This window comes from Rhizobium sp. 01L419 (genome assembly GCF_056400025.1).
The window spans coordinates 225,715-282,692 of record NZ_JBFTSM010000004.1 but is presented as its reverse complement, the minus strand read 5'-3'; the positions used below and the strand labels follow the sequence as shown (position 1 = coordinate 282,692).

Genomic DNA, 56,978 nt, shown 5'->3' with positions numbered 1-56,978 from the left:
CGGTCTCAGCCTGCATCTCGACCTCGGCGATGATGAGGCCGCGATGGACGCCGGCGAAAACATCGACTTCCCAGACGAAACCTTCATGGGGCACGCGATGGCGCGTCTTTTCGATGACGATGCCGATGGCGTTTTCCAGCAGTTCCTCGGCGTCGGAGACGGGGATCTCATATTCGAATTCGTCGCGGGTGAGTGTGCTTCGGCCGATCTTCAGCGTTAGCCGCGCAGTCTTTTCATCAAGTATGCGAACGCGTACGGAGCGGTCGTCCATCGAGGCGACATAGCCCTGTTTCAGGACCGATTTCGACTGGACTGCGGAGCGCCATCCATCGCTGCGTACGAGGAACTTCCGCTCGATCTCTTTCGCCATACGAATGAACCTTTTGTGACGGTCGCAAAAGCCTAACCCAATTCCCACCGATTTAATACCCGTCTTGTCGCGCGGGCTGGTTTTATCTCGACAAGCCCTTGTGAGAGCGTTATTCGAAAGCCGATTTCAATCGTTTAAGGGAACTGCGGCCATGGGCGAGAAGACAGAGAAACTCCTTTCCATCCTGAAACTCCAGCCCGTTGTTCCGGTCCTGATCGTCGAGGACGCGAAGTCGGCCGTGTCTCTCGCCCGCGCGCTCGTTGCCGGTGGTTTGAAGGCCATCGAGATCACCATGCGCACCCCGGCTGCTCTGGATGCCGTGCGCGCGGTTGCTGCTGAAGTAGAAGGCGCAGAAGTCGGCGCCGGCACCATTCTGAACGCTGCCCATTGGGAGGCCGCCGTACAGGCTGGCTCCAAGTTCATCGTCAGCCCCGGCACGACCCAGGAGCTTCTGGATGCTGCAGCCGATTCTCCGGTACCGCTGCTTCCGGGTGCTGCGACCGCAAGCGAAGTCATGGCGCTGCGCGAAGAAGGCTATCAGGTGTTGAAGTTCTTTCCGGCCGAGCAGGCCGGCGGTGCGGCCTATCTCAAGGCGCTTTCCTCGCCGCTTGCTGGGACGTTCTTCTGCCCGACCGGTGGCATCTCGCTGAAGAATGCCAACGACTATCTCTCGCTGCCGAACGTCATCTGCGTCGGCGGTTCGTGGGTTGCGCCGAAGGAGCTGGTTGCCGCAGGTGACTGGGCAGGCATCACCAAGCTCGCCTCCGAAGCTTTCGCGCTGAAGGGATGAGCTCTTAAAGCCCAGGTTTTGAAAGCTGACAGGTTTGAACGGGGGTGGCTGTACCGCCCTCGTTTGTATTTCGGCAGTCGCAAACCTATGTTCTCCTCCAGCCTTTAAAACAGGGAGAAGATGAGGACATGTTCGACGCGAAGAAACTACTGGACCAGTTTCTGGGATCGCAGGTGCCGGGCGTGGGCGGCAGCGTGCGCGACCGGGCAGGCGATGCGATCCAGGTGGCCAAGGACAATCCGTTGAAGGCTGGCGCGCTTGCCGCCGCGCTTCTCGGCACCAAGACCGGCCGCAGCATTGCAGGCAATGCTGTCGCTATCGGCGGTCTCGCAGCCATCGCAGGTCTCGGCTACCAGGCCTGGAAGAACTATCAGGCCGGACAGGCGCCCGCAGCACCCTCCGATGCGCCAGCGGCGAACAATCCCGTTCTCCTGCCACCGCCTGCCGAATCCGGCTTCGGCTCGGCTTCACCTGCGACCAGCAATGAATTCGTGCTCATCCTCATCCGCGCCATGATTGCTGCGGCCAAGGCCGATGGCCATATCGACGATGCGGAACGCACGCTCATCATGGACAAGGTCAAGGCCGCCGATGTCAGCGGCGAGGCCGCAAGCTTCATCGAGCGCGAGCTTTCGGAGCCGACGGATATCGATGCGCTTGTCGCAGCCGCGGTGACAGAGGAACAGAAGGTCGAACTCTATACGGCGTCGCGCTTGACGATCGAACCGGATTCGCGTGCAGAACGCGGATATCTCGACCTGCTTGCCGGCCGGCTCGGTCTGCCCGACCAGCTCGTCGATCATATCGAAGCGACGGTCTCCTCCGCCAAGGTCACTCTCTCCCAGTAATCCCGCAGCCCCAGTGACACTACGGCCGGTTGCCTTTACAGGGCGGCTGGCCTATCCACTCCCGGACAAAAGGAGTGACCCTATCCATGAGCCCGGAAAGCCGTTCGCAGGCGATTGCCGCTGCTATCATTCTGGTTTGTGCCGGGCTGGTGATCTATTTCCTGCCGACCATCGTGCTGTGGATCGGCGCTTTCTCGCCGACATTGGCGGTCATCGTCGGCGTCTGCCTGCTGATGTGCTTCTTCGGCATATTCTGGCTGCGGGCGCGCTATCAGCGCAGCAGGAAGCCATAAGCGGAAGCCTATCCCTGCAGGGAGGCTCCGAGCAGCAACACACCCATCAGGATCACGAGAACAGCCCCTGATATCTCGATCGTATTGCCGATCCAGACGGAGGCGGACGAGCCGCGGCCGGAGAGGCGCACCGCCGTGCTCTTGGCCGTGACGGCGAGGGTGGCGAGGATCGCGACCGTAATCGCAGTGCCGAGCGACATGGCAACGACGGAGAGTATGCCACCGAGATAAAGCCCGTTCAGCAGCGAGAAGGTCATGACCAGCAATGCGCCGGAGCAGGGGCGTAAGCCCACGGCGATAACCGCCGACCAGGCTTCGCGCATGCTGAACTTGTCACCGCTGACAAGCGATGGATCGGGCAGGTGCGAATTGCCGCAGGTCTCGCAGACCATGCCGGGCACGTAGCTATGGCCGGGTTCTACGGCCTGGGCCTTGCCGTTGAAGCTGAAATTCGCGCTCTGGCGCTCCGAGGCATTGTCCTTCCAGTCCAGCATCATGCTGACCGGGCCGGCCGGTGTCGCCATCAGCTGACGGCGCGGCAGGCTGCCGGCCATCGAGCGCAGCTTGCGGAACAGCAGCCAGCCACCGAAGAGAATGACCATCACGAAGCTCGCGATTTCCATCGCGTGCGTTGCCATGGTCAGCGTGATGCCGGTGCCGCGCAGCACCAGCCATGCTCCGCCGACCAGGATGACGGCCATGACGCCCTGCACGAATGCAGAGATGAAGGAAATGACGACGCCGCGTCGGAGTTCGATCTCGTTGGCGATCATATAGGAGGAGATGACGGCCTTGCCGTGGCCGGGGCCTGCAGCATGAAAGACGCCATAGGCGAAGGAAAGGCCGATCAGCGAGGAAAGCTGCCAGGGATCCTGGCGCATGGCTTTCAGCGCGCCGGTCAGCGCGCGATAGAAGGCCTGCTGCTCGTAATTCACGTAGAGAAAAAGGGGCGCTAGCGGCCCGCCCGTCGGCTGGAAGCTCGGTTCCGCCGTGCCGATACCCAGTGGCGATTGCGCGTGAGCAGCAATGGTCATGACCGTGAGCATGAGCAGGGCGAGGGGCAGGCGTTTTATCAGCATGTGATCTCCAGCCGCGTCGCAAAGAGTTTCGACATATTGGTGCCGGTCGGATCGTTGAAGAAAGCGTCGGTCAGCGACTGCTTGTTTTCCGAGATCACTTCGTCTGCGTCGGGGCGCACGACCGCGTGCTTGCAGGCCTTGAAGCCATCGCCGACCATGGCAAGTTCGTTGTCGGTTGGGAAATCGATCGATGTGTAGAGCGTCGGATCATAGACGCCGAAGGTCAGCTTGCCTTTCAGCGGCATCTTTTCCACCGGCTTGACGGCAAAGAACATCAGGAGCTGGCCGTCCTTGTAATCGACATGGATGATGTCGGGCTTCTGGACGGTGATGTTCTTCCCGTTGATCGTCATGTTCATGTAGTAGTCGTAGTCGGCAAGCGAATCCCGGACGGTTTTGCCGACTTCGGCAAGTTCGTTCGGTTCCAGCTTCAGATCGGTGTTCTTGTCGAAGTCCATGACGACCGAGGAAGAGAAGACCTCGTCGAAGCGCCAGACATTGCGCAGTTCCTGAATGCTGCCGTCGGGTGCTGCGACAACTTCCAGCCGCGCCTCCACAAAGATATGCGGATGGGCGAAGGCGGTGGCGGGGGCAAGCGAAAGAAGCCCGGCCGTCAGAAGTGTCGATCTTTTCATGCTTACCCGCTGCCCTGTTCGGTTGGGGTGATTTCTCACCAGAAAATGGGACGGAATTGGGACGCCCCTACGACACTTGGGCGCGCATCCTGCTCGCTCAGGGATGTTTTTTGAACCAGTTGTGGAGGTAGTCCACGAAGATCCTGACCTTTGCCGGCAGATAGCGCCGGTGCGGATAGACGGCGTAGATGCCACGATCGGTCGGAATATAATCGTTGAACAGCGTCACCAGCCTGCCGTCCTCGATCGGCTTGCGGGCGATGAAGTCGGGAATGAGCGCAATGCCGATCCCTGACAGCGCGGCGCGCAGGGTCGCGTGCGGGCTGTTGACTTCCATCGGGCCGGAAACGGCGACCGCAAATGAGGTGCTGTCGGGATTGTAGAAGCGGATGCTTGCCTGACTGCGGGAATTGGTGTCGACAATGAAGGGGACGTTGGAAATATCGGTCGGGTGCTCGATATTGGGGTAGCGTTCGAGGAATTCCGGCGTGGCGCAGATATGGACGCGGAAATCGGAGATCTTGCGGGCGATCATGCCGGAATCTTCGAGTTTGGTCACGCGGACCGCGACGTCGAAGCCTTCCTCGATCAGGTCGACGAAGCGGTCGTCGGCAGCGATCTCCAGCTGCAGGTTTGGATTTTCCTTGGCGAAATCGATCAGTGACTGGCCGACATCGGCATCGACGAAGGTGCGTGGCACCGAGACCTTCAAGCGGCCCTTCAGCTGCGCATTGTTCTCGCGCACAAGGTCGGCAAGGTTGTCGATCTCCTTGAGGATATCGGACGCGGTGCGATAATAGGTGTGGCCGGCCTCGGTCATGGAGAACTGCCGGGTGGTACGGTTGAGCAGCAGCGCGCCGAGTTCGTCCTCCAGTTCGCGCACATATTTGGAGAGCAGCGCCTTGGAGCGGCCGGTGCGCCGCGCAGCGGCGGAAAAGCCTTCTGCTTCCACCACATCGATGAAGGCGCGTATGCGGGTCAAGGTGTCCATGGGCGGTCCTCCAAATCTGTTGAAGGAGGTTGAACAAATTGTCCTTCATCGTTCAATTATTTTTTTGGGCCGGAGCGCAAAATTTCTCTTGATTGTGAAGGCAAATATTCTTATTTCCCACTCAGCCCAAAGTCGCACGTGCCCATGGGTGTCCGCCGAACCCTCGAATTGGTGAGGAAATCGGTAAGGTACCTGGAATTAACCCCTCCAGTCGCTATTCCGGCCAACCGGAAAATGCGAGGACGCCTGAAGCAACGACGGTGCGGGCCTTTTTGTTCTCTCCCTGCTTTCCATCAGCGGGGGTTACTGAAGAGGCACACCTTCATTGCCGGAAGTGCGGCAGGGATATTCCCTCCAATCCATGGCAGACAAAGCCGAACCCATACCGCATTCGCGGCGTTGGTTCACTATTCGCGCATCAAGCGCCGTCAAGGATCCGGGGTCTCCACCGGCTGGTTCCTGAGCGGTTCTTGTATGCCCTTTGTCCTCCGGCTCATGCCGGAGCTCTGGAATTGGAAGAGGGAATCGATATGACCACCCAGCGCATCCGCGACTTTCTCGCAACCCGACGTCCCGACGGTCCCTGCCTCGTGGTTGACCTCGACGTCATCAGCGACAATTTTCATGCCTTCCGTCACGCCATGCCGGACAGCGCCATCTACTACGCCGTCAAGGCTAACCCGGCCCCGGAAGTGCTGAAGCTGCTCGCAGGCCTCGGCTCCAACTTCGATTGCGCGTCCGTAGCAGAAATCGAAATGGCGCTTGAAGCCGGTGCGACCGCAGCTCGCATTTCCTACGGTAACACGATCAAGAAGGAACGCGACGTTGCCCGTGCCCATGCACTCGGCGTCAGCCTCTTCGCCGTCGATAGCCACGAAGAAGTCGAGAAGATTTCTCGTGCAGCTCCGGGCGCGCGCGTTTTCTGCCGCGTCCTGACCGATGGTGAAGGTGCTGAATGGCCGCTGTCGCGCAAGTTCGGCTGCGTCCCGCAGATGGCTGTCGACGTTCTCGTCTACGCTCATCAGCTCGGCCTGCAGTCCTACGGCGTGTCGTTCCATGTCGGCTCGCAGATGACCAAGGTCGATGCATGGGATTCGGCGCTTGCCGATGCCAAGCGCGTCTTCGTCCAGCTTGCCAAGCAGGGCATCCACCTGCAGATGGTCAATATGGGCGGCGGCTTCCCGACCAAGTACCTGCGCGACGTTCCGTCCGCAGAAGCTTACGGCAAGTCGATCTACCAGGCGCTGCGCACGCATTTCGGCAACCAGATCCCCCAGACGATCATCGAGCCTGGCCGCGGCATGGTGGGCAATGCAGGTGTCATCAAGGCTGAAGTCGTTCTGATTTCCAAGAAGTCTGATAATGACGACGCCCGCTGGGTCTTCCTCGACATCGGCAAGTTCGGCGGTCTCGCCGAAACCATGGACGAGGCCATCCGCTACCCGATCCGCACCGAGCGCGACGGCGACGAGATGGAGCCCTGCGTGATCGCCGGCCCGACCTGCGATTCGGCCGACGTGCTGTACGAGAAGAACCTTTATCCGCTGCCGATCACCCTGACGATTGGCGACGAGGTCCTGATCGAAGGCACCGGCGCCTACACGACGACCTACTCGGCGGTCGCTTTCAACGGTTTCGACCCGCTGAAGGCCTACGTCATCTAAGGTCCGACTTCGCCAGCCCCGTAACCAGCCGGGGCGGCATCTTCACAATTCCTCTTCATCGCCGCTGATAACGGTATTGGGTACGGGAGGCCAAGATGGCCGCTGTTCTTGATTCTGTCCGCGCATTCTTTGCGCCTGTTACTTTCACCATCGACGCGGAAAATCCGTCCGACGTCGTCGCTCGCGAGAGCTTGCTCGATCGCGTCATGGGTCCGGACCGCCGCAAGAAGTCGTCGGAAATGATCCGCCGTAACCGCGTTCCGGCCGAAGGCCTGGCGCTGGTCGCGCGTGACCGTGACGGTCGTGTCATCGGCACGGTGCGCCTGTGGAGCGTCGAAGCCGGTATCAACCACGAGGGCACGCCGCTCGACGCCCTGCTGCTTGGCCCGCTTGCCGTCGACGGCAGGCATGGTGGAAAAGGCATCGGCTCGGCGCTGATGCGTGCGGCGATCCTCGAAGCAAAAAACCGCGGCCACGGCGCTATCCTGCTCGTCGGCGATGCGGACTATTACGAGCGTTTCGGCTTTTTCGCCGAGAAGGCTCGTCACCTTGTCATGCCCGGTCCCTTCGAACGCTCGCGCTTTCTGGCGCTGGAGCTCGTTGAGGGCTGGCTTGGCGGCGCTGCCGGCATGATCGTTCCTTCGGGACGCATGCTGGCGGGCGCGCCGGTCCGGAAGGCGGCCTGACCGGCAAAGCCCCTCCCAATCTCCGGGAGGGGCTTTTTTTGTTTAAGTGCCATCACTGGTGGCTTAGGGAGCCTTAGCCTCGACGCGGCCATTGTCTATCAGCCAGCGGACGGCTTCCTGCACGGCTTGCAGCGAGCTGTGCCGCGGGGTGAAGCCGAGCAGCCGGCGGGCTTTTTCCATCGAACAGTTGGGGCTGCGGGCGAGATGTTCCCAGGTGGCTCTCGCCTCTTCCGGGTTCTGTTTTTCCGCCCAGGCTTCATAGGGGAGGAATTCCAGTTTTGGTTCCTTGCCGAACCACGCGGCCATCGCCTCCGCATACCCCCGTAGCGTGAGCGCTTTTTCCGACACTGCGTGGAAAGCCTCGCCGATCGCCGCCTGCGGCTTTGCGATGGCGGCCATGAAGAGCTCGGCAATGTCGTCGGCATGGACGTGGTGCACGGTTTCCATGCCGAAATTCGGTAGAGCCAGCGTCTCGCCGCGCGCCAGCGTCGTGAAGACATTGGGATTGAAGTGGCCTGCCGGGTTTAATGGGTTCCAGCCGGGGCCGACGATATGGCCGGGATGAATGAGGGTCGCAGGAAAGTTTCTCTCTCGCGCCATCCGCAGCAGATAGGCTTCGATGGCTGCTTTCTTCACGCCGTAGTCGCCGAAGGGCTTCTTCGGTGCCTCTTCGGGTGTCGGCACGACGGTGGAGAAACCGTGCGTCCAGATCGTGCCTGTATGAAGAAAATGGCCGACATGGCCTTCGAGGGCGGTCACGAGCTGTTCGTTACTGTCAGGCGTGAAGCAGATCATGTCGATGACGATCTCGCCACCCAACGCGCGAATCTCATGGCCGAACCGGCCTTCCGCCTCAAGCGCTGCCCGATCCATATGCCTGATGTCGACGCGGCTCCATGCTTCGTGTGCCTTGTAGGGCGCGGCTGCGCCGCGGCTGATCGCCACCACCTCATGGCCGGCCTCGACAAGGCGGGGTACGAGATAGGTGCCGACATGTCCTGTTGCTCCGATGACGATCACGCGTGCCATGCAGTCTCCTCCAAATGCGCATATGGGCTGGTCATGTGCAGTATGTCGTGCCGCTTTGCTGGACTGCAAGTGGCCTGTGCGCGGATCATAAAGTTTCACGTCCGCGTGAATCACTGATCTCCGCTGCTGATTTCGGCATGCAGTTGCGCTAGCTCATTGCTCCATGATCAAGCGCCTTGTTCTCTGTCTTCTGCTGCTCGCCCCTGTCTCCGCTGTCGCCCAGCAGCAGGGGAGCACCGTCTCAAATCTCCTGGACAGTGTCGGAAGTCGAGACGAGATGAAGCCGCTGAAAACGGTCGTCGTCGCCCGTGATGGGCGTGTGGTGGCAGAGCGCGGCTATCGCGGTCATACCCCGTTGGAATCGACCAACATCAAATCCGCTTCGAAATCGATCATGTCGGCGCTGGTCGGCATCGCTATCGGCAAGGGCCTGCTGGAAGGGCCGGATCAGAAGATCGCGCCGATCCTGAAGGCAGATCTGCCCGCTTCTCCGGATTCGCGCCTCAACGACATCACGATCGGCAATCTGCTCTCCATGCAGGCGGGATTGGATCGTATGTCGGGGGCGAATTACGGGCGTTGGGTCTCCTCACGCAACTGGGTGCGTTTTGCGCTCTCACAGCCTTTCGTCGATCAGCCCGGCGGGGAGATGCTCTATTCCACCGCCTCCACACATCTTCTTTCCGCCATTCTCACCAAGGTCGGCGGCAAGTCGACGCTGGCGTTGGCGCGCGAATGGCTCGGCCCCGTCGAGGGCTTTCGGATCGGTGCGTGGGAGCGCGATCCGCAAGGCATCTACCTCGGTGGCAACCAGATGGCGATGAGCGCCCGATCGCTGCTTGCCTTCGGCGAGCTTTATCGCAATGGCGGGCGCGCGGGCGACGGCAAACAGGTGGTTCCGGCGGACTGGGTGGCGCAGTCCTGGCAGCACCGCACCAATTCGCGTTTCTCCGGTGACGAATATGGCTATGGCTGGTTCACCCGACAGATCGGCGGAGAGCAGGTGCATTTCGCATGGGGCTATGGCGGACAGATGCTCTACATCGTTCCGTCGCTCGATCTCACGGTCGTCATGACCTCGCAGGAGAGCGGCCCTTCGGCCCGCGACGGCTACCGAGATTCGCTGCACGGCCTGCTGGCTGACATCATCGGGACAGTACGGTCCACCTGACGCAGAAAACCCAGATGTCGCTAAATTTTTAGCGAAGCATCCAATCAAACTGCAAATCGCTTCCTGTAGGGTTCGCCGCGTGGGACTTCAGGATAGGCTCGATGCTGCTGGATCTACGGACAATCTATTTCATCGTAGCGGTGAGCTGCATCGTTTTGAGCGCGCTCCAGTTCGCTGCCTATGCGACGGGCCGCTTCGAGCGCTGGCCGCTCTGGTGGGGTGCCAGCAACCTGCTGGTCGGTATCGGTTCCTTCCTCGTCGCGCTACGCAATCTCGTTCCCTATTATATCTCGATCGATGCGGGCAATGTGCTGACCATCGTCGGCTATATGCTGATGTTTTTTGCCGTCCGCGCCTTTGCGGGGCGTCCGATCGACCGGCGCTATTCCTGGCTCGTGATAATCTGCGGCAGCATGCCCGTGGCCCTTTTCATCAGCGATCCCGCAGCGATATCTGAGCGTCTCCTTTATGTCTCGGTGATCTGCTGCCTCTGCGATATCACCATCGCCAGGGAAGCAGCGGGCATTCTCCGCCGTGAGAAACTTTATTCGGCGGCTCTTCTTCTAGGGCTTTACGTCGTCACCGCAGCGATCTTCGCGGTTCGCAGCCTTCTTGCTGCAACCGGAGACATCGGCGGGCCGGATCCCTTTGGCGGCAGCATCATCCACAGCTGGATGGCGGTATCGGCAGTGGCTTTCATCATGCTTCGCAGCATGGCGATGGTGCTGATGGCGGCGGAGAGGAGCCGGAACCAGCTCATCGAGCTTGCGCATCACGATGCGCTGACCGGAACGCTCAACCGCAGCGGCCTTGCCCAGTATGTGCCGTTGCTTGCCGGCCAGCCGGTATCGCTTCTCATCATCGATATCGACAATTTCAAGCAGTTGAACGACCAGCACGGTCATGCCGCCGGCGACGAGGTCCTGCGACTTTTCTCCAAAGTGTCGAAGGGTATCATGCGTCCCTGCGACCTGCTTGCCCGGCAAGGCGGGGATGAATTCCTGGCGGTGCTCCGCAATGTCGATCGGGAAGAAGCAGTAGAGATCGCAAACCGCATTCGCCTTTCGTTTGTGGCAGCCGTCATGCAGATGCCGGATCTGGCGACCTTCCCGACACTCAGCATCGGCGTTTCCACACGCACGGAAGAGGGCGGGGATTTCGAGCGGCTCGTGCAGAAGGCAGATGAGGCGCTCTACCGTTCGAAGCGCGAAGGCCGCAACCGGGTCGAAGTGTCAGGGGAAAAGCAGCACGCGGCTTGAGCGGGTGGCCTAAGTCTAGATATTTTGATCCATCGTTTCGGCCGGGATTTCATCATTGCGATGAATACGCACGACAGCCGCCGGAACGCCGGCAACCGTGCAATGAGCCGGTACCGCTTTCAGCACAACACTGCCGGCCGCGATCTTGCTGAAAGCACCGATCTCGATATTGCCGAGGATCTTCGCACCGGCGCCGATCATCACGCCGTGGCGGATCTTCGGGTGGCGATCACCTGTCTCCTTGCCCGTGCCGCCAAGCGTGACGTTCTGCAAAATAGAGACTTCATCTTCGATGACGGCCGTCTCGCCGATAACGATGCCCGACCCATGATCGAGCATGATCGAGGAACCGATCCTTGCCGCTGGATGGATATCCGGGCCGAAGACCAGCGAGGCGAGATTGGAAAGCCAGCTTGCAATCTCGACGCGGCCAGCCATCCACAGGGCATGGGCAATACGGTGTGTCTGAAGGGCATGGAAGCCCTTCAGGTTCAACAATGCGTGCAGATAGGTGGTGCAGGCGGGATCGCGTTCGCGCACGGCCAGAAGATCGGCTTCGATGACGGCGCCGATATCGGGGTGGTCCTGCAATGTGCCGTAGAACAGCTGGAACAGGTCTTCGGCATCGACCTTCGCGACCGAGAGGCGCGCCGAGATCACATGTGCGATGATATCGGCATCATTTTCTGCGCGGATGATCTGTGTCGAAAGCAGTTTACGAAGAGTGGGCTCGCGATCCGCCAGATCGATAGCTTCGGCACGGATGGTGGGCCACGGAGAACCCATGCTACCGCCCGTCCGCTCTTCTGGTGCTGCTATCCTTGTCATCGGCATCCGCTTTTCCTCAGGCCGCAATATCTACTACACCGCAATCGCCGGTCTCGGAAGCAAAAGCGAGCAGCTTGCCGTCCCTGCTCCAGCTCATACCGGTGATGGCCCCCTTGCCGGGGCGACGCAGCAGCGCTTCCTTGTTGTCGGCGAGGCGAACGGCAAGGATCATGCCGTCGATGAAGCCGATGGCGAGTATATCCTCAACCGGGTGGAATTTCACCGCGGTTGCCATGATGTTGGCACGGGTGCCGAGTTCCAGCGGCGCCTTACCCATCGGGCCGTCCTTGCCCTGGAAGGGCCAGACGATGGCGGCTGGCGCGCCGGAGGAGGCAAGCCACTTGCCCTTGGCGGACCAGGAGAGCGACTTCACCTTGGCCGGATAGCCGGTCATGCGCATGTGGCGGGCTTCAGTGCCCGACTTGACGTCGAGCTTCCAGCCGTGAAGCGCATTTTCCTGCATCGATGTGACGAGGAAGTTGCCATCAGGCGAAAAGGTGACGCCGGTATGAGCGCCCTTCCATTCGAGATCGACAGGCTTGGCGCTCGTGCCGACCCAATGCAGTGATACGCCGTTATAACGGGCGGCAGCAATACGCAGGCCCTTGGGCGCGAAGGCGATGCCTTCGACCGTGCGCTCTTCGGGAAATTCCTTAGACGTGCCATCGGCGAGGCGCACGAGCGTGCTCTTGCCGTGGGAATAGGCGATTGCGCCCTGCGGGCCGGCGGCGACTTGCGAAATCCATTTGCGTGGTGCTGAGGCAATTTCGCTGACGCTGCCGTCAGCAGTAATGCGCAGCACCTTGCCATCCTCGCCGCCCGAAATCAGGCTTTCACTGTAGGGATCGCGGATCGCCGTCAGCATGCCCTGATGGGCTTCGATGACCTTGTCGCCGCCATCGAGCCGGTGAAAGGTACCGTCGGCATTCGCGAAGAAAGGGACATCACCTAAAAATTCGACGGCCAGAACGTGGCCGTCGAGATCAAGCGGTGCAACTGTTGGCATCAGGCGGTCGCCTCGCACGCCTTGAAGGATTCTTCGAGCTTGGCGCGGTCGAGGTCGCGGCCGATGAAGACGAGACGGCTCTCGTGCTTTTCGCCGTCCTTCCAGGGACGCTGATGGTCGCCTTCGATGATCATATGTACGCCCTGGACGACATAACGCTCGGCGTCACCCTTGAAGGCGATGATGCCCTTGAGGCGCAGAATGCTCGGGCCTTGCGTCTGGGTGATCTTCTGGATCCAGGGGAAAAAGCGCTCGGGGTTCATCTCGCCGCCCCGCAACGAAACGGACTGCACCGTCACGTCGTGGATTGCCGACATCTCACCATGATGATGGTGGTGATGGTCATGATGGCCATGACCATGGTGATCATGATCGCAATCCGGACCGCAAACATGATCGTCATGGCCGTGCTCGAGGAAATGCGGGTCGTTTTCCAGCGCGCGCTCAAGGTTGAAGGCGCCCTGGTCCAGAACGCGAGCGAGATCAACGCCGGAACGGCTCGTCTTATAGACGCGAGCAGCCGGGTTGATGGCGTTCACGATGTCTTCGATCTGGGCCAGTTCTTCCGGCGTGACGAGATCGGTCTTGTTGATGATGACGACGTCGGCGAACGCGATCTGGTCTTCTGCCTCCCGGCTGTCCTTCAGGCGCAGCGGCAGGTGCTTGGCGTCAACTAGGGCGATGACGGCATCGAGCTCGGTCTTGGCGCGGACGTCGTCATCCATGAAGAAGGTCTGGGCAACGGGAACCGGATCGGCAAGGCCGGTGGTTTCGACGATGATACCGTCGAAGCGGCCGGGACGGCGCATCAGGCCTTCGACGACGCGAATGAGGTCGCCGCGGACAGTGCAGCACACACAGCCATTGTTCATTTCGTAGATTTCTTCATCGGACTCGACGATCAGGTCGTTATCGATGCCGATCTCGCCGAATTCGTTGACGATGACAGCATATTTCTTGCCGTGATTTTCGGAAAGGATGCGGTTGAGCAGGGTCGTCTTGCCGGCACCGAGATAACCGGTGAGCACGGTGACGGGGATGGGCTTCTGCTGTGTCTGGATCGCTTCGGTCATGAGAACCTCGAAAGTAGGATATTGACCCCGACGGCAAAGTCCGGGGCCAGAATGGGTCGGTTTCATATAGGCGCTTGGAAGCGGCAGTTCAAAGGGTTTTGTATGTTATAAGATCACATTGCTTTCTGTGCAAAGCCGCGCCTTCATCGCAGCGTTTCTGCGTTGAAAGCATCGACATCCAGCAGCAGTTCCACCAATCCGCTGACGGCATGGGCGATCAGGGCCTCACCCTTTTCCGCAGTCGCCTTTTTCGCATTGCCTGCGACGCCCTGCGGGTTGAGATCGGACATCTTCCAGCCGAAGGCATGCGGACCATAAGCGCGCAGGTGCTTGAAGCGCCGGGCGAACTCTGTCTGATTGGAAGGGAAATCGGCAGCTTTCTCCATATCCACCCTGTCCGGATAGAGCGCCAGCATGACGGATGTTTCGATATCTCCGCCGTGAATGTCTACAGCCTTTTCATCAGGCAAGATCACGCCCTCCGGCAGGCCAAAGCGGGTCCAGCTCGTGGCGACAGCCAGCATGTTGAAGCGCACACGCGCCTCCGTGGCGACGATGGTCATCAGTGGCGAGTTGCCGCCATGGGCGTTCAGCATCACGAACTTGCGGATACCGAGCTTCGAGAGGTTTTCCGCTATGTCGAGCCAGCGCTTCACGGCTGTCTCGAAAGAGAGCGTCTTCGTTCCTTCAACATCCATGTGCTCTAAGGAGTAGCCGACCGATTCGATGGGGAGTACGGTGACGGGCAAAACGGCCGGAAGGGCGGTTTTGAGCCTGTTGATAATGCCCTGCGCGATCAATGTGTCGGTTTCGAAGGGCAGATGGGGACCGTGCTGTTCATGTGCGCCGAGCGGCAGCAGCGCAATCCACTGATGCCGCGCCTCTGGAGCAAGTGCGGGATCATTGTCCTCGAAACGGAACGACGGAACCAACATCGGCCTTGCCTCTTGTTTATGACGAGATGATGGGCAATGTCATAACGTAGCCTGGGCAGTGCTTAAAGATCAAAGGGATGGCGATGGGCAAGAAGCATAAGGACGGTAAGAAACACAAGAAAAAGAAGGACCAGACCGAGTATACGCTTGTCGATCTTTCCCCGGCTTTGACGCAGGCTGCGCGCTCCATGCGCACGGTCCTTTCCCGCAACCTGCTCGAAAGTGGGCTCTATGCCGGTCAGGACGGCGTCATCATTTCCCTTTCCGAAAGCGACGGCATGACAGCCGGCGGGCTTGCCCAGAAGCTCGGCGTCAAGGCGCCCACCATGACCCGCACGATCGGCCGCATGGAGGCGCAGGGCTTCCTTGAGCGCAAGCCCGATGCCGAAGATGCCCGCCTCACCAAGGTCTATCTCACCGATCTCGGCCGCGGAAGCGTTCAGGGGATCGAACTTGCCGCCTCCTCCTGCGACAAGCTCGCGACGCTGGATTTCTCCGAGAAGGAGATCCGCAATCTCGTACGCCTGCTCAAGGCAATCGACGCCAATCTGCAGGCAGAGGCAATGCATGCGGATGAAGATGAGGAAGACTGAAAATTTCCTCAAAGGCGAATTGCCTGTGCCGCTTAAATCTTTTAATTAAACTTTTTAAGGCTGTCGCTGCACTGCGGCAGCTTTAACCGGCTTTACGCGTTGCCTGGAGGAGGAGACGTGGTTCAGAAGATCAAGCTTTCGACGATTGCAGAAACGCTCGGCATATCAACGGCGACCGTTTCCCTTGCCTTACGCGACAGTCCGCTCGTTGCGGGCAATACCCGTGAAAAGATCAAGGAACAGGCCCGCGCGCTCGGTTACATTTACAATCGCCGTGCCGCCAGCCTGCGCACCTCGCGCTCCGGCATTATCGGCGTCGTCGTGCATGACATCATGAACCCGTTCTACGGGGAAATCCTGAAGGCGATCGAAAGCGAACTCGACCGCAGTCGCCACACCTTCATTCTCTCGAACCATTACGATTCCGTCGAGAAGCAGCGTACCTTCATCGAAACCCTGCTGCAGCTCGGCGGCGACGGGGTCATCATGTCGCCGGCGATCGGCACGCCGCCGGAGGATATCCAGCTTGCCGAAGAAAACGGCATGCCGGCGATCCTCGTTGCCCGCTCGATGGACAGCCAGGATGTGCCGACCTATCGCGGCGACGACAGCTACGGCATTTCGCTTGCCACCAACCACCTGATCGGCCTTGGCCACCGGACGATTGCGATGATCGGCGGCACCGACCAGACCTCGACGGGGCGCGACCGCTATCAGGGTTATGTCAATGCGCTGCGCAAGGCCGGCATCGAGGTCGATCCGAACCTGCGCATTCCAGGCCCGCGCTCGAAGCAGGGCGGTTTCGAGGCGGCGGTGCATTTCCTTTCCCTGCCGCAGAAGCCGAGTGCCGCCGTCTGCTGGAACGATCTGGTCGCGATCGGCCTCATGAACGGCATTGCCCGCGCCGGGCTCGTGCCCGGCAGCGACATATCGGTGACTGGCTATGACGATCTGGAAGAGGCTTCGATCGCCACGCCGGCATTGACGACCGTCTGGAATGGCCAGACGGAGGTTGGACGTCTGGCCGCCCGCGCCCTACTTGATCGACTTGCCGGCAGTCATGAGCCTGATGGCATTCATCTCATCAAGCCGGAAATGCGTATCCGCCAGTCCACCAGCCCTTATCGGCCGCGTTCCTGACCGCCGAAGCCAAGAGGAAAAGCTATGTCCCGCATTGCCGTTCTCGTTCCCGGGAAGATGCATGATCGCGTTCTCGCCCAGCTGAAGGATCGTTTCGAGGTGGTGGCCGTCGAGCGCGACGAGACGCTGAAGCTCGATGCCGAGACGGCGAAACGCATTCGCGGCGTAGCGCTCAGCGGCGCTTTCCCAGCCGCCTGGTTCGAACAGTTGCCGAATGTGGAGATCGTCGCCAGTTTCGGCGTCGGCTACGACGGCATCGATGCAAAGCTTGCGGGCTCGAAGGGCATCATCGTCACCAATACGCCTGATGTGCTGAACGACGAGGTGGCCGACACAGCCATTGCGCTTCTGCTCAACGCTATTCGCGAGCTGCCGAAGGCGGAGAACTGGCTCAGGGATGGTAACTGGAAGCCGGGCGCTTCCTATCCGTTGACGCGCTTTTCGCTGAAAGGCCGGCATGTCGGCCTCTACGGTCTCGGCCGCATCGGCCTTGAAATTGCCAAGCGGCTGGAGCCCTTCAAGGTGAAAATCAGCTACCATACCCGCTCGCGCCACGCCGCTGCGCCTTATGATTATCACCCGACGCTGAAGGGCCTTGCCGAGGCCGTCGATACGCTGATTGCGATCGTGCCGAAAACGCCGCAGACGCACCGGACGATCAACGCGGAGGTTCTTTCAGCACTCGGTCCTGATGGCATCGTCGTCAATGTCGGCCGCGGCTGGACGATGGATGAGGATGCGCTGATTGCTGCGCTCAATGCAGGCACCATCGGTGGCGCCGGCCTCGATGTCTTCTATGACGAGCCGAACGTGCCTGCCGGTCTGCTTTCGGCACCGAATACCGTGCTGGTGCCGCATGTCGGCTCGGCCTCGATACCGACACGTAATGCGATGGCGGATCTGGTGGCAGAAAACCTCATCTCGTGGTTCGAGCAGGGCAAGCCGGTGACACCAGTGACGGAAACCCCGGTCAAGCAATAGGCCGTTCCCCACTCCTTCCGTGAAGGCGAGGGGAGTGTTTTGCTTGTTCCTATTTTGCCCTTGGACTTTTTCCCGTTTCCCTACTTGGTCGGCCGGGAAGGATTGGCTATGATTGGCTCCGGCCGCGTTCATTCCCAGCGGCCGTGATTTTCATCGGCGGCATTTCGCCGTCTCAAGCTTACACATAGCGATTTGATCGGGGAGCGTCTGCTCCGCCCGGCGATTTCTCGTGCGGGCAGCCGGCGCCTCTGGAAGGAGGCAGAAATGGATTATCGCAAGCTCGGTCCCAGCGGGGCCGTCGTCACCGCATATTGCCTGGGCACAATGACCTTCGGGAAGGAGTCCGATGAGGCGGCTTCCTTCAAGATGCTCGACGACTATTTTGCCTGGGGCGGCAATTTTATCGACACGGCCGACGTCTACAGTGCCGGCGTTTCGGAAGAGATCATCGGACATTGGCTCAAAGCACGCCCGACAGAAGCAAAGCAGGCTGTGATCGCTACCAAGGGCCGTTTCCCGATGGGCGACGGGCCGAACGATATCGGCCTTTCCCGCCGTCATCTCAATCAGGCGCTGAACGACTCGCTGCGCCGTCTCGACGTCGAACATATCGATCTCTACCAGATGCATGCCTGGGATGCGCTGACGCCGATCGAGGAAACGCTTCGCTTCCTCGACGACGCCGTTCGTGCCGGCAAGATCGGCTATTACGGCTTCTCGAATTATGTCGGCTGGCACATCGCCAAGGCTTCCGAAATCGCCAGGGCACAAGGCTATACGCGGCCGGTAACGTTGCAGCCGCAGTATAACCTCTTGATGCGCGACATCGAACTCGAGATCGTCGATGCCTGCCAGGATGCCGGCATGGGCCTTCTGCCCTGGTCTCCACTCGGCGGCGGCTGGCTGACCGGCAAGTACAAGCGCGACGAGACGCCGACGGGTGCAACGCGCCTCGGCGAAAATCCCAATCGCGGCGGCGAGGCCTATGCTGCCCGCAACGCGCAGGAGCGAACCTGGGGTATCATCAGCATAGTGGAAGAGATCGCCAAGGCGCGCGGCGTCAGCATGGCGCAGGTGGCGCTTTCCTGGGTGGCGGCGCGTCCGGCTGTAACCTCGGTCATTCTCGGTGCCCGCACGTCCGAACAACTCGCCGACAATCTCGCCGCTGCGGAATTCGTGCTTTCGGCAGACGAGACGGCAAAGCTCAACGAGGTCAGTGCGCCGATGCCAGGGCAATATCCCTATGGCGTGAACGGCAGCAATCAGCGTCACCGCAAGATCGAAGGCGGCCGCTGAACTATTTGCTAAAGATGAAGAAGGCCGTCGGAGCGAACCGGCGGCCTTCTGTTTTCAGGCGATTGCCTGTGGCTAAAGCGATGGCAGCCTGTTGGCGGCGTAATCTCTGACGGCATCGCCGAAAGCGCTAAAGAGCTTGTTCGAGGGCTTGTCGGTCTCGGCCCAGTATTCCGGGTGCCACTGCACGCCGACCGCGAAGGTCTTGGCATCGATGACCGAGACGGCCTCGATTGTGCCGTCCTCTGCCGCGGCCTCCACCTGCAGACGCGGTGCGGTCTTGGCGATCGCCTGCCGATGCAGGGAGTTCACGCGAATCTCGCCGGCGCCGATAATGCCGGCAATGCACGAGCCTTCCTTGATGAAGACGCTTTGACGGATCGCATACATGCCGTCGCGATCGGTGATATCGGGTTTGCGGTGGTCCCAGATGCCGGGCTGTTCCTGGATCTCACTGGCGAGCGACCCACCGAGCGCGACGTTCAATTCCTGAATGCCGCGGCAGATGGCGAGAAGCGGGATGGCGCGGTCGATTGCGCGGCGGATCAGCGGCAGGCTCGTAGCGTCGCGGGCGGGGTCGAAGGGGCCATCCGCCTCCTTGGCTTCGATGCCGTAGAGCGAGGGGTGTACATTGCTGGCCGAGCCGGAAACCAGCACGCCGTCGACGCGATCCAGAATCGCATCCGTGTCATAGCCTTCCTCGAAAGCGGGAATGATGAAGGCCATCACGCCGGCGGCGTTCAGCGCCGCACGCAGATACTGATGCTGCACGGCATGCCAGGTTGCGCCGTCGAGGGTGCGGATATCGGCAGGAATGGCCACGATCGGTTTCGTCATCTTCGCCTCGGAAAAACAATATCGGACGTTTCTGCGGCCAGACTGGCCGGTAAGTCAACGCTTGGATGCGGGCGGCGGCCAAATTGCGGCGGTTCCTGCAGTGCGCCCGGTATGAGACGCGCTAAGCTGCTGATTCCGATGGATGTGTGGGCCGTGCCACAGAAGGGTCGTGATCCCAAAGACTAATAGGCTGTAGCTTGAAACGCTTCTTCCGCCATGCTTAGCTTTGCCATTGCTGCGGGTAGGGGTGAGGATTGACCGCGCAGTGCCATCTATACGGGAGGTTTTTGATGGATCGTCGTTCGTTTATGAAAAAGGCGGGAACAGCCGGCGCCGGTGCCGTTGCCGCAACTGCTCTGGCAGCGCCTGCAATTGCGCAGGAGAACCCGAAGATTTCCTGGCGTATGACCTCGTCGTTTCCGAAGAGCCTGGACACGATCTATGGTGGCGCCGACGATATCGCCAAGCATGTTTCTGCTGCCACTGACGGTAATTTCACGATCCAGCCTTTCGCAGCCGGTGAAATCGTCCCCGGCCTGCAGGCCGTCGATGCGGTGGCGGCCGGTACTGTCGAGGCGGCCCACACCACCTCCTATTATTTCGTCGGCAAGGACCCGACCTACGCCATCGGAACGGCCATTCCGTTCGGACTGAACAGCCGCCTGACCAATGCCTGGTTTTACCAGGGCAACGGCAATACCCTGATGAACGAGTTCTATGCCACACAGGGCATGTATGCCCTGCCGGCCGGCAATACCGGCGCGCAGATGGGCGGCTGGTTCCGCAAGGAAATCAATACGCTCGATGACCTCAAGGGCGTCAAGATGCGCATTGCCGGCCTTGCCGGCCGCGTCATGGAGAAAGTGGGCGTCATCCCGCAGCAGATCGCCGGCGGCGACATCTATCCGGCGCTGGAAAAGGGAACGATCGACGCGGCAGAATTCGTCGGGCCTTATGACGACCTGAAGCTCGGCTTTCACAAGGTGGCGAAGTACTACTATTATCCGGGCTGGTGGGAAGGTGGCCCGACGGTGCATGCCTTCTTCAATCTCGATAAATGGAGCAGCCTGCCGAAGCACTATCAGGCAGCGCTCAACGACGCCTGCGCTTTCGCCAACACCAACATGCTGGCAAAATACGACACGAAGAACCCGAGCGCGCTGAAGCAGCTCGTCGCGGAGGGGGCGACGTTGCGCCCATTCAGCCAGGAGATCATGGAAGCCTGCTTCCAGGCAGCCATCGGCATTTATAACGAGATCTCAGGCACAAACCAGTATTTCAAGAAGATCTACGAGGACCAGACCGCCTTCAAGCGTGACGCCTATCTCTGGATGCAGCTTTCGGAATACACATTCGATACGTTCATGATGATCCAACAGCGCGCGGGTAAGATCTAGGAGCCCCCGCCGCTGACATTGGTGGTTTACGCGAACGCGATACCAGAACCCCGGATTTCGATCCGGGGTTTTGCTTTTTGCTGGCTATTTGGCGGGCGCCGGCGGCGCTCCCGGCAGGCCATTCAGCGGCGGCAGGGTCAGGCCCGGGATCTGCGGCGAGCCATTGTTGCCGCCGAGCGGAGGCAGACCGAGCTGACCGCCGAAGCCCGGGACTTCAATCTTGATCGAGTTCGGGTCGACCTTCGGGCCATGGTCCAGCCAGTAGGTCACCGATTGTGGCCAGAAGATCACGATCGCCACCAGGATCAGCTGCATGCCGACCCAGGGAAGCGCACCCATGTAGATATCCGAGGTTTTCACCTCGCGGCCGGCGATCGAGCGCAGATAGAAGAGCGCGAAGCCGAAGGGCGGGTGCATGAAGCTCGTCTGCATGTTGACGCAGATCAGCACGCCGAACCAGATCAGGTCGATGCCGAGATTGGAGGCGACGGGGGCGAGCATCGGGATGACGATAAAGGCGATCTCGAAGAAATCGAGGAAGAAGGCGAGCACGAAGATGAAGATGTTGACGAAGATCAGGAAACCGACCGGGCCGCCGGGAATGCCCGATAGCATGTGCTCGATCCAGCGCGAGCCGTCCATGCCCTGGAAGACCAGGCTGAAACAGGTGGAGCCGATAAGGATCATCACAACCATGGAGGTGATGTGCGTGGTCGATGCCATCGCCTCGCGGACCAGCGGCCAGGTGAGGCGCCGGTTCATGGCCGCGAGCACCATGGCGCCGACGACGCCGAGCGCGCCGGCTTCCGTCGGCGTCGCAAGACCCATGAAAATCGTGCCGAGCACGAGGAAGATCAGCACGATCGAGGGCACCATGCCCATCAGCACCTTCACGAGCAGCGCCCAATTGAAGTCGCCGCGCACTTCCTTTGGCAGCGGCGGCATCGATTTTGGCCGGACGATCGATAGCACCAGGATGAAGAGGACAAAGATCGCCACCTGCAGGATCGACGGGCCGATCGCGCCGCGATACATGTCGCCGACCGATTTGCCGAGCTGGTCGGCGAGAACGACGAGTACCAGCGAGGGCGGGATCACCTGGGTGATCGTGCCGGAGGCTGCGATGACGCCGGTGGCAAGGCGTGGATTGTAGCCGTAGCGCAGCATGATCGGCAGCGAAATCACACCCATGGTGATGACCGAGGCGGCCACCGTGCCGGTGATCGCGCCGAGTACGGCGCCGACGAGGATGACCGCATAGGCGAGGCCGCCGGGAATGCCACCGAAGAGCTTGCCGGTGCCTTCGAGCAGATCCTCGGCCAGCCCGCAGCGCTCCAGTATCGCACCCATGAAGGTGAAGAAGGGAATGGCGAGCAGGAGGTCGTTGGAGACGATGCCGAAGAAGCGCAGCGGCAGCGCCTGCAGGAGGGCTTCGTCGAAATGGCCGGTGACGACACCGACGATGCCGAAGAACAGGCCGACGGCGGCCAGCGAAAAGGCGACCGGAAAGCCGTAGAGCATGAAGATGACCATGCCCAGGAACATGGCCGGCGGAAGGATGCCGAAATCAAACAAATCTGTTCCTCCAGGCGCGCGTTACTGCAGCGGCTTTTCGTATTTCGTGTCGATGCTGATATGGCCGGTAACGGCTGCGATCCGCTTAATCAGCTCGGAAACGCCCTGAAGGGAGAGCAGCGCGAAACCGGCGACAAGGACCAGCTTGACGGGCCAGCGGATCAGCCCGCCGGCGTTGCCCGATATTTCCCCCTGCCGGTAGGAAAGCGCGAAGAAGGGCCAGGAGACCCAGGTGAGGAAGATGCAGACGGGAATGAGGAAGAGGATGAGGCCAACGATGTCGATCCAGATCTTCGCCCTGTCGGAAACCGAGCCATAGATTAGGTCGACGCGGACATGCTCGTTGTTGCGCAGCGCATGCGAGGCGCCGAGCAGCACGACGAAGGCGAAGAGATACCACTGGATCTCGAGCCAGCCGTTCGAACTGTAGTTGAAGGCGTAGCGCACGATGGCGTTTCCGGCGCTGATCAGACAGCAGAACAGCACCATATATTCGGAAAGTTTTCCCATGAACTCGCTGATCGAGTCGATCAGCCGACTGGCGGCCAGGAATACCGACATTCGCCTCCCCTTATTGTCTCGCCGTTTTCGGCAGTTCTCCCCTGCAACCGGTGTAGACCAGGGTTTTTGAAATTGGAAGGATAAACGGGCCGCCTTGGAATATAGTCTTATACGGCTAAAGACTGCGATCCCGTGGAAAATAAAGGCAACTCAGAGGCGGATATTTTTTTCAAAAACCTCGCGAGAAAGCTGTATTATCCCGTATTGAGTGTACCCTTCATCCTATAGTTTTAGAAAAATTGACCAAATGTTTGAACCGTTTGAAATCAATTTTTAAAGGGTTCCGTTTACATTTCCCGCGCACAGGGAAAGTATGGATGAAGCCACATAACCCGAACAGGGTCCCTAAGGATGTGTATCTGTCGTTTGTGAGTTCCCTGTCCGGGAACCGCATGACGCTTATCGTTGGCGTGATTGTGCATGTTGCGACATGCCTTGCCGTGGCTGCCAAGACGCAGCACTCCATCTACATCCTGCTGTCGGTCGCCTTCCTTCTGGTCTTCAGCGCTCGCATGGTCATCTTCCGGCAGTTCGATCGTGTCGACAAGCAGAGCCTGTCGCACGCCGGAATCGAACGTTGGGAGCGGATTCTCGTTGGCAGTGGAGCCTGTACCACCGCGCTCCTCGGCATCGCCAGTGGCTACGCCATCTTCGTCGTGCATGATTCCTTTGCGGAGCTTGCCTGCATCTCCGTCACCATGGCGACCATGGTTTCCGTCGTCGGCCGCAACTACGGCTCGCGCTTCGCAGTCGACCTCCAGACGCTCTTCTGCTGCCTGCCGATGATCGTCTGCAGCCTACTAGCGCTGGATTTCTATCGTGGCTTGCTTTCGATCTTCCTCATTCCTTTCTGGCTGACGACCCGGGCCATGGCGAACGGCGTGCGCGAGTTTCTCTATGAGAACGTCATTGCGCGCCGTGAAATCACCATCATCGCCGACCGTTTCGATACGGCGCTCAACAACATGCCGCACGGCCTCGTCATGGTCGATGCCGAAAACCGCATCCAGGTGGTCAATCGCAAGGCCTGCGAGCTTCTGAAGATCGGTGCGCCGGACCGGCTGAAGGACCGCGATCTCGGCACCGTGCTGCGCTACGGCGCGCGCTACAGTTTCATGGATGCCTCGCAGCCCGAGCTCATCCTGCGCCAGCTCACCCAAGTGGCCGAGGGCAGCCTGTCGCGCACGCTCATTCATTTTCCCGAGAGCCTGTCGCTGGAATTCTCTGCCAGCCGCAGGGCCGATGGCGGCGCCGTGCTGATCTTCGAGGACGTGTCGAGCCGGGTGAAGGCGGAGCAGAAGATCCTGCACATGGTGCGCTTCGACGCGCTGACCGGCCTGCCCAACCGGGAATATTTCGGCCAGCTGGTGCAGGAGTATTTTGCCAAATATCCGAAGAAGAACGGGCCGCTCGGCTTCATGGTGCTCGATATCGACGAGTTCAAACATGTCAACGACATGCGCGGTCATGTCACCGGCGACCATCTGCTCTGCGCCATCACCGCCCGCATCAAGCAGGCCTCCGGGAATGCCATTCTCGGTCGGCTCATGGGAGATCAGTTCATCTTGTTCTTCCCGCGTGCGAAGGAGCAGGCCTCGCTCGACCGCGAAATCCGCCGCGTTCACGCCGCGATCCAGGGCCACTACGAGGTCGACGAAATAACCTTTCTCGTTTCGCTCAGCGCCGGCTACGCGATCCTCGAAAGCGATTCGTTCGCCATGGACGAATGGAGCGTCAAGGCGGACCTTGCCCTGTTCGAAAGCAAGTCGCGTTTCAAGGGTGGCATCTCAGGCTTTGAGCGGGAAATGGACGGTCGCTATATCGAGCAGCAGAAGCTGAAGGCGGATCTCCGCGACGCGGTCTCGGCTCAGGCGCTGCATCTCGTCTTCCAGCCGATGTTCCGGGCCGACGGCTCGCGGATCGAATGTGCCGAAGCCTTGGCGCGCTGGGTGCATCCGGAGAGGGGCTCGATCCCACCCGACGTCTTCATCCGGCTCGCCGAGGATATGGGCATCATCTCCGACATCACTCGTTTCGTGCTGTTCAAGGCCTGCAGCGAATGCATGACCTGGCCGGAACATATCGCCGTTTCTGTCAACCTTTCGGCACGGGATCTGCGCGATGCTGACATCCTTTCAGTCGTCGCCGATGCGCTTGCCCGTTCCGGCCTCGCCGCGGCGCGGCTGCATCTCGAGGTTACCGAGAGCTGCCTGATCGACGAACCGGCGGCGGTGCGCGCCATCCTGGCGGAACTCAGGTCCCGCGGCATCACCATCGCCATCGACGATTTCGGCACCGGCTTCTCCAGCCTCAGTTATCTCGACACGCTGCCGCTCGATATCGTCAAGATCGACCGCTCCTTCGTGCGCAACATCGCCGAGGATGCGCGCCGCCTCAAGCTCTTGCGCGGCACGGTCAATCTCGCCCGCGAACTGGGTTTGAAGATCGTGATCGAAGGTGTGGAGACCGAGGAGCAACTGGCGCTGCTCAACAAGCACCGCAGCGCCGATCTCGTGCAGGGCTATGTTTTCTCGCAGCCGGTGCCTTCTCAGAACATCACGCTGCTGCAAGAGGGCATCGGCCGCCGCACCGTCCAGCGCCGTCGCACCAAGGTCGCCTGAGCCGTCTGCAAGCGACTGGCTATCCAGCCGAAAATCCTGCGCGCCGTTAACCTTAATAATTTAAATTTAACGCAAATTCTCAGATTTTCTTGCCTATAAATCGGCGGCGTATGATTAATGATCCGTTAACGAGCGGATCGAAAAAATGTCAGACACACTTTTTACGCGTAGCGATTTCAGCAGTAAAATCCTGGAAATTCTGGATCATGTCGAGTATCGCCGTGTCGAAAGCAGCGAAGACATGGAAGAGGTGGAGCGGCTGCGCTACAAGGCCTACAAGGCCCACGGCGCGCTGTCGCTTGCACCGGAAGGCCTATTGGACGATGTCGATTTCGACAGCCATGCCTATATTTTCGGTCTGTACTATTATGGTGAACTGGTCAGTACGATCCGAATTCACTATGTGACGCCGGAGCATCGTATCAGCCGGTCCGGAGAGGCCTTTCCCGAGGCGATGGATGAGCTTTTGGACGCCGGGCTGACCTTGATCGACCCGGCGCGTTTCGCGGCCGATCCGGAGATCACCGCCAACATGCCATGGGTTCCCTATCTGACGCTGAGACCCGCCATCGTTGCGGCAGCGTATTTCCGGGCTGACCGCGTTATTCAGTCCGTCCGGCCCCCGCATGCCGCCTTCTACAAGCGGGTCTTCTATGCCGATACCATTGTGCCCGGCCGACTGGCGCAGAGTTACGGGGTTGACGTGACGCTGATGGCGACGAATGTGGTCGAGGTCGGGCGCAAGCTGTTGACGCGTTACCCCTTCTTCATCTCCGGCGCCAGCGAGCAGCGCATGATGTTTTCGCGCAATCCGAACGACACGCTGCCGCCGCTCACCATCATTCCGACGGCGCGTTTCGTGCCACCAGGCGAACTTGGCACCGATTTGCCGCTGTGATTTCCCTTTCTCCGCGATAGAGAGACGACGCCCGCTGGGGCAGATGGGGGTGGTGACAGTCGAAAACCGCATCTGTCGCCGGACCTCCTTTCATCCGGCGGCTGACGTCGTCTTTTCGTCCGGATGAGGTCACTGCGAGGCACTCCTGCGGCATTCTCATGCATTGCGCTTTCGCCCGTCATTGTGTAATCCCTGCGGGTGGGGATTTGCCTCGCTGAGGCGAGGGAATCAGGCAGCGTTAAGGCATTTCAGGGAGACGATATTCATGGCCGAACATCATACCGGACCGGTCGAGACCGGCGCGCCGATGGACTACAAGGAACATGAGAAGACCTACAACATGTTCATTGCCGGCACGAAATACGGCACGATGATTCTGATCGCCCTGATGCTTGCCATGACTGCTGGTTTCTTCGGCGGCGCCGGTTTCCTCGGCGGCATCCTCGTCTTCCTCATCATTCTCGTCGCCGGCATCTTTCTGCTCCGCTAAGCGCGGCCTGCAGGAAGACAAGGTCTTCCGAACTTTGTGATGTAGATGCTTGGCCCGTGCAGGCAAGCGGCTTGCCACGGCCCAGCTGACCCGGAGGAGGGGGCGGTTGGCCAATATCGTTTTCGTAGCAAAGGAAATTACGGATGGGGAGACGCGCGTTGCCGCGTCTGTCGAAACCGTGAAAAAGATGAAGTCGTTCGGCTTCGATGTCATCGTCGAAGCGGGTGCCGGAATGCTTTCTCGTATTCCGGACAGTGAATTCGAGGCCGTGGGTGCCTCAATCGGCACTTTCGCAGATGCGGCGTCCGCCGACGTGATCCTGAAGGTCCGCCGCCCGAGCGAACGCGAGATTCCCGGCTACAAGACCGGTTCCGTCGTCATCGCCATCATGGATCCCTACGGCAATGACGAGGCGATCGCCGCGATGGCAAGTGCCGGGCTTTCGGCTTTCGCCATGGAGCTGATGCCGCGCATCACCCGTGCGCAGTCGATGGATGTGCTTTCATCGCAGGCCAATCTCGCAGGCTACCAGGCCGTCATCGAGGCGGCGGCGGTCTATGACCGGGCCATGCCGATGATGATGACGGCAGCCGGCACCGTGCCGGCCGCCAAGGTCTTCGTCATGGGGGCGGGCGTCGCCGGTCTGCAGGCGATCGCGACGGCGCGGCGCCTCGGTGCTGCGGTCTCGGCAACCGACGTTCGCCCGGCCGCCAAGGAGCAGGTCGCCTCGCTCGGCGCCAAGTTCATCGCCGTCGAGGACGAGGAGTTCAAGGCGGCGGAAACGGCAGGCGGTTATGCCAAGGAAATGTCGGCCGACTATCAGGCGAAGCAGGCCGAACTCGTGGCCGAACACATCGCCAAGCAGGATATCGTCATTACGACTGCTCTCATTCCCGGCCGTCCGGCGCCGCGGCTTGTCTCGCGCGCCATGCTGGCCTCGATGAAGCCTGGTGCGGTCGCTGTCGATCTCGCAGTCGAGCGTGGCGGCAATATTGAGGGTGTGGCTGCAGGACAGGTCGCCGATGTCGAAGGCGTGAAGGTGATCGGCTTCTCGAACATGGCGGGCCGCGTGGCGGCCAGCGCCTCAGCGCTTTACGCCAAGAACCTTGTCACCTTCCTCGAGACGATGGTGAACAAGGAAACGAAATCGGTCGTGCTCAACCTCGAGGACGAGCTCATCAAGGCGACGATGCTGACCTATGCGGGGGATGTCGTGCATCCGGCATTCGGCGGCGCCAAGAAGGGGGATAACTGATGGCCAGTGAAGCAATGGACAAGGCGCTGCAACAGCTGAACGACGCCGTGACCGCCGTCGCGACCGCAGCTGCCCACGCTCCGGAAGCGGCAAGTGCGGCAACGGGCGGGGCGATCGATCCCTTCGTCTTCCAGCTGGCGATCTTCGTCTTGTCGATCTTCGTCGGCTATTACGTCGTCTGGTCGGTGACGCCGGCGCTGCACACGCCGCTGATGGCGGTGACCAACGCGATCTCATCGGTCATCGTCGTCGGTGCACTGCTCGCCGTCGGCATTTCGACCAGCGGGCTTGCGACCGGCTTCGGTTTCGTGGCGCTGGTGCTCGTCTCGGTCAATATCTTCGGCGGCTTCCTGGTCACGCAGCGCATGCTGGCGATGTACCGCAAGAAGGACAAGTGAGGGGCCGATGACCAATATTGCAGCCTTCCTCTATCTCGTCTCCGGCGTCCTTTTCGTTCTGGCGCTGCGCGGGCTCTCGCATCCGGCCACCAGCCGCAAAGGCAATCTTTACGGCATGGTCGGCATGGGGATTGCGATCCTCACGACGCTGGTGCTGGCGACGCCCAATTTTGGGGGCTTCGTGTTGATCATCCTCGGCCTTGCCATCGGCGGCAGCGTCGGCGCCTATGTCGCCCGAACCATCCCAATGACCTCGATGCCGCAACTCGTCGCCGGCTTCCATTCGCTCGTCGGCCTTGCCGCCGTGCTGGTGGCGGCTTCCGCGCTCTATACGCCCGCCTCCTTCGGCATCGGCGAGATCGGCCAGATCCACACCGAAGCACGCATCGAGATGGCGTTCGGCGTGGCGATCGGAGCGCTGACCTTCACCGGTTCGATTATCGCCTTCCTGAAGCTCGACGGGCGCATGTCCGGCAAGCCGATCCTGCTGCCTTACCGGCATGTGATCAATGCAACCCTGCTGGTGCTGATCGTGCTCTTCATCATTGGGCTGGCGGTGACTGAGAGCCACCTGGATTTCTGGGCGGTCGTTGCGCTCTCGTTGTTACTCGGCATCCTGCTGATCGTGCCGATCGGCGGCGCCGATATGCCTGTCGTCGTCTCGATGCTGAACTCCTATTCGGGCTGGGCTGCGGCGGGCATCGGCTTCACCCTTGGCAATCTGGCGCTGATCATCACCGGCGCGCTGGTCGGTTCCTCAGGCGCGATCCTCTCCTACATCATGTGCAAGGGCATGAATCGCTCCTTCATCTCTGTCATCCTTGGCGGTTTTGGCGGCGAGGCATCGGCTGGCGCCGCCGACAATTCCGACAAGACGGTGAAGCTCGGTTCAGCTGAAGACGCGGCCTATCTGATGGCGAATGCCTCGAAGGTCATCATCGTGCCGGGATACGGCATGGCGGTCGCCCAGGCCCAGCATGCGCTGCGCGAGCTCGCCGATAATCTCAAGAAGAACGGCGTCGAGGTGAAATACGCGATCCATCCGGTCGCCGGCCGCATGCCCGGCCATATGAACGTGTTGCTTGCCGAGGCCAACGTGCCCTATGACGAGGTCTTCGAGCTTGAGGACATTAACTCCGAATTCGCCCAGGCCGATGTGGCCTATGTCATCGGCGCAAACGATGTCACCAACCCGGCGGCGCGCGACGACAAGACTTCGCCGATCTACGGCATGCCGATCCTCGACGTCGACAAGGCGAAGACCTGCCTGTTCGTCAAGCGCTCGCTCGGCTCCGGTTACGCCGGCATCGATAATACGCTGTTCTACAAGGACGGCACGATGATGCTGCTTGGGGACGCCAAGAAGGTCACCGAGGAAATCAACAAGGCGATCGCCCATTGATCGAAAAGCCTGCTTCAGCGGGCTTTTCATTTATCCTGGACAGCGGTTAAATTTCGCCGGGAACCAGCGTCATCTTCTCGACGCCGATTGCCAGATTAAGGCCCTCCTGGGCCTGCAGATTCAGCGGCTGCAGCATGAAGGCCTTGTCCGTGCCGCCGGCAATGACCTTGGCACCTCCGCCGGCACCGAGGCTGGCATCTGCGCCGATGCCGTAATATTCCCCGGCGAGTGCAAAGTCAGGCATATTGGTGCCGGTCTTGGCAAGCACCTGCCAAATCATCACACTCTTGCCGGTCTGGCCGATGTCGATACCGAATTTCTCGATCTTGCCGGCATACACCGCCTTGGGGCCGCCGGAAGCCGGCGTATAGGTGCAGATCAGGTTCTTTTCGGAAGTGACTATTAGCCCCTGGCCGCCATCCGATCCGCAGACGAGCCGGCCAAGCGACATATAGTCCGCTGCTGCAGCCGAACCGGCGCAGGCTGCAGCCGAAACGACTGCCGCGGCAATCATGGTTTGCTTGAACATGGTCTTTTTCCTTTTGAATGACCTGTTCGAAACGGATGGTTGCAGTGATTGTTCCGGTCGCGCTACTCGCGCTCCATCATCCGACGCTGGGCTGTGAGGATCCAGACGAGACCTTCGGGGCGGAAGTCAATATCGACCTTGCCCCGGAAAGCGGAGGCGGCATGAGCCTTGATGACGGTGGTGCCGAAGCCGGTGCGCGCCGGCGGTTTGACCGGCGGACCGTTGCTCTCAGTCCAGCTGAAACGCAGCATGTTGTCTTCCACTGGCTGCCAATCGAAACGCACGCGGCCCTGCGGCATCGATAGTGCGCCATACTTCACCGAATTGGTGGCGAGCTCGTGGAGCGCCAAGCCGAGATTCTGAACGGCATCGGGTTTGAGGATGAAATCCATGCCCTCGATTTCGACCTGCTCGCGGGCTTGCGGGAAAGCCTGCAGGTGGATGTCGATGACGCGATGCAGCGAGACACCGGACCACTGTTCGCCAGTCAAAAGCTCGATCGAGCGCACGAGCCCTTCAAGGCGATGAGCGACGGCCAGCCGGAATGTCTCGACGCTGTCGGCCTGCTTGGAGAGTTGGCGCATCATGGCGAGAACAAGCGTCAGCAGGTTCTTGGTCCGGTGGACAAGTTCGTGCATGACGAAGCGCAGCCGGTCTTCGCTCTGGCTCCGGTCGAAAGAGGCGTTCGAAAGCGCAATCGCCACCTGGTTGGCCTCGATGACGCTGGTTTCGACCGGCGAGACGATATGGCCGTCACCGAGCCGGTTTGCCATGTCGGCGATCTCACGGATCGTCGAGCGGACCTGCCTGGCAACGGCATAGGTTGCGAGTACGGCAACGAGAAACAGCATGAGCCCGCCGATCAGCAGGAAGCGCCAGGTGCTGAGGATCGGTGCCTGGGCGGTAGCGATCGGCCCCCACACCACAGTCTTCCAGGACCAGCCGGGAATCTGCGCATAGCCCAACAGGGCATGCGGGAGAATATCGCTGTCTTCGAAAACGCCGCTGGAAGCGACGAGCGAGGGCAGAATGCGCGGGTCGAAGGGTTCGCCCGGCTGCAGGTTGGCCGGGCCACGGCTGGCTACCACATGACCACCCTGATCGATCACCGCTGCCGACCAGCCGGAGGCAAGGCCCTCGGTCGTGACGAGTTTTGCGAGGTCGTTGGCATTCTGCGTGATGATCAATGCGGCGACGGGACCCTCGTCACGCGGCAGGGTGACGTTGTAGACCCACATGCCGCTCGTTGCGCCCATGAAGACGTCGGAGGCTTCGATACGGCCGGATTTCATGGCGGCCTCGAGAGCCGCGATGTTCGTCGTCTTGCCGAGCGACGTGCCGAAGGCGCGACGGGTATTCAGAAATTGCTGCCCGGTCCTGTCGACGGCGATCACATAGAGCGTATCGCCGCGCAGCGCTGTTTCCGTACGATTGTAGAAAGACTCATAGTCGCCGCTCTCCAGTTCGGGAGAGGAGGACAGCAGCCGCAATGTCGTCGCCATATCCTGAAGCTGGCGATCGATGGTGCGTGACAGGGCCAGCGCATCCTGCGCGGTTTCGCGCTTGAGCGTGGATCGCTGATTGTCTTCCAATTGCATGAGAAGAAGGGCAACGAAGGCGAAGATCGGTAGCGCAATCGCCACGGCCATAGCGACGAGATATGTTCCGATCGAAGCTTTCGGGAAAAGACGGGCGGCAAACTTCATCGATGCCGCCCCCGGTCTGCCGCGGCTGGATGCAGAGGAAGCTCGGTTTCGCAGGGTCTTACGAAAGCAAGAGTCCGCATCGCTCGTAAACGCCCCTCACATTCATACCGCCCAATAGCCCGCTATCAAAGCAGGATCATGTTAGGGGGCGAGGCATATGGTTGCAACCTACTAAAATAGTCAGGTGTAAAATCGTCGATTTTTTTCGACTATTTTCTGTCGGTGAAGCGCTGCAGCCGAAAGGGTATGAGGCTTTCGTCAGTCTTGCCTGACAGAAGCTCGTCTGCAACAAGCAGGCCGGCAAGCGGAGCAAGTGTGACACCGGAGTGCATCACCGCGAAATAAAGACCCGGCCGGCCTGCATTGCCGATGATGGGGAAGCCGTCAGCCGGTGTCGGGCGATAGCCGACAGTAAAGAAATCGAACGTCAAATCGCCGTTGTCTGCGATCATCGCCTTGACGCGGGCGAAGAGTTCGGCAGCGCTTGCCTGATGGTCTTTGCCGGGATCGCCGCCACCGAAATCCGTGCCGGCGATGATACGGCCTTCCGCCGTCTGGCGCATATGCAGACGCGGTGTCATGACGAGGCCGTTCAAGCGTTTCGAGACAGGACGGGAGTGCACGATCAGGCCGGCGGGCGTGGAAAGCGGCAATGTGATTCCCGCCGAGGCAGCGATCGGAACTGCGCCTGCGCCTGCAGCTAGCACGACATGATCGGCTTCGTGCATGCCTGCTGACGAAACAACCCCGACGATTTGTCCGCCGCTCTGCAGCAGACCGTTGACCGTGGCATGAACGAACGTCGCGCCGCGCGCTTCGGCGTCCGCAAGCAGTAAGCGCGCAGCGGCAACAGGCTCGACCGCACCTTCTTCTGCCACATGGAGGGCGAAATCCGGATATTCGCTAAGGCCGGGTTCGAGCAGCGCGCTTTCTTCACGGCCTAGCCGGGTGATACCATAGCCCCAACGGCCATACTCTTCGGCATAGGCCTCGAGATCGGCCGCCGGCGCATCCCAGCAGAGACCACCGCACCAGGAAAGCGGCAAGCCGGGCAGTTCCCGTGCCAGTCGCTTCCATTCGGCCATCGCCCTGCGGCGAAAATGGAAATAGAATTCGGGATTGCCCCAGCTCGCATTGATCCAGGCAAAGGAGCAGGGTGTCGCCACACCGCCGAGCTCTTCGCCGACGACGGTGACTGCTGCACCCTTGCGTGTGAGATGCCAGGCAATGGAGGCGCCGACGATGCCGGCGCCGACGACGATCACATGCGGTTTCGCTGTCATCGTCGCTACCTGATATCCGTTAGCCGGCGGTGCCGCCGACGCGGGCAAGCCCATCCCGGGCCGGCTGGTATTTCGGATCGAGGCCGACTGCATGGCGGTAGGAGCGGATGGCCTTGTCCTTCTCGCCGCGGCGCTCGTAGACGAGAGCTTGGTTTGCCCAGGATTCAGCGAGGTTGCCGTTGAGCTCGATCGCGTGGTTGAAGTCGGCGAAGGCGTTGTCGTTATCGTTCAGAGCAATATAGGAAATGCCGCGGCCATTGTAGGGCTCGGGCGAATTCGGCGAGAGCGAGATCGCCTTCGAGAAATCGTCGATCGCCTTATCCTGCTGATTGCGCTTCTGATAGATCAGGCCGCGATTGTGATAGGCGCGGCCATCCGTCGTGCCGAGCTGGATCGCTTTTGAGAAATCATTGAAGGCCTGATCGTCCTGGCCAGCCATGCGGTAGACATTGCCGCGACCGATATAGGCGACGTCATAGCTCTGATTGATCTGCAGGGCTGCGTTGTAATCGGCGATCGCCTGCTGCTGCTGGCCCATATTGCGGTAGACCAGCGCGCGGTTGGCATAGGCCTGGAAAAAGCGCGGGTTGATCTGCAGCGCGGTGTTGAAGTCGTCGAGCGCCTTGCGGAATTCGCCGCCGCGGCCATAAGCGGAACCGCGGACATTGTAGCCTTCCGGATCGCGCGGATTGGCGTTGATGACGGCCGTCAGCGACGCGATGTTCTCCTGCGAGCCCTGCGCCTTGTCGATGCGGATCACAGCGTCCGACGTGTTGGTCGTTTCACAACCGGCAAGGCCAAGCGCTGCGGCAAACGCCAGCGAGGCTAACACGATCGATTTCTGCGAACGCGAGCGGGACGGATTCAAAGTTATGACAGCCATTCGGGCTCGCTTTCCCCATGCAGCATATCCAGCAAGGCGGATATGTAATCTTCAGCAGAAATTAAAAAGGCGGCGGCGAAACTTATCGCCCCCGCCACACATGCATCTGAAAACGTCGAAAAAACGACGGCACCGCCTTAGTGTGCAACCAGACCTTCGCGCTGCGCGCGCTTGCGGGCCAGCTTGCGAACACGACTAACAGCCTCGGCCTTTTCGCGAGCACGCTTCTCTGACGGCTTTTCGTAATAGTCGCGCATCTTCATTTCGCGAAAAATGCCTTCGCGCTGCATCTTCTTCTTGAGAGCGCGGAGAGCCTGGTCAACATTGTTATCGCGGACAAGTACCTGCACGAGAATCACGTTCCTTTGGTTTGGTTGATACCGAAAGGCGGCGCAGCGCCTAGGGCAAAATTATAACGTTCGCGCGGCCGCAGCCTTGCAATTGATGACGCGAAATAGCAGATCAAGGGATTGAAGTCCAGATGGCACACGTGCGAGTAGGCGGAAAAATACCGCCCATGATTATACGGCGCTAGGAGCGCGCCGTCTCGGGCTTGGTTTCGTCCAATGCGGCGATCGCCTCCTTCAGCGCTGCCATCACGCGGGAACGGTCGGCAGGCTCGAGCCGCGCCATATCCAGATGCAGGTCGAGACCGGCCAAATGCTCGCTTAGAACTCGGCTCTTGTGATCGGCGCCGAGCATCAGCCCGTCCACGGCGTAGGGTACGATCTCCCGCTGGATCCCCTTCATGGTGATCGGCGGCAGGGGATGGGCATCGACGATATCCTTCACCAGCGCATAGGTTTCATAGCTGATGACGATCTCCCCGCCCTGGGCGATCGATTGCAGGCGCGCAGCCAGATTCGCTTCGGCGCCGATGATCGTATAGTCCATGCGGTCGTTGCTGCCGAAATTGCCGACATTGCAGTAGCCGCTGTTGATCCCCATGCGCACCACGAAGGGTTCTTCCGTGCCGTTTCTGCGCCACCTGTCCTTCAGTTCGCCGAGCCTGCGCTGCATATCGACTGCCATGCGCAGGCAAGCCTTGGCATCTTCTTCCGGCCCCTTGGTTTCGGGATCGCCGAAGAAGACCAGCATCGCGTCGCCGATGAACTTGTCCACCGTGCCGCCGTGCTTCAGAGCGATCGTGGACATTTCTGTCAGATATTCGTTCAGCATCTCCGTCAGCGCTTCCGGCTGGAGGCGCTCGGTCGTCGCCGTGAAATCCTTGATGTCGGAGAAGAAGATCGTCAATCGCTTGCGCTCGGTGTGGACCACCACATCCTTCTGACCGCTGAAGATGCCCTTGTAGATCTGCGGCGACAGGTAACGGGAAATCTTCAGCGAAACGCTGGCGAGGAACTCATTTGCCGCCTCCAGGTCGCGGTTGGCGTTGTGGATGACGCGCGTCTGCTGGCGCTGCAGGACAATGAAGCTGATGCCGATAATGGCGACGAACAGGAAATAGCAAAGCAGATATTTGAAGGCGAGAATATTGCTCGCATAGGGCTGACGGATAATGACTTCCTGGATGCCGCGCACATCGCCCACCTTCCAGTCCTTCTTCGGGCTTTCGGGGTGGGTATTGTGACAGGCGACGCAGGCCTGGCCCATAATGACGGGTGTGATGAGCCGCAGCGTATCGGTAAATCCGATGCGTGTCAGATCGGTCAGCGTCTGGCTGGAATTGGCGCGCAGGGAGGTCAGCGACGCGTTTTCGAAATTGTCGAGATCGTGAGGCGCACGATTCCTGAAAGGCAGATCGGAGAGGAAGCGATAGGTAATATTGGCCTGCTGCTCCTTGATGACGTCGCCGAGTTCCAGTGAAAGCGTCGCCGGCAGCGGAATCGCGCCCGGAATATTGGCGTAGTTGTGGGAGACGACGGTGCCGTTGACGTCGCCCGCCTGATGGGCGGCAAGCACCCGGCCGACGACATTCGCCGAATAATAGGAGCGGATGCTCGTGACGAGCGAGCTCATGTCCCGCGCCTGCCGGCGCAGAGCGCTTTCGGAGAGATCACTGATATCGAGCCAGACGGCAAGCGGCAGCCCGGCCAGCATCGCCAACACGACGACGACCAGCCAGTAGCCGCTTCTGCGCGCGTTGAAAGCCGGATCTTCGGCAATTATTGCCGTGGTCTCTCCTTGCGGATCTGCCATGGCTCATCCCCTCGACAATGATCGATTTGTTAAATCCCCTGAGACACAAGAACATTTCGCCGCAGGCGCGGCAAGGCCGGTGCGTATAGGTCAGGCTAAAAGCGACGGCCAAATCTGGAAGTAATTCCACGCTGTGTTGCCGTTGCATCTCAGCGATGACCTGACCGATGCAAATAGCCGGATTCCGCTTTGTTGTTCAGCTTGTGAGTGAGCGAATGGCCTTTGGTGTCAAACAGGCGTAGCCTGCCTGCGGCGGGACGGCTCCTGGATCCGCCCGAGGGGAGGTCGGGAACGCATGACGCGATTGCAGCAGATCGGTGTGCTGATCGGCCTGATCATCGTGGCTGCGCTCACGATGTTCCGGGCAAGCGATCCGCCGGTGCTGAAGCAGATCCGCGACGTTACCTTCGATGAGTATCAGCGCCTTGTGCCGCGCAGCTTCGAAGCTGTGCCGGTTCGAGTGGTTGATATCGACGAGGCTTCCCTGCGGGAGTTCGGTCAGTGGCCATGGCCGCGCGACAGGCTGGCCACACTGGTTGAGCGCCTCTCCGACATGGGAGCGGCGGCCATCGCCTTCGACGTCATCTTTGCCGAGCCCGACCGGATGTCCCCGCGCAATGTCATCCAGGAGGTGGAGGGCGTCGATCCATCGCTCGCCGCGCAACTGCCTGACAATGACGAGATCTTCGCCCAGTCGATCGAAGGAAAGCCTGTCGTTCTCGGCTTCGGGCTTTCCAATGAGGGCAACTACAAGCCGCCGGTAAAAGCCGGCTTTGCCTTTACCGGTGAAAGTCCGCTGTCGGCGCCTCCGCATCTGAGCGCTTCCACGCCGCTCCGGCCGAGGCTGGAAGCGAATGCCTTGGGGCTTGGCCATGTCAGTCTCAATCCGGGCAGCCCGTCATCGGTGGTCCGCGCGGTGCCGCTGTTCCTCAGCGATGGCGAACAGTTCTATCCCAATCTTGCGATCGAAGCCTTGAGGGTGGCGCAGGGTGCCTCGACCTATGTGCTGGCCGGCGCACCCGACCGGGCAGGGATCATCACCTCGGCGAAGATTGGCGATTTCGTCGTTCCGCTGACGGCTGCCGGAGAGATCTGGCTTTATGTGACGCCGAACCGGGCAGAGCGCTACGTCTCGGCTCGAAAAGTCCTTGCAACCGGCGGCGTGGCCTCCGATGTCGCTGCTCAGATCGAAGGAAGCATCATATTCGTCGGCACTTCTGCGGTCGGGCTGCAGGATATTCGCACCACCGCGCTCGGAGAAAACGTGCCGGGTGTTTCGCTACAGGCCCAGACTGTCGAGCAGATCCTTTCGGGCCGCTACCTGTCACGGCCGGACTGGGCCGACGGGCTGGAGATCCTCTCCATTGCCGTGCTCGGCTTCCTGCTCGTCATCATCACTACCTTCGTCAGTCCTGCCGTGGCGCTGGTCTGCGGCCTGGCGATTACCGCGATGGCGCTTGCCGCTTCGTGGTTTTCTTTTCTCTATGCCGGTCTGCTGTTTGATCCGCTGGCGCCTATTATCAGCGGTTCCATCACGCATTTTGCCGCAACATCGTTCCGTATCCTCGTCATAGACAGGGAGCGGCGGGAAGTGCGGCGTGCCTTCGGCCATTACCTCTCGCCCTCGCTGCTCCACCGGATCGAGCATACGCCCGACGCGCTGAAGCTTGGTGGGGACGAGCGCGAGCTCACCATGATGTTCGTCGACGTGCGCAATTTCACGGAAATCAGTGAAAGGCTGACGCCGACCGCCGTCGTCCAGTTCCTGAATACGCTGCTCGATGCCCTGAGCCGTCACGTCGTGGGGAACGAGGGAACGCTCGATAAATTCATCGGCGATTCCATCATGGCGTTCTGGAATGCGCCGGTCGATGTTTCGGATCATGCAGCAAAAGCGCTACGGGCGGCGCTCGCGATGCGGGAGACGCTCGCCGAGCTCAATGCCCGCGATGCCTTCGGTTTCGGCAGCGCTGAGCAGGTGAGGATCGGCATCGGCATCCATACAGGCCTTGCCTGTGTCGGCAACATGGGCGCGAAGACACGTTTCAACTATTCGGCGGTCGGTGACGCCGTGAATGTCGCGGCGCGCCTCGAATCCTGCTGCAAGGACGTCGGCTTCGATATCCTGATCTCCGACAGCACGGCGCGGACGCAGAGCGGAGCGGCGCTGCTGGAGGCAGGAGCTGTTCCGCTCAAGGGAAAGAGCAGCCGAACACAGATCTTTGCAGTGGTCGGCGATAAGAAGGTCGCTGCCTCCTCGGAATTCGGTGCCCTGCATCTCGTCCATGAGGACGTGATGAGCGCCTTGCGCGGGCGTTCGAGGAACAGCCGCAAGCTGATCGGTGCTGCAAAGCTCGCCGGGGTACAAGTCTTGCCCGGCCTCACAGAGTTCTACGAACGGATATCGGGCAGGAACGATCATTTCCGGGAGGATATCGGCCTGCCGGAAAAGCAGGCAGGGGAATAGTCAGTCAGCGATTGCGGTTCCCGCCGCCATTTCGGTCCCTGCCGCCATTTCCGCTCCAGCCACCATTTCCGCCCCAGCCGCGATTCCGCTCATGGTCATGATCCCGGTTTCTTCCAGCGCTCTTGTCGTTGCCGGCGGTCGGGTTTTCACCGCCGCTTCTTTCCTGCCTGCCCGGCCCGTCCTGATGGCTGCGGTCCTGATGGTTGTCTGCCCTTTCTGTACGGCTGGGCCTGTCGGGCGCGTCATGTCTATCTGCATGATCGGATCTATCTTGCCGGTCCGGCCTTCCATGATCGCCATGGCGATCGTTTCTGTCGTGCTTATCCTTCCAGCCATGCTTGTCGTGTTCGCCATGCCAGCCATGTTTCGGCCCATCATGGTGGGGTTTGTCGTTATTCGGTTTTTCCGGCCGCTGCTTCGGTGGATCATCCTGCTTTTGTAGTTGCCGTGGGGGCGGCGGATCCGGATCCCGTGACAGCGGTGCTGGGCGAACCCGGTCCTTGCGCTCAGGGTCGACCGAGGCCATCCGGCAGCCGCCGAGCAGGCCAAGGCCGCCCGTCAGGCTCTGATTGCCGGAGAGGAAGGGGAGGGCGCGCTGGTTGCCCAATCTCTGCAGCACGGTGCGGTTGACGGGCTGGGTATCCGTCATGTTGCCGTTCGGCCGGGCAACGACGCAATCGCAACGTTGCTGCAGTTGCCGGCAGCCACCGGGGCCGCAAAAGGTGGCCGCGCCGTTCAGCAGCACGACGGCTGTCGTGCCGTCGGGGCCGACATAGAAATCGAAGGCGGTGCCGCGTACACCGATCGTGCCGGCCGGGGTCTGGATCTGATAGGCGGAGGATTTCGAATTGCCGCTGACCCAGCGGAATGTGCCCTTGGCCGCCTTGATGGAGAGGCGTTTGACGGAATCGGTATCGTCGAAAACATATTTGTCGATGACGACAGACGAGCCCCAGCCGACGGCAAGCTTGGTACCGTCGCGGAATATGAACTGACCTAGCCCTGATTGCGAGGTGCGGATGCGCTCGTCGCGGTGGACCACGTCGTTGACGATGATCGGGCCACCCTGTCCGCTCACTTCGGTTCTGATGAGGGTTGCCTGGCCGACAGGTTCAGCGGCAAGCGTAGGCCATGCGCTTAACAGCGCGAAGCACAAGCCCGCGATCCCTATGCTACGTAAACCCAACATGTGACACCCCACATATCAGAATATTAGCATTTGCAGGCGGCCGCTTCTGCCTGCCCTGTTGGGTGAGAAAAGGGTTATGCCGCATTTGCGAAGGGAGGCAGCCGTAAACGGAGGCGGTGCACCTGTCGTCGTGTCAAAACAAAAGCTCTTTCACGTCGCAAAAGAACCGTTGTGCCGCAATTCGATTTGCGATTTGTATGGCCACGACGAAAATACCGTTGCCTGAAGGAGATGATGGCGGATGCGGAAATATTCGGTTTTTGCCGTAGCGCGGGAGGCTCTGCGCGGGCACAGGGGCTGGGAAAAGCAGTGGACCTCGCCGGAGCCGCGATCCGAATATGACGTCATCATCATCGGCGGCGGCGGCCACGGGCTGGGCGCGGCCTATTATCTCGCCAAAGAGCATGGCATCACCAACGTGGCGGTGCTGGAAAAGGGCTGGCTCGGCGGCGGCAACACCGGCCGCAACACCACCATCATCCGCTCCAACTATCTCTATGAAGAGAGCATGCACATTTACGAGCACTCGATGAAGCTCTGGGAAGGGCTGTCTCAGGAGCTCAACTACAATGTCATGTATTCGCCGCGTGGCGTGATGATGCTGTCACACAATGTGCACGACACGCAAAGCTTCAAGCGGCATATTCATGCCAACCGGCTTTACGGCATCGACAATGAGTGGCTGACGCCGGAGCAGGCCAAGGCCTATTGCCCGCCGCTCGATATTTCGGCGACCGCGCGCTATCCGATCAACGGTGCAGCCCTGCAGCGCCGCGGCGGTACGGCACGTCACGATGCTGTTGCATGGGGTTATGCGCGTGCTGCGTCCGACCGTGGCGTCCACATCATTCAGAATTGCGAAGTCACCGGCATCCGCCGCGGCGCTGATGGACGTGTGACCGGTGTCGAGACCAACAGGGGCTTCATCGGCGCAAAGAAGGTCGGCGTGTCTGCTGCCGGCCACACGACAACAATCATGCGGATGGCGGATGTGCGCGTGCCGCTGCAATCGAGCCCGCTGCAGGCGCTGGTGTCAGAGCCGCTGAAGCCGATCTTCCCCTGCGTCGTCATGTCGAACACGGTGCATGCCTATATCTCGCAATCCGACAAGGGCGAGCTCGTCATCGGCGCGGGTACGGACCAGTATAATTCCTACTCGCAAACCGGCGGCCTGCAGATCATCACGCATACACTCGATGCCATCTGCGAGCTCTTCCCGATGTTCCGCCGCGTGAAGATGATGCGCCAATGGGGCGGGATCGTCGACAATACGCCGGATCGTTCGGCCATCCAGTCGAAGACGCCGGTTCCCGGACTTTACGTCAATTGCGGCTGGGGCACTGGCGGCTTCAAGGCGACACCAGGTTCGGCCAATCTCTTCGCGCACCTGATCGCCCGCGACGAGCCGCACAAGTTCAATGCTGGGCTGACGCTGGAGCGTTTCCGTTCCGGCCGGCTGATCGACGAGGCGGCCGCTGCCGCCGTCGCGCACTGACAGGAGGACGACATGCTGCTGATTTACTGCCCCTACTGTCAGGAAGAGCGCTCCGAGCTCGAGTTTCGTGGTGCCGGTGACGCCCATATCGTTCGGCCGGCCAATTTAGCCTCAATCTCTGATGAGCAGTTCGAGGAATATTTCTTCCTGCGCGACAATCCGAAAGGCCTGATTTTCGAGCGCTGGCGGCACATGCACGGCTGCGGGCGCTTCTTCAACGCGGCGCGCGATACTATCAGCGACAAGTTCATCATGACCTACAGGGCCGGCGAACCCAGGCCCGACATCGGAACTGCGGCCGAGCCTCATGCGCCGGTCGAGACCTACGAAGCAGTTGAAGGAGAGGCCCAATGAGCGGCGCGAACCGTATTGTCGGCAGGGGCCGGCTGACGCCCGCCAGGACCGCGCGTTTCACCTTCGACGGCAAGAGCTATACGGCGCTAGAAGGCGATACTGTCGCCTCTGCCTTGATTGCCCATGGTGTGCATCTCGTCGGCCGTTCGTTCAAATATCATCGCCCGCGCGGCATTCTTTCAGCCGGCGCCGAGGAGCCGAACGCGCTGATCGATGTCGCGCGCGACAGCGCCCGCAAGCAACCGAACGTCAGGGCAACCGTGCAGGAAGTCTTCGACGGCATGATCGTGAAGTCGCAGAACCGCTGGCCGTCGCTTTCCTTGGATGTCGGCGCGGTCAATAACCTGTTCTCGCCTTTCTTTGCAGCGGGCTTCTACTACAAGACCTTCATGTGGCCACGGGTTGCGTGGAAACGCGTATACGAGCCGATGATCCGCCGTGCTGCCGGCCTTGGCGTCGCTCCGACCGAAGACGATCCTGACCATTATGCCAGCCGTTACGCCCATTGCGACGTGCTGGTCGCCGGCGCCGGCATTGCCGGTCTTTCTGCAGCACTGGCCGCCGCAGAGGCCGGCGCGAAAGTCATCCTCTGTGATGAGCAGGCGGAGGCAGGTGGCGCGTTGCGCTTCGACACCGGCGTCAAGGTGGACGGGCTCGACGGCTATGCCTGGGTCCAGCAGACCCTCGCGCGGCTGACGGGCATGGAGAATGTGCAGGTCCTGACCCGCACAACGGCCTTCGGCTACTACAACCACAATTTCATTGGCCTCGTCGAACGCGTCACCGATCATGTTGCCCGCCCCGCCCGCGATCTGCCGCGCGAACGGCTGTGGCAGGTCCGCGCCAGGCGCGTCATCCTGGCGACCGGTGCGATCGAGCGGCATATGGTGTTTCCGAATAACGACCGGCCGGGCGTCATGCTCGCGTCGGCCGGGCGGATGTACCTCAATCATTATGGCGTCGCGGTCGGCCAGAAGGTCGGCATCTATACCGCCCATGATTCAGCCTACGAAGTGGCCTTCGACCTGAAGCGGGCGGGTATTTCGATCGCCGCGATCGTCGATAGCAGGCAGGCGCCGGGAGCAGCAGTGTTGGCCGAAGCCCGCACACTCGGCATCGATGTGCTGACCGGTCAGTCGGTCGTCAACACGTCGGGTGCGCTGCGTATCTCTTCGATGACGGTCGCGCGCAATGGCGGCGGTTCGCCGCGGAAGATCGCCGTCGACGCGCTGCTGGTATGCGCTGGCTGGACGCCGTCCGTGCACCTTTTCTCGCAGTCACGGGGCAAGGTTGCCTTCGATGTCGAAACGCAGCGTTTCCTGCCCGGTACCTATGCGCAGGACTGCCTTTCCGTCGGTGCCTGCAATGGCACGGATGGACTGCAGCAAACCGTCGAGGAATCGCTGGCCGCCGGCGAGCTGATGGCGCAGGCCGTAGGCAGACAGGCAGGCAGCAAGATCGGGATTTCCGTCGAGCAGGCTTTCGACTGGACGGGCGGCATGATCGGTGCTGCAGAAGGCGCCGGACCGGATACGAACGCCAAGGCCTTCATCGACTTCCAGCACGATGTCTGCGCCAAGGATATCCGCCTCGCGGTGCGCGAGGGCATGCATTCGATCGAGCATATCAAGCGCTTCACGACGAATGGCATGGCTTCCGATCAAGGCAAGCTCTCCAACATGCATGGCCTGGCGATTGCCGCCGAAACGCTCGGCAAGGATATTCCGCAGGTCGGTCTCACCACCTTCCGCGCGCCCTATACGCCGGTGACCTACGGTGCGCTGGTCGCGCATTCGCGTGGTGCCTTGTTCGACCCCACGCGCAAGACGCCGCTACATGCTTGGGAAGAGGCCAGGGGCGCGGTTTTCGAGGATGTCGGCAACTGGAAGCGCGCGTGGTTTTATCCGCGCGCCGGCGAGACGATGCATCAGGCGGTTTCCCGCGAATGCCGCACTGCGCGCGAGGTTGCGGGTATCTTCGATGCTTCGACACTCGGCAAGATCGAGGTCGTCGGACCGGATGCGGCCGAATTCATGAACCTCATGTACACGAATGCCTGGGATACGCTAAAGCCTGGAAAATGCCGCTACGGGATCATGCTGCGCGAGGATGGCTTCGTCTATGACGACGGCGTCGTTGGCCGTCTGACGGAAGACCGTTTCCATGTGACGACCACGACCGGCGGGGCGCCGCGTGTGCTCCACCATATGGAAGATTACCTGCAGACGGAATTCCCGCATCTGAAGGTATGGCTGACATCGGTGACCGAGCAATGGGCCGTCATCGCCGTGCAGGGGCCGAAGGCCCGTGAGATCGTGGCGCCACTGGTCGAAGGGCTCGATATTTCCAACGAGGCTTTCCCGCACATGAGTGTTGCCGAGTGCAAGGTGGCGGGTGTTCCGGCGCGTCTCTTCCGCGTCTCCTTCACCGGTGAGACTGGCTTCGAAATCAATGTGCCTGCCGATTACGGCCAGTCGGTGCTGGAAGCGGTCTGGGCCAATGCCGAGCCGCTCGGCGCCTGTGTCTACGGCACCGAAACCATGCATGTGCTGCGCGCCGAAAAGGGCTACATCATCGTCGGCCAGGATACAGACGGCACGGTGACCCCCGACGATGCCGGGCTTTCCTGGGCTGTCTCAAAAAAGAAGGCGGATTTCGTCGGCATTCGCGGCCTGAAGCGGCCGGATCTTGTCAAGGAAGGCCGCAAGCAGCTCGTCGGTCTCGCGACAAAGGATGCGAAGCTGGTGCTCGAAGAGGGTGCGCAGATCGTCGCCAATCCGAACCAGCCCAAGCCGATGACGATGCTCGGTCATGTGACCTCGGCCTACTGGTCTGAAAATTGCGGCCGCTCGATCGCCTTTGCGCTGGTTGAAGGCGGACGCAACATGGTGGGCGAAACACTCTATGTGCCCATGCCGGATCGGACCATCCCGGTCGAGGTGACGGATATGGTGTTCTTTGACAAGGAAGGAGGCCGTATCCATGGCTGAGGTCGCAATTCGCAAACCGGCTCTCTCCGGCCTCCTTGCCGGTTCGGCCACGGTGCGCCTGACGGTGGCGCCGGTGGCAAGCCGCCTTGCGCTGCGTGCGCCGGCTGAATCGGTACAGACGCTCTCTTCCGCACTGGGATTGGCCTTGCCCACGACGCCAAAGACCTCCGGTCGCTCGGAAGGGCGTTCGGCCCTCTGGCTCGGACCGGACGAATGGCTCGTTATCGAGGAAGCCGGGGCTGATCTGCCGGCACTTCTAAGCGGCGTCGGCGTTCTTCATTCGGCCGTCGATGTATCCCACCGCAACGTCGGTGTCATCGTTTCCGGACCGGGTGCGGAAGCGACCCTTTCTGCCGGTTGCCCGCAAGACCTCTCACTTGCGGTTTTCCCGGTGGGCGCCTGCTCGCGGACGATCTTCGGCAAGGCCGAGATCGTGCTCTTCCGCACCGAGGACGATACGTTCCGGGTGGAGTGCTGGCGGTCGTTTTCGGACTATGTTTTCGGGCTGCTGACCGAAGGCGCCGAGGATGCGGGCCATTGAAGCCCGCAGAGAACCTTAGGCGTCTTCCGGACGATCCTTCGGGTCGAACTGGATGATGGTGATCCAGCGGGCGGTCAGCGCCGGCTTCTTCTCATTCTCGATTTCGATCGAGCTATCATAGCTGGTCATCAGCATGCCTGCGCCGCGGAAGCGGGCGTCCGCGAGCACGAAGTGGCCGCGGATGCGAGTGCCGCTCTTGACCGGCGACATGAAGCGGATTTTGTCGAAGCCGTAGTTGATGCCCATGGTCTGCTCGCGCACTTTGGGCAAGCAGTTGTAGTTCATCGTCGACAGCAGCGAGAGTGTCAGGAAGCCATGAGCGATCGTCCCACCGAAGGGGCTTTCGGCTGCTGCGCGAACGGGATCGACGTGAATGAACTGATGGTCGCTGGTTGCGTCGGCAAAAGCGTCAATCATCTTCTGATCGACGAGAATCCAGTCAGACAATCCTGTTTCCGTGCCGACCAGCCCCCGGATATCCGAGAGCGAAATTTCCATCACCATGCATTCCTCGTAAAAAGCCGCAGCCGCAAGCCTTATCGTGCATTTATGACGATTGCGACAACGATTCACGCGGGTTGGTGGTGTAGATCAATTTTCCGCAAAAAAGGCGACTGAACGTGGCTCTACCGTCGCGCGGGTACCGACTTTCCGCGTCTCGCCGGGCAGAAGCTGGCGCCAGGCTGCTTCGCCGGCTGAGGGGAGGATAAACAGCTGACGTTGTTCCGAGCGATTGAACAGGACGGCGAGGCGGGTCTGCTTACGGGAGGAGCGATCGTCGGTCGCAAGCATCATGCCGAGAGTGGAGAGCGAGGGCGTTTCCCATTCGCCTGTTGTCATCGGTTCGCCGGAAAGCGAAATCCATTCCACATCGCCGTTGCCGGAAAAGAAGTTCAGGTCGGAGAAGACCGAGAAGCGCCGGCGAAGCGCGGCGACAAAGGCGGTATGGGCGATCAGGTCTTCGTCCAGCAGTTTCCAGTCAAGCCACGTGATCTCGTTGTCCTGGCAATAGGCGTTGTTGTTGCCATGTTGCGTTCGTCCGCCTTCGTCGCCGGCCGTCAGCATGATGCTGCCGCGGCTGGCAAAGAGCGTAGAGATGAGCGCCATGACATCAGCCTTGCGACGCTCCCGGATGACAGGATAGGCGGTCTCGCCTTCGACGCCATTGTTCCAGGAATGGTTCTCGTCGTGGCCGTCGCGATTGTTCTCGCCGTTCGCATCGTTGTGCTTGCCGCTGTATGAAACGAGGTCCATGAGGGTGAAGCCGTCATGGGCGGCGAGGAAGTTGACGCTGCGAGTCGCTGTCGCGCCATTGGCCGAAAAGATATTCGACGAGCCGGCCAGCACAGTTGCGAGCGAACCTGTTTTCCAGCCATCGCCGCGCCAGTAGCACCTGATGTCATCGCGGGCGCGGTCGTTCCATTCCTGGAAGGGTGCAGGGAAGTTGCCGAGCTGATAGCCGCCGGGGCCGATATCCCAGGGTTCGGCGATCATGATGCGGTCGGCGAGCAGATCGTCGGCGAGGAACGCAGCCAGCGTACCGTTCCGGTCGAAGCCGTTTGCCGTGCGGCCGAGAACGGGAGCCAGATCGAAACGGAAGCCATCGATGCCGGCATTGCGGACGAAATGGCGCAGACTGTCGATGATGAGCCGCTGGACGTAAGGATGGTCGCAGGCAATCGTATTACCGGTGCCGGTATCGTTGACGAGCACGGAGGGCCGATCGACAACATGGCGGTAGTAGCTGAGATTATCGATGCCGCGCAGCGACAGCGTTGTACCGTAGCGGTCGCTTTCGCCGGTATGGTTGAAGACGAGGTCGAGGATGACGGCGATGCCTTCGTCATGTAGCTTCGCCACCGTGTTGCTGAGCTCTGCGATGCCGCCGGGCACGATACGCGGATCGAGCGCCATGAAGGCGACCGGATTGTAGCCCCAGCCATTCGTCAGTCCGAGCGGCGGCAGATGGCGCTCGTCGATCCAGGCGGTGATCGGCATCAGTTCGACGGCATCGACGCCGATGCGTTTCAGGTGAGTAATGACCGAGGGGTGGGCAAGCGCGGCGACCGTGCCGCGCTCAGCTTCCGGCACATCCGGATGGAGGATGGTGAAGGGCTTGACCGCCACCTCGTAAATAAAGCCGCCCGGTTTGAAGAGCGGCTTTCGGATTTTGACGGGCGCGTCTTTGGTGACGACCGACTTCGGGATCAGGTGCTGCGTATCTTCGCCGAAGATTCCGAGGCGGGGGTCGTAGTGAAACGGCCCATCGACCGCCTTGGCATAGGGATCGATCAGCAGTTTGGAAGGGTCGAACCAAAGGCCGTTGTCCGGAGCGTAAATGCCGTCGGCGCGATAGCCATAGAGGGCACCTTCCTTCAATCCGTCGACGAAAAGCCGGAAGACATGGCCGCTGTCGCGGGCCATGGGGAGCCTTGCATATTCCTTGCCGTCGTCATCGAAGAGGCAGAGATCGATCTGCGCTGCATGATGCGACCAAACGGCAAATTCAACGCCCGTTTCGAAGACGATGGCGCCGCCCTGCGCGGAACTGTTACCCCCCATGTGCCCCCCGGGATCAGGTGATCACGGTCGGCTCGTTGCGTCCCGTGCGCTCACGAATGTTGGCGATGCTTTCGGCGGCCGCGATCAGATCGGCGAGCGCTTCCTGCGTTTCGATATTGTGGCGAGTCGAATCCGGCTCGTATCGTTCGATATAGACGCGCAGGGTTGCGCCAGACGTGCCGGTGCCCGACAGGCGGAAGACGACGCGCGAGCCGCCTTCGAACAGGACGCGGACGCCCTGATGCTCGCTGACCGACTTGTCGACCGGATCGTGATAGGCGAAATCGTCAGCCTTCTCGACCTTCAGATCGCCAAACGTCTTGCCAGGCAGGGTGGAAAGCTGGTTGCGCAGATTGTCGACCAGGCCATTTGCGGCATCGCTATCGACGCCTTCGTAGTCATGACGGGAATAGTAGTTGCGGCCATAGGTCTGCCAGTGCTGGGTAACGATGTCCTGCACGCTTTCGCCGCGCACGGCCAGCACGTTCAGCCACAGCAGCACAGCCCAGAGGCCGTCCTTCTCGCGGACGTGGCTGGAGCCGGTGCCGGCGCTTTCTTCGCCGCAGATCGTCGCCATGCCGGCGTCGAGCAGGTTGCCGAAGAATTTCCAGCCGGTCGGAGTCTCGTAGAGGCCGATGCCCCGCTTCTCAGCCACGCGGTCGGCCGCGCCTGATGTCGGCATAGAGCGGGCAATACCAGCAAGACCGCCGGAATAGCCGGGCGCCAGGTTGGCGTTGGCGGCAAGGATTGCAAGGCTGTCGGAAGGGGTGACGAAAACGCCGCGGCCGATGATGAGGTTGCGGTCGCCGTCGCCGTCGGATGCAGCGCCGAAATCGGGCGCGTCCTCACCCATCATCTCGTCATAGAGTTCTTTCGCATGAACGAGGTTCGGGTCCGGATGATGGCCGCCGAAATCCGGCAGCGGCATGAAATTACGCACGGAGCCGGAGGGAGCGCCGAGGCGGTTCTCGAAGATTTCCTTGGCGTAGGGACCGGTCACGGCACTCATGGCGTCGAAGGCAATGCGGAAGCCAAGGCTGATCAGATTGCGGATCGCACCGAAATCGAAGAGCTCTTCCATCAGCGCGGCATAATCCTCGACCGGGTCGATGACCGAGAGGATGGTGCCGCCCGGCAGCTCTTCCTTGCCGATGCGGTCGATATTCACGTCGGCGAAATCGGCGATCTTGTAGCTTCCGATCACCTTGGAGCGCGCATAGATCGCGTCGGTGATCTTCTCAGGCGCCGGACCGCCATTGTTGACATTGTACTTGATGCCGAAGTCTTCGGTCGGGCCGCCGGGATTGTGGCTGGCCGAGAGAATGATGCCACCAAAGGCCTTGTACTTGCGGATGATGTGGGAGGCTGCGGGTGTCGAAAGAATGCCGCCCTTGCCCACCATGACCTTACCGAAGCCATTGGCGGCGGCCATCTTGATCGCCTTCTGGATGACTTCGCGATTGTAGTAGCGTCCGTCGCCGCCGATGACCAGGCACTTGCCCTGATAGCCTTCCAGCGAATCGAAGATCGACTGGATGAAATTCTCCGCGTAGTTCGGCTGCTGGAAGACGGGAACCTTCTTGCGCAGACCTGAAGTGCCGGGTTTCTGGTCCTGATAGGCCGTGGTGGGAACAGACTTAATCATTTTAGCTCATGCCTTTCGAGACGAGGCTTGAATACAGGGCAACATAACGTTCGGCGCTCTTCTCCCAAGAGACATCCGACTTCATGCCCTGCTTTTGCAATTGGGTCCAGACTTTTTGATCCGCGTAAAGGTGCATGGCGCGGCGCAATGCCTGTAGCATGCTTCCTTCGTTTACGGGTGCGAATTGTATGCCTGTGGCCACCTTTGCCGCAAGTGCGGCATGATTGGCATCAATCACGGTATCGTTGAGACCGCCGGTGCGCGCGACGATCGGCACACAGCCGTAGCGCAGGCCGTAAAGCTGCGTGAGACCGCATGGCTCAAAGCGGGAGGGGATGATGATCGCGTCGCAGCCGGCCTGCATCAGGTGCGACATCGGCTCGTTGTACCCGATGGAAACGCCGATGCGGCCGGGGTTGCGGTTGGCGGCGGCGAGCAGCGCGCCCTCCAGTGCCACCTCGCCGGAACCGAGCACTACGAGCTTGCCGCCGAGCGCGACGATCTCGTCGGCAGCGCTTGCGACGAGATCCATGCCCTTTTGCCAGGTCAGGCGGCTGATGACGCAGAAGATCGGCGCGTTGTCGTGGTCGAGATGGAAGAATTCCTCGATCGATCTACGGTTCTCGATGCGGTTTTTCAGCGTCGTCGGGCCGTAGTGCGTGTGGACCACCGGATCGGTCGCCGGGTTCCAGATATCGGCGTCGATGCCGTTGACGATACCATGCAGCACGTCGCGGCGGCTGGCGATGACGCCTTCCAGGCCCATGCCGAATTCCGGGGTCAGGATTTCCTCCGCATAGGAGGGGCTGACGGTGGTGATGGCATGAGCAGTCTGCAGGCCACCCTTGAGGAAACCGACAGTGCCGTAATATTCGATGCTCTCAGTGGCAAAGGCATGGGGCGGCAGACGCAGGCCGGGGAGAATATCGGCGCCGAACTGGCCCTGGAAAGCGATGTTGTGGATCGTCAGAATGCTCGGCAGTTCGGGCGTCGGGTAATAGCGCATGTAGACAGGGACCATGGCGGCCTGCCAGTCATGGGCATGCACCAGATCCGGCCGCCAGCCGGGCAACAGTCCCGCGGCGATCTCGGAGCCTGCCAGCGAAAGGGCGGCGAAGCGGCGCCAGTTGTCAGGGTGATCCTTGCCGGTCGTATCGAGATAGGGGCCGCCCGGACGGTCGTAGTAAGCCGGCGCGTCGAGCACGAGGATATCGAGACCCTGATGCTCCACCTCAAGCAATCTTGCCGGTTGGCCGAGCAGATCCGGAAACTCCAGCCGTACGACCGGATTCTGCAAAACCTTCATGACCGCGGGATAGCCGGGCATGAGGGTTTTTGTTTCAATGCCATAGGATTTGAGGGCTATTGGCAGGGCGCCTGCCACATCGGCAAGGCCCCCTGTCTTGATCAAAGGGAAGACTTCGGACGAAACCGAAAGAACTTTCATAAGTCAGATATCCAGCTTGTCGATCATCGGTTGCGTGATCAGGCAAATGCCGCTTTCGGTCCGTCTGAAACGCCGGGCGTCTAGTTCCGGATCCTCGCCGACGACAAGACCTTCCGGGATGACGACACCATGATCGATCACAACGTCTTTGAGCTGGGCGCGCCGACCGATCTTCACATTGGGCAGGATGACCGCCCCTTCCAGTTTGGAAAAGGAATTGGCTCGCACGCCGGTGAAGAGAAGGCTTCGGTTGAGGCTTGCACCCGAGATGATGCAGTCGCCGGCAACGACAGACGACGTTGCCGAACCGCGGCGGTCTTCATCGTCATGAACGAATTTCGCCGGCGGAGTAATCTCGGCATAGGTCCAGATCGGCCAGGATTTGTCGTAGATATCAAGGGCCGGAACGATCGCCGTCAGGTCGATATTGGCCTGCCAATAGGCATCGATCGTACCGACGTCGCGCCAGTAGGGCTCATGCTCGAAATCGGAGCGGACGCAGGACTTGGCGAAGCGGTGGGCGACTGCCTTACCGTGCTCGACGATATAGGGGATGATATCTTTGCCGAAGTCGCGGCTCGAAGTCGGATCAGCGGCATCGCGACGGAGTGCCTCGATCAGGAACTTGGTGCGGAAGACATAAATGCCCATGGACGCGAGAGCGAAATCCGGCTTGTCCGGAATACCAGGCGGATCGGCCGGCTTTTCGATGAAGGCGAAGATCTCGTCCTTCTCATTAACATGCATGACACCGAAACCAACCGCATCCATGCGCGGTACTTCAAGGCAGCCGATGGTCACGTCCGCGCCGGTATCGACATGCTGCTGGAGCATGTATTCATAGTCCATCTTGTAGATATGGTCGCCAGCGAGGATGACCATGTATTCGACGCCGTAATCCTCGATGATGTCGATGTTCTGATAGACAGCATCGGCGGTACCTTCATACCACTGCGTTTCGGAAACGCGCTGGGATGCGGGCAGAATGTCGAAGCTCTCGTTACGCTCGGGCCGGAAGAAGTTCCAGCCGCGCTGCATGTGGCGGATCAGCGAATGTGCCTTGTACTGGGTAGCGACGCCGATACGGCGGATGCCGGAATTCAGAGCGTTCGACAGTGCGAAATCGATGATGCGTGCCTTGCCGCCGAAATAGACGGCGGGTTTTGCGCGTCGGTCAGTCAGTTCCTTGAGGCGGCTTCCCCTGCCGCCGGCGAGAACATAGGCCATTGCATCGCGGGCAAGTGGCTGAATGCGCTTTTCTACCATTTTCTCCTCCCACCAGTCACTAATTCTCGGGTTCAAGCATGATTGTCGCCAGCGGCGGCAGGGTTATCGAGCAGCTTATCTCGCCGCCGGCATCGACGGCTTGGACGCGCCCGCCATTGCCCTTGCCGCTGCCTCCATAAATGTCGGCATCGGTATTGAGGATTTCCCGCCAGCGCCCGGCAGAAGGCAGCCGGACCGAATAGTTCTCACGATAGACAGGCGTGAAGTTCGTGATGACGGCGACGGGCTTCTGGCCAGGCGCCTTGCGCAGCCAGGCGAAGACCGAGTTCTCGTAATCGTCGGCGATCAGCCATTCGAAGCCGTCGCCTTCGCAGTCACGCGCATGGAGTGCGGCCTTGCTGCGATAGGTGAAGTTGAGGTCACGCACCAGGCGACGCATGCCTTCGTGCATGCGGTACTGGAGGAGGTTCCAGTCGAGCGACTTGTTCTCGCTCCATTCGGCCCACTGAGCGAATTCCTGTCCCATGAAGAGCAGCTTCTTGCCGGGATAGCCCCACATGAAGGCGTAGTAGGCGCGCAGATTGGCAAATTTCTGCCAATCGTCACCCGGCATCTTGGCGATCAGCGAACCCTTGCCGTGCACGACTTCGTCATGGGAGAGCGGCAGGACGAAATTTTCCGAATAAGCGTAGAGCAGCCCGAAGGTCAGTTCATTGTGGTGGTGCTTGCGGTGCACCGGTTCGCGGCTCATGTAGCTCAACGTGTCGTGCATGAAGCCCATGTTCCACTTGAAGCCGAAGCCGAGGCCGCCTTCGTGGACCGGTTGGGAAACCTTCGGCCAGGAAGTCGACTCCTCGGCGATGGTCATGACGCCGGGATGCTCGCCATAGATGCGGGTGTTGAGGTTCTGCAGGAAGCGGACGGCTTCGAGGTTTTCGTTGCCGCCATACTCGTTCGGGATCCATTCGCCGTGCTTGCGCGAATAGTCGAGATAGAGCATCGACGCGACCGCATCGACGCGCAGGCCGTCGAGATGGAATTTCTCGGCCCAGTACAGCGCGTTGTTGACGAGGTAGGAGACGACCTCTGTGCGGCCAAAATTGTAGATTGCCGTGTTCCAGTCCGGGTGAAAACCCTTGCGTGGGTCTTCGTGTTCGTAAAGCGCGGTGCCGTCGAACCAGCCAAGGCCGTGTTCATCCGTCGGGAAATGCGCCGGCACCCAGTCGAGGATGACGCCGATGCCGACCTTGTGACAGCCGTTGACGAAACGGGCGAAGCCTTCCGGCTCGCCGAAGCGGGCAGTCGGGGCATAGAGGCCGGTCGTCTGGTAACCCCAGGAGGGGTCGTAGGGGTGCTCGGTGATCGGCAGGAACTCGATATGAGTGAAGCCCATATCGACGCAGTAGGGGATGAGGCTCGAGGCAAGCTCATCCCAAGACAGCATGGAGCCATCCTGGCGACGCTGCCAGGAGCCGGCGTGAACCTCATAGATGCTGATCGGCTGGCGGCGCATATCGCTTTCGCGCCAGTGTTTCAGATGCGGCTCGTCTTGCCATTCCTGCACAAGTTCGGCGGTCGTCACGGATGCCGTTTTGGGGCGAAGTTCGCTGCGGCGGGCAAAGGGGTCAGCCTTCAATGGCAGCAGCACGCCGTCCTGGCCACGGATCTCGAATTTGTAGGGGACACCGAGCGGCACATCGGGGGCGAAGATTTCCCAGATGCCGCTGTCGGCACGCAAGCGCATGACGTGGCGTCGTCCGTCCCAATTGTTGAAATCGCCGACAACCGAAACGCGCTGCGCATTCGGCGCCCATACGGCAAAGTGGATGCCGGTCGCGCCTTCATGCTTGATGCGATGGGCGCCCATCTTGTCGAAGAGCCGCAGGTGCGAACCCTGCCGGGCGTAATAATCGTCCATCGGGCCGAGCACCGGGCCGAAGCTGTAAGGGTCGGTCACCGCCCATTCGGCGTCGGCGCGCCGGGCGCGATAGCGCACAGGCTGGAATTTGGTGATCGATACCTGGCCGCCGAAAATACCGTCTTGATGAAGCTGGTTGAGTTCGCCGATCGGCGTCCCATCCAGCGTCATTGCAGTGACGGCTTCTGCGCCGGGGACGAAACACCTGGTAATGAAGGCCTCGCCGGCCTGGTGTACGCCCAGGACGGCAAAGGGATCGGCATGCGAGCCGTTGAGAATTGCCGCAATTTCGCCCGCCGAAATTTCCCAGGGAAGCTTCACTTCAGGGGTGGCTTTCGGCGGCTTCATCAAGCTCTCCAGATCTCGTCGGCATATTGTCTGATCGTGCGGTCGGAGGAGAACCAGCCCATCCGCGCCGTATTGTTGATCGTCTTCTCATACCAGGAGGACTGGTTGGTCCAGATCTGGTCGACCTCGCGCTGAGCGGCGGCATAGGCATCGAAATCGCCGGCGACCATGAACCAGTCGTGGGAGTAGATACCGTCAATGAGGCCGGTATAGCGGTTGCGGTCGTCAGGAGAGAAGACACCCGAGCTGATGGCGGCCAGCGCCTGTGCCAGCTCACGTGAGCCTTCGATGATCGCACGAGGATTATGGCCCTCGCTGCGGATCTTGGCGACTTCATCAGCCTGCAAGCCGAAGATGACGATATTGTCTTCGCCGACATTGTCGCGCATTTCGACATTGGCACCGTCGAGCGTGCCGATCGTCAGTGCGCCGTTCAGGCCGAACTTCATGTTGCCGGTGCCCGATGCTTCCATGCCGGCCGTCGAGATCTGCTCGGAGAGGTCGGCAGCCGGAACCATGATTTCGGCAAGCGAGACATTGTAGTTCGGCACGAAGACGACCTTCAGCAAGCCGCGGACCGATGGGTCGTTGTTGATGGTGCGGGCAACGTCGTTGATAAGCTTGATGATGAGCTTGGCGTTGTAGTAGCTCGGGGCAGCCTTGCCGGCGAAGAGCTTGACGCGCGGCACCCAATCCAGCTCGGGGTGCGAACGGATCTGATCGTAAAGTGCCACGGCTTCGACGATGTTCAGAAGTTGGCGCTTGTATTCGTGGATGCGCTTGATCTGAATGTCGAACATCGCCGACGGATCGAGCTTCACACCCATGCGGCTGGCGACGAGATTGGAGAGCGTCACCTTGTTTGCGCGCTTCACGGCAGCGAATTTCTGCTGGAAGCTCGGGTCGGTGGCGAATTTGTCAAGCGGGCGCAGCTTCTCGGCATCGTCGAGGAATTCATCGCCGATCGCTTCGCGCACCAGGCCGGTCAGGCCGGGATTGCACTGCTGCAACCAGCGGCGCGGCGTGATGCCGTTGGTCTTGTTGTTGATACGGTCGGGATAGAGCTTGTGCAGGTCTGCAAAGACCGTGACCTTCATCAGGTCCGTGTGCAGTGCCGACACGCCGTTGATCGAGTACGAGCCGACGAAGGCGAGATTGCCCATGCGCACGCGGCGGTCGCCGCTTTCATCGATCAGCGAGATCGAACGGATTTCCGTGTCGGAGAAATTACGGCTCTTGCGGGCTTCGATCAGTATCTTGGCGTTGATCGCATAGATGATCTGCATATGGCGCGGCAACAGGCGCTCGAAGAGCGGAACCGGCCAGCTTTCCAGCGCTTCGGGAAGAAGCGTGTGGTTGGTGTAGGAGAAGGTGCGGCGGGTGATATCCCAGGCCTGTTCGAAATCCAGGCCATGCACATCGCAAAGCAGGCGTGTAAGTTCAGCGACGGAAACGGCCGGGTGGGTGTCGTTGAGCTGGATCGCGACCTTGTCCGGCAGGGAGGTGAAGTCGTCATACTGCTGCAGGTGGCGGCGCAGGATGTCCTGCAGGGAAGCGGACGAGAAGAAATACTCCTGGCGCAGGCGCAGTTCCTGGCCGGCAGGTGTTGCGTCGGCCGGGTAGAGAACGCGCGTCAGGCTCTCAGCCCTGTTGCTCTCGCGCAATGCGCCGATATGGTCACCGGCGTTGAAGGCATCGAGCAGGATCGGATCGATCGGCTGAGCCGACCACAGGCGGAGCGTATTGACGCGCTTGCCGCGCCAGCCGACGACCGGCGTATCGAAGGCGGCGGCGATGACACGCTCGGCCGGCTTCCAGACGTAACGCGGTTGCTCGTCATGGCCGCTGATGACCTCGATCGAGCCGCCAAAGCCGATTTCGTAGGCGCTCTCGCGGCGTTCGAATTCCCAGGGATTGCCGTGGGCGAGCCAGTTTTCCGGCAGTTCAACCTGCCAGCCGTCTGCCATCTGCTGACGGAAGAGGCCGTGGACATAGCGGATGCCATAGCCATAGGCGGGCACGTCGACGGTCGCCATCGATTCCATGAAGCAGGCAGCGAGGCGGCCGAGACCGCCGTTGCCGAGTGCGGCATCGGGCTCCAGCCCGGCGATGACGTTGATGTCGACACCGAGCGAA

49 protein-coding genes (2 of these 49 only partly in view) are annotated in these 56,978 nt (G+C 60.6%); 23 read left to right on the top strand and 26 right to left on the bottom strand.

The genetic code is table 11. The features are described 5' to 3' along the window. A protein-coding gene (locus AC1DUP_RS11335; protein WP_477832690.1) for a CYTH domain-containing protein crosses the window boundary here: on the bottom strand, positions 1-370 show its 5' portion. 119 nt of this gene lie to the left of the window's left edge; 370 of the gene's 489 nt are visible here — the first part of the coding sequence; its start codon is at positions 368-370; its stop codon lies off the left edge, out of view. 151 nt (positions 371-521) lie between these two features. On the opposite strand from AC1DUP_RS11335, the gene AC1DUP_RS11330 reads away from it, so the two are divergent. The 3 genes from AC1DUP_RS11330 (at position 522) to AC1DUP_RS11320 (ending at position 2,301) form a co-directional block, all read left to right on the top strand. Continuing rightward, the gene (locus AC1DUP_RS11330; RefSeq protein ID WP_113181532.1) at positions 522-1,160 is read left to right on the top strand and encodes a 2-dehydro-3-deoxy-phosphogluconate aldolase; all 639 of its coding nucleotides are present in this window, start codon (positions 522-524) and stop codon (positions 1,158-1,160) included. 128 nt (positions 1,161-1,288) lie between these two features. Then, a complete protein-coding gene (locus tag AC1DUP_RS11325; RefSeq protein WP_113310358.1) occupies positions 1,289-2,008 on the top strand; it encodes a tellurite resistance TerB family protein in 720 nt (239 codons plus the stop codon). A gap of 86 nt (positions 2,009-2,094) precedes the next feature. Beyond that, positions 2,095-2,301, top strand: a complete 207-nt coding sequence (locus AC1DUP_RS11320; protein ID WP_113295997.1) for a hypothetical protein — start codon at positions 2,095-2,097, stop codon at positions 2,299-2,301. A gap of 8 nt (positions 2,302-2,309) precedes the next feature. Here AC1DUP_RS11320 and AC1DUP_RS11315 read toward each other — a convergent pair whose 3' ends face one another. The 3 genes from AC1DUP_RS11315 to AC1DUP_RS11305 form a co-directional block, all read right to left on the bottom strand. Further along, complete coding sequence (locus tag AC1DUP_RS11315) at positions 2,310-3,380, bottom strand: nickel/cobalt transporter (RefSeq protein ID WP_113310357.1); 1,071 nt, start codon at positions 3,378-3,380, stop codon at positions 2,310-2,312. After that, positions 3,374-4,015 (bottom strand): DUF1007 family protein, encoded by a 642-nt coding sequence (locus AC1DUP_RS11310; RefSeq protein WP_113295999.1) that lies wholly within the window; start codon positions 4,013-4,015, stop codon positions 3,374-3,376. The genes AC1DUP_RS11315 and AC1DUP_RS11310 overlap by 7 nt, the downstream gene beginning before the upstream one ends. Before the next feature lie 97 nt (positions 4,016-4,112). Beyond that, the gene (locus AC1DUP_RS11305; RefSeq protein ID WP_113296000.1) at positions 4,113-5,006 is read right to left on the bottom strand and encodes a LysR family transcriptional regulator; all 894 of its coding nucleotides are present in this window, start codon (positions 5,004-5,006) and stop codon (positions 4,113-4,115) included. Between the two features lie 530 nt (positions 5,007-5,536). On the opposite strand from AC1DUP_RS11305, the gene odc2 reads away from it, so the two are divergent. Beyond that, complete coding sequence (odc2, locus tag AC1DUP_RS11300; protein ID WP_113296001.1) at positions 5,537-6,670, top strand: ornithine/lysine decarboxylase; 1,134 nt, start codon at positions 5,537-5,539, stop codon at positions 6,668-6,670. A gap of 95 nt (positions 6,671-6,765) precedes the next feature. Next, on the top strand, positions 6,766-7,356 hold the full coding sequence (locus AC1DUP_RS11295) for a GNAT family N-acetyltransferase (RefSeq protein WP_113296002.1): 591 nt from the start codon (positions 6,766-6,768) through the stop codon (positions 7,354-7,356). A 63-nt stretch (positions 7,357-7,419) separates the two neighbouring features. Here the strand turns inward: AC1DUP_RS11295 and AC1DUP_RS11290 are convergent, their stop codons facing one another. Next, a complete protein-coding gene (locus tag AC1DUP_RS11290; RefSeq protein ID WP_113310355.1) occupies positions 7,420-8,385 on the bottom strand; it encodes an NAD-dependent epimerase/dehydratase family protein in 966 nt (321 codons plus the stop codon). Positions 8,386-8,548: 163 nt separating this feature from the next. Between AC1DUP_RS11290 and AC1DUP_RS11285 the strand changes: the two genes are divergently transcribed. Then, on the top strand, positions 8,549-9,556 hold the full coding sequence (locus AC1DUP_RS11285; RefSeq protein ID WP_477832689.1) for a serine hydrolase domain-containing protein: 1,008 nt from the start codon (positions 8,549-8,551) through the stop codon (positions 9,554-9,556). A gap of 101 nt (positions 9,557-9,657) precedes the next feature. Next, positions 9,658-10,815, top strand: a complete 1,158-nt coding sequence (locus tag AC1DUP_RS11280) for a GGDEF domain-containing protein (RefSeq protein ID WP_113310353.1) — start codon at positions 9,658-9,660, stop codon at positions 10,813-10,815. Between the two features lie 15 nt (positions 10,816-10,830). Here the strand turns inward: AC1DUP_RS11280 and cysE are convergent, their stop codons facing one another. From cysE to AC1DUP_RS11260, 4 genes are all read right to left on the bottom strand, one after another. Then, on the bottom strand, positions 10,831-11,649 hold the full coding sequence (gene cysE / locus AC1DUP_RS11275; RefSeq protein ID WP_477832688.1) for a serine O-acetyltransferase: 819 nt from the start codon (positions 11,647-11,649) through the stop codon (positions 10,831-10,833). A gap of 10 nt (positions 11,650-11,659) precedes the next feature. Continuing rightward, positions 11,660-12,649, bottom strand: a complete 990-nt coding sequence (locus AC1DUP_RS11270) for a WD40 repeat domain-containing protein (protein WP_113296006.1) — start codon at positions 12,647-12,649, stop codon at positions 11,660-11,662. Further along, positions 12,649-13,722, bottom strand: a complete 1,074-nt coding sequence (locus AC1DUP_RS11265; RefSeq protein WP_477832687.1) for a CobW family GTP-binding protein — start codon at positions 13,720-13,722, stop codon at positions 12,649-12,651. The genes AC1DUP_RS11270 and AC1DUP_RS11265 overlap by 1 nt, the downstream gene beginning before the upstream one ends. A 143-nt stretch (positions 13,723-13,865) precedes the next feature. Then, a complete protein-coding gene (locus tag AC1DUP_RS11260; RefSeq protein WP_477832686.1) occupies positions 13,866-14,657 on the bottom strand; it encodes a creatininase family protein in 792 nt (263 codons plus the stop codon). An 83-nt stretch (positions 14,658-14,740) separates the two neighbouring features. On the opposite strand from AC1DUP_RS11260, the gene AC1DUP_RS11255 reads away from it, so the two are divergent. The 4 genes from AC1DUP_RS11255 to AC1DUP_RS11240 all read left to right on the top strand — a co-directional run bounded on the left by AC1DUP_RS11255 (position 14,741) and on the right by AC1DUP_RS11240 (position 18,667). Beyond that, positions 14,741-15,250: a MarR family transcriptional regulator gene (locus AC1DUP_RS11255; protein WP_113296009.1), complete on the top strand. Its 510-nt coding sequence runs from the start codon at positions 14,741-14,743 to the stop codon at positions 15,248-15,250. 117 nt (positions 15,251-15,367) lie between these two features. Further along, the gene (locus AC1DUP_RS11250) at positions 15,368-16,390 is read left to right on the top strand and encodes a LacI family DNA-binding transcriptional regulator (protein ID WP_007817439.1); all 1,023 of its coding nucleotides are present in this window, start codon (positions 15,368-15,370) and stop codon (positions 16,388-16,390) included. 24 nt (positions 16,391-16,414) lie between these two features. Then, positions 16,415-17,371: a 2-hydroxyacid dehydrogenase gene (locus AC1DUP_RS11245; protein ID WP_477832685.1), complete on the top strand. Its 957-nt coding sequence runs from the start codon at positions 16,415-16,417 to the stop codon at positions 17,369-17,371. Positions 17,372-17,635: 264 nt separating this feature from the next. Beyond that, a complete protein-coding gene (locus tag AC1DUP_RS11240) occupies positions 17,636-18,667 on the top strand; it encodes an aldo/keto reductase (protein WP_477832684.1) in 1,032 nt (343 codons plus the stop codon). 72 nt (positions 18,668-18,739) lie between these two features. Here the strand turns inward: AC1DUP_RS11240 and AC1DUP_RS11235 are convergent, their stop codons facing one another. Continuing rightward, complete coding sequence (locus AC1DUP_RS11235; RefSeq protein WP_477832683.1) at positions 18,740-19,501, bottom strand: gamma-glutamyl-gamma-aminobutyrate hydrolase family protein; 762 nt, start codon at positions 19,499-19,501, stop codon at positions 18,740-18,742. A gap of 290 nt (positions 19,502-19,791) precedes the next feature. Here AC1DUP_RS11235 and AC1DUP_RS11230 point away from each other — a divergent pair, with 290 nt between their 5' ends. Then, a complete protein-coding gene (locus AC1DUP_RS11230; protein WP_477832682.1) occupies positions 19,792-20,898 on the top strand; it encodes a TRAP transporter substrate-binding protein in 1,107 nt (368 codons plus the stop codon). An 84-nt stretch (positions 20,899-20,982) separates the two neighbouring features. On the opposite strand, the gene AC1DUP_RS11225 is transcribed toward AC1DUP_RS11230, so the two are convergent. Then, entirely contained in the window at positions 20,983-22,473 is a 1,491-nt protein-coding gene (locus tag AC1DUP_RS11225) for a TRAP transporter large permease (RefSeq protein ID WP_477832681.1), read from the bottom strand. A 21-nt stretch (positions 22,474-22,494) separates the two neighbouring features. Next, a complete protein-coding gene (locus AC1DUP_RS11220) occupies positions 22,495-23,034 on the bottom strand; it encodes a TRAP transporter small permease subunit (protein WP_113508469.1) in 540 nt (179 codons plus the stop codon). Positions 23,035-23,351: 317 nt separating this feature from the next. Between AC1DUP_RS11220 and AC1DUP_RS11215 the strand changes: the two genes are divergently transcribed. From AC1DUP_RS11215 to AC1DUP_RS11190, 6 genes are all read left to right on the top strand, one after another. Then, complete coding sequence (locus tag AC1DUP_RS11215) at positions 23,352-25,655, top strand: EAL domain-containing protein (protein WP_113296016.1); 2,304 nt, start codon at positions 23,352-23,354, stop codon at positions 25,653-25,655. A gap of 145 nt (positions 25,656-25,800) precedes the next feature. After that, entirely contained in the window at positions 25,801-26,553 is a 753-nt protein-coding gene (locus AC1DUP_RS11210) for an N-acyl amino acid synthase FeeM domain-containing protein (RefSeq protein WP_477832680.1), read from the top strand. A gap of 265 nt (positions 26,554-26,818) precedes the next feature. Beyond that, on the top strand, positions 26,819-27,043 hold the full coding sequence (locus AC1DUP_RS11205; protein WP_113296018.1) for an aa3-type cytochrome c oxidase subunit IV: 225 nt from the start codon (positions 26,819-26,821) through the stop codon (positions 27,041-27,043). A 106-nt stretch (positions 27,044-27,149) separates the two neighbouring features. Then, positions 27,150-28,298, top strand: coding sequence for a Re/Si-specific NAD(P)(+) transhydrogenase subunit alpha (locus AC1DUP_RS11200; RefSeq protein ID WP_477832679.1), 1,149 nt, complete (start codon positions 27,150-27,152; stop codon positions 28,296-28,298). Beyond that, on the top strand, positions 28,298-28,696 hold the full coding sequence (locus tag AC1DUP_RS11195; RefSeq protein WP_113296020.1) for a proton-translocating transhydrogenase family protein: 399 nt from the start codon (positions 28,298-28,300) through the stop codon (positions 28,694-28,696). The genes AC1DUP_RS11200 and AC1DUP_RS11195 overlap by 1 nt, the downstream gene beginning before the upstream one ends. A 7-nt stretch (positions 28,697-28,703) precedes the next feature. After that, positions 28,704-30,098, top strand: a complete 1,395-nt coding sequence (locus AC1DUP_RS11190) for an NAD(P)(+) transhydrogenase (Re/Si-specific) subunit beta (protein ID WP_477832678.1) — start codon at positions 28,704-28,706, stop codon at positions 30,096-30,098. 46 nt (positions 30,099-30,144) lie between these two features. On the opposite strand, the gene AC1DUP_RS11185 is transcribed toward AC1DUP_RS11190, so the two are convergent. The 6 genes from AC1DUP_RS11185 to AC1DUP_RS11160 all read right to left on the bottom strand — a co-directional run bounded on the left by AC1DUP_RS11185 (position 30,145) and on the right by AC1DUP_RS11160 (position 36,659). Next, positions 30,145-30,627, bottom strand: a complete 483-nt coding sequence (locus AC1DUP_RS11185; RefSeq protein ID WP_113310344.1) for a DUF992 domain-containing protein — start codon at positions 30,625-30,627, stop codon at positions 30,145-30,147. Between the two features lie 62 nt (positions 30,628-30,689). Beyond that, on the bottom strand, positions 30,690-32,333 hold the full coding sequence (locus tag AC1DUP_RS11180) for a sensor histidine kinase (RefSeq protein WP_113296023.1): 1,644 nt from the start codon (positions 32,331-32,333) through the stop codon (positions 30,690-30,692). Between the two features lie 209 nt (positions 32,334-32,542). After that, positions 32,543-33,616 carry an NAD(P)/FAD-dependent oxidoreductase gene (locus AC1DUP_RS11175; protein WP_477832677.1) on the bottom strand — a complete coding sequence of 358 codons (1,074 nt, stop codon included), beginning with the start codon at positions 33,614-33,616 and terminating at the stop codon, positions 32,543-32,545. Between the two features lie 19 nt (positions 33,617-33,635). Further along, positions 33,636-34,499 carry a tetratricopeptide repeat protein gene (locus tag AC1DUP_RS11170; RefSeq protein WP_113296024.1) on the bottom strand — a complete coding sequence of 288 codons (864 nt, stop codon included), beginning with the start codon at positions 34,497-34,499 and terminating at the stop codon, positions 33,636-33,638. A 137-nt stretch (positions 34,500-34,636) separates the two neighbouring features. Further along, a complete protein-coding gene (gene rpsU, locus AC1DUP_RS11165) occupies positions 34,637-34,849 on the bottom strand; it encodes a 30S ribosomal protein S21 (RefSeq protein WP_113296127.1) in 213 nt (70 codons plus the stop codon). Positions 34,850-35,030: 181 nt separating this feature from the next. Then, positions 35,031-36,659, bottom strand: coding sequence for an adenylate/guanylate cyclase domain-containing protein (locus AC1DUP_RS11160; protein WP_477832676.1), 1,629 nt, complete (start codon positions 36,657-36,659; stop codon positions 35,031-35,033). Positions 36,660-36,954: 295 nt separating this feature from the next. Between AC1DUP_RS11160 and AC1DUP_RS11155 the strand changes: the two genes are divergently transcribed. Then, entirely contained in the window at positions 36,955-39,126 is a 2,172-nt protein-coding gene (locus tag AC1DUP_RS11155; RefSeq protein WP_113508464.1) for an adenylate/guanylate cyclase domain-containing protein, read from the top strand. 4 nt (positions 39,127-39,130) lie between these two features. Here AC1DUP_RS11155 and AC1DUP_RS11150 read toward each other — a convergent pair whose 3' ends face one another. Beyond that, the gene (locus AC1DUP_RS11150) at positions 39,131-40,315 is read right to left on the bottom strand and encodes a FecR family protein (RefSeq protein WP_477832675.1); all 1,185 of its coding nucleotides are present in this window, start codon (positions 40,313-40,315) and stop codon (positions 39,131-39,133) included. 241 nt (positions 40,316-40,556) lie between these two features. Here AC1DUP_RS11150 and AC1DUP_RS11145 point away from each other — a divergent pair, with 241 nt between their 5' ends. From AC1DUP_RS11145 to AC1DUP_RS11130, 4 genes are read left to right on the top strand one after another with little or no spacing between them, the layout of a single operon-like run. After that, entirely contained in the window at positions 40,557-41,810 is a 1,254-nt protein-coding gene (locus tag AC1DUP_RS11145; RefSeq protein WP_113296028.1) for a sarcosine oxidase subunit beta family protein, read from the top strand. A gap of 12 nt (positions 41,811-41,822) precedes the next feature. Then, complete coding sequence (locus tag AC1DUP_RS11140; RefSeq protein ID WP_477832674.1) at positions 41,823-42,164, top strand: sarcosine oxidase subunit delta; 342 nt, start codon at positions 41,823-41,825, stop codon at positions 42,162-42,164. Next, positions 42,161-45,154 (top strand): sarcosine oxidase subunit alpha, encoded by a 2,994-nt coding sequence (locus AC1DUP_RS11135; protein ID WP_477832673.1) that lies wholly within the window; start codon positions 42,161-42,163, stop codon positions 45,152-45,154. The genes AC1DUP_RS11140 and AC1DUP_RS11135 overlap by 4 nt, the downstream gene beginning before the upstream one ends. Beyond that, on the top strand, positions 45,147-45,695 hold the full coding sequence (locus AC1DUP_RS11130) for a sarcosine oxidase subunit gamma (protein ID WP_477832672.1): 549 nt from the start codon (positions 45,147-45,149) through the stop codon (positions 45,693-45,695). Before AC1DUP_RS11135 ends, AC1DUP_RS11130 begins: the two co-directional genes overlap by 8 nt. A 15-nt stretch (positions 45,696-45,710) precedes the next feature. Here the strand turns inward: AC1DUP_RS11130 and AC1DUP_RS11125 are convergent, their stop codons facing one another. From AC1DUP_RS11125 to AC1DUP_RS11095, 7 genes are all read right to left on the bottom strand, one after another. Beyond that, complete coding sequence (locus AC1DUP_RS11125; protein WP_113296032.1) at positions 45,711-46,199, bottom strand: MaoC family dehydratase; 489 nt, start codon at positions 46,197-46,199, stop codon at positions 45,711-45,713. Positions 46,200-46,286: 87 nt separating this feature from the next. Then, the gene (glgX, locus tag AC1DUP_RS11120) at positions 46,287-48,257 is read right to left on the bottom strand and encodes a glycogen debranching protein GlgX (RefSeq protein WP_477832671.1); all 1,971 of its coding nucleotides are present in this window, start codon (positions 48,255-48,257) and stop codon (positions 46,287-46,289) included. Positions 48,258-48,270: 13 nt separating this feature from the next. Further along, positions 48,271-49,902 (bottom strand): alpha-D-glucose phosphate-specific phosphoglucomutase, encoded by a 1,632-nt coding sequence (locus AC1DUP_RS11115; protein WP_113310333.1) that lies wholly within the window; start codon positions 49,900-49,902, stop codon positions 48,271-48,273. Position 49,903: 1 nt separating this feature from the next. Continuing rightward, positions 49,904-51,349 (bottom strand): glycogen synthase GlgA, encoded by a 1,446-nt coding sequence (gene glgA, locus AC1DUP_RS11110; RefSeq protein ID WP_113296035.1) that lies wholly within the window; start codon positions 51,347-51,349, stop codon positions 49,904-49,906. A 3-nt stretch (positions 51,350-51,352) separates the two neighbouring features. After that, positions 51,353-52,615 carry a glucose-1-phosphate adenylyltransferase gene (gene glgC / locus AC1DUP_RS11105; protein ID WP_007822755.1) on the bottom strand — a complete coding sequence of 421 codons (1,263 nt, stop codon included), beginning with the start codon at positions 52,613-52,615 and terminating at the stop codon, positions 51,353-51,355. Between the two features lie 19 nt (positions 52,616-52,634). After that, the gene (gene glgB / locus AC1DUP_RS11100) at positions 52,635-54,842 is read right to left on the bottom strand and encodes a 1,4-alpha-glucan branching protein GlgB (RefSeq protein ID WP_477832670.1); all 2,208 of its coding nucleotides are present in this window, start codon (positions 54,840-54,842) and stop codon (positions 52,635-52,637) included. After that, a protein-coding gene (locus tag AC1DUP_RS11095) for a glycogen/starch/alpha-glucan phosphorylase (protein ID WP_113296038.1) crosses the window boundary here: on the bottom strand, positions 54,842-56,978 show its 3' portion. It continues 323 nt past the right edge of the window; 2,137 of the gene's 2,460 nt are visible here — the last part of the coding sequence; the start codon falls outside the window, past its right edge; its stop codon occupies positions 54,842-54,844. The genes glgB and AC1DUP_RS11095 overlap by 1 nt, the downstream gene beginning before the upstream one ends.

Excerpts from the sequence above, each read along its gene's own strand:
- AC1DUP_RS11145 (WP_113296028.1), top strand. The coding sequence starts at position 40,557 with ATGCGGAAATATTCGGTTTTTGCCGTAGCGCGGGAGGCTCTGCGCGGG.
- AC1DUP_RS11305 (WP_113296000.1), bottom strand. The coding sequence starts at position 5,006 with ATGGACACCTTGACCCGCATACGCGCCTTCATCGATGTGGTGGAAGCA.
- glgA (WP_113296035.1), bottom strand. The coding sequence starts at position 51,349 with ATGAAAGTTCTTTCGGTTTCGTCCGAAGTCTTCCCTTTGATCAAGACA.
- AC1DUP_RS11155 (WP_113508464.1), top strand. The coding sequence starts at position 36,955 with ATGACGCGATTGCAGCAGATCGGTGTGCTGATCGGCCTGATCATCGTG.
- AC1DUP_RS11180 (WP_113296023.1), bottom strand. The coding sequence starts at position 32,333 with ATGAAGTTTGCCGCCCGTCTTTTCCCGAAAGCTTCGATCGGAACATAT.
- AC1DUP_RS11185 (WP_113310344.1), bottom strand. The coding sequence starts at position 30,627 with ATGTTCAAGCAAACCATGATTGCCGCGGCAGTCGTTTCGGCTGCAGCC.
- AC1DUP_RS11150 (WP_477832675.1), bottom strand. The coding sequence starts at position 40,315 with ATGTTGGGTTTACGTAGCATAGGGATCGCGGGCTTGTGCTTCGCGCTG.
- AC1DUP_RS11280 (WP_113310353.1), top strand. The coding sequence starts at position 9,658 with ATGCTGCTGGATCTACGGACAATCTATTTCATCGTAGCGGTGAGCTGC.
- AC1DUP_RS11175 (WP_477832677.1), bottom strand. The coding sequence starts at position 33,616 with ATGACAGCGAAACCGCATGTGATCGTCGTCGGCGCCGGCATCGTCGGC.
- AC1DUP_RS11125 (WP_113296032.1), bottom strand. The coding sequence starts at position 46,199 with ATGGTGATGGAAATTTCGCTCTCGGATATCCGGGGGCTGGTCGGCACG.
- AC1DUP_RS11290 (WP_113310355.1), bottom strand. The coding sequence starts at position 8,385 with ATGGCACGCGTGATCGTCATCGGAGCAACAGGACATGTCGGCACCTAT.
- AC1DUP_RS11310 (WP_113295999.1), bottom strand. The coding sequence starts at position 4,015 with ATGAAAAGATCGACACTTCTGACGGCCGGGCTTCTTTCGCTTGCCCCC.
- AC1DUP_RS11285 (WP_477832689.1), top strand. The coding sequence starts at position 8,549 with ATGATCAAGCGCCTTGTTCTCTGTCTTCTGCTGCTCGCCCCTGTCTCC.
- AC1DUP_RS11230 (WP_477832682.1), top strand. The coding sequence starts at position 19,792 with ATGGATCGTCGTTCGTTTATGAAAAAGGCGGGAACAGCCGGCGCCGGT.
- AC1DUP_RS11265 (WP_477832687.1), bottom strand. The coding sequence starts at position 13,722 with ATGACCGAAGCGATCCAGACACAGCAGAAGCCCATCCCCGTCACCGTG.
- cysE (WP_477832688.1), bottom strand. The coding sequence starts at position 11,649 with ATGCCGATGACAAGGATAGCAGCACCAGAAGAGCGGACGGGCGGTAGC.
- glgB (WP_477832670.1), bottom strand. The coding sequence starts at position 54,842 with ATGAAGCCGCCGAAAGCCACCCCTGAAGTGAAGCTTCCCTGGGAAATT.
- AC1DUP_RS11295 (WP_113296002.1), top strand. The coding sequence starts at position 6,766 with ATGGCCGCTGTTCTTGATTCTGTCCGCGCATTCTTTGCGCCTGTTACT.
- AC1DUP_RS11220 (WP_113508469.1), bottom strand. The coding sequence starts at position 23,034 with ATGTCGGTATTCCTGGCCGCCAGTCGGCTGATCGACTCGATCAGCGAG.
- AC1DUP_RS11170 (WP_113296024.1), bottom strand. The coding sequence starts at position 34,499 with ATGGCTGTCATAACTTTGAATCCGTCCCGCTCGCGTTCGCAGAAATCG.
- AC1DUP_RS11210 (WP_477832680.1), top strand. The coding sequence starts at position 25,801 with ATGTCAGACACACTTTTTACGCGTAGCGATTTCAGCAGTAAAATCCTG.
- AC1DUP_RS11205 (WP_113296018.1), top strand. The coding sequence starts at position 26,819 with ATGGCCGAACATCATACCGGACCGGTCGAGACCGGCGCGCCGATGGAC.
- odc2 (WP_113296001.1), top strand. The coding sequence starts at position 5,537 with ATGACCACCCAGCGCATCCGCGACTTTCTCGCAACCCGACGTCCCGAC.
- AC1DUP_RS11315 (WP_113310357.1), bottom strand. The coding sequence starts at position 3,380 with ATGCTGATAAAACGCCTGCCCCTCGCCCTGCTCATGCTCACGGTCATG.
- glgC (WP_007822755.1), bottom strand. The coding sequence starts at position 52,615 with ATGGTAGAAAAGCGCATTCAGCCACTTGCCCGCGATGCAATGGCCTAT.
- AC1DUP_RS11240 (WP_477832684.1), top strand. The coding sequence starts at position 17,636 with ATGGATTATCGCAAGCTCGGTCCCAGCGGGGCCGTCGTCACCGCATAT.
- AC1DUP_RS11320 (WP_113295997.1), top strand. The coding sequence starts at position 2,095 with ATGAGCCCGGAAAGCCGTTCGCAGGCGATTGCCGCTGCTATCATTCTG.
- AC1DUP_RS11160 (WP_477832676.1), bottom strand. The coding sequence starts at position 36,659 with ATGGCAGATCCGCAAGGAGAGACCACGGCAATAATTGCCGAAGATCCG.
- AC1DUP_RS11325 (WP_113310358.1), top strand. The coding sequence starts at position 1,289 with ATGTTCGACGCGAAGAAACTACTGGACCAGTTTCTGGGATCGCAGGTG.
- AC1DUP_RS11130 (WP_477832672.1), top strand. The coding sequence starts at position 45,147 with ATGGCTGAGGTCGCAATTCGCAAACCGGCTCTCTCCGGCCTCCTTGCC.
- AC1DUP_RS11115 (WP_113310333.1), bottom strand. The coding sequence starts at position 49,902 with ATGATTAAGTCTGTTCCCACCACGGCCTATCAGGACCAGAAACCCGGC.
- AC1DUP_RS11190 (WP_477832678.1), top strand. The coding sequence starts at position 28,704 with ATGACCAATATTGCAGCCTTCCTCTATCTCGTCTCCGGCGTCCTTTTC.
- AC1DUP_RS11135 (WP_477832673.1), top strand. The coding sequence starts at position 42,161 with ATGAGCGGCGCGAACCGTATTGTCGGCAGGGGCCGGCTGACGCCCGCC.
- AC1DUP_RS11255 (WP_113296009.1), top strand. The coding sequence starts at position 14,741 with ATGGGCAAGAAGCATAAGGACGGTAAGAAACACAAGAAAAAGAAGGAC.
- AC1DUP_RS11215 (WP_113296016.1), top strand. The coding sequence starts at position 23,352 with ATGAAGCCACATAACCCGAACAGGGTCCCTAAGGATGTGTATCTGTCG.
- AC1DUP_RS11140 (WP_477832674.1), top strand. The coding sequence starts at position 41,823 with ATGCTGCTGATTTACTGCCCCTACTGTCAGGAAGAGCGCTCCGAGCTC.
- AC1DUP_RS11195 (WP_113296020.1), top strand. The coding sequence starts at position 28,298 with ATGGCCAGTGAAGCAATGGACAAGGCGCTGCAACAGCTGAACGACGCC.
- AC1DUP_RS11235 (WP_477832683.1), bottom strand. The coding sequence starts at position 19,501 with ATGACGAAACCGATCGTGGCCATTCCTGCCGATATCCGCACCCTCGAC.
- AC1DUP_RS11330 (WP_113181532.1), top strand. The coding sequence starts at position 522 with ATGGGCGAGAAGACAGAGAAACTCCTTTCCATCCTGAAACTCCAGCCC.
- AC1DUP_RS11270 (WP_113296006.1), bottom strand. The coding sequence starts at position 12,649 with ATGCCAACAGTTGCACCGCTTGATCTCGACGGCCACGTTCTGGCCGTC.
- AC1DUP_RS11245 (WP_477832685.1), top strand. The coding sequence starts at position 16,415 with ATGTCCCGCATTGCCGTTCTCGTTCCCGGGAAGATGCATGATCGCGTT.
- AC1DUP_RS11260 (WP_477832686.1), bottom strand. The coding sequence starts at position 14,657 with ATGTTGGTTCCGTCGTTCCGTTTCGAGGACAATGATCCCGCACTTGCT.
- glgX (WP_477832671.1), bottom strand. The coding sequence starts at position 48,257 with ATGGGGGGTAACAGTTCCGCGCAGGGCGGCGCCATCGTCTTCGAAACG.